Below are 56071 nucleotides of genomic sequence, written 5' to 3' on the forward strand. Positions count from 1 at the left end.
TGGTGCTGTCGCACTCGACGTTGGCGCCCAGATCCAGCACCACGGTTTTGCTGCGCTGCTGGTTCGGGATCACCGTCATCAGCGCCGGGCGCTCAATGCCCTCCAACGGCTTGACCAACAGCTTCGCCAATCCCATCAGCGCGCCGGTATTGCCGGCGCTGACGCAGCCCTGCGCGTTGCCGCTGCTGAGCTGTTCGAGCGCAATGCGCATCGACGTGCCGCGGCTGGCGCGTATCGCTTGTGAGGGTTTGGCGTCGCCGGCGATCACAGACTCGGCGGGCACGACTTGCAGACGCTCCAGAAGAACCGGATCGGCGTGGGCAAGCAAAGGGGAGATGGCGTCGGGATTACCGACCAGCAAGAGATGAAGCTGTAAATTAGAGGCCAGTGCCTGCAACGAAGCAGGCACTGTGACGCAGGGACCGAAGTCCCCGCCCATTGCATCTAACGCCAGGGTTAGACGAGTCAAGGTATCGCTACTTAGCCGATAACCTTGCGACCGCGGTAGAAACCGTCGGCAGTGATGTGGTGACGACGGTGAGTTTCACCGGATACTTTGTCTACAGACAGAGTAGTCGTGGTCAGAGCATCGTGAGAACGACGCATGCCACGCTTGGAACGGGTTGGTTTATTCTGTTGTACGGCCATGGACCTTACTCCTCAATTACTTACGCTTTAAACTGGCTAATACGGCAAACGGATTCGGTTTCTCCGCCTCGGGAGGCAGTTGGCCAAATACCATGTCCGCTTCGGACACTTCACAGTGTTCAGATTCATGTACCGGAACGACAGGCAGTGAAAGAATAATTTCGTCTTCAATCATTGCCAACAGATCGACTTCGCCAAACTCGTCAACTTCGATCGGTTCGTACGCTTCCGGTAATGCCTCAGCCTGCTCATCATTGACGACCGGGCTAAAACAATATGTTGTGTGAACCTGATGTTCGAACGGGACTCCACAGCGTTGGCACATCAACGTTACCGTGACGTCCGCATGCCCTGTTATCACCGCGAGGCGTTGATTGTCGATATTAAACGACAACGACACCTCAACATCACTATCCACACTGACCACGGAGTCGGCAACACGAGTAACCTGCTCAGGCGCATAGACACCAGCATAGTCCAGGCGTTTCTGAGCGGTACGTACCGCATCAATGGTCAAGGGTAATTTTACCTTTTGCATAGGGCGCGCATATTAACTTTGTAACGACATAGAGTCAAAGAAAAAGGCCGTAAAACGGCTCCTTTCACCAATATTCGCTTCCACAGCGGCCGACAGTTTAAAATGCCGTACCCATTTACGCTACGGTTTGCGAAAAAAATTATGCAGAGATTGCTTTTAGCCTCCACCTCCCCCTATCGAAAAATGCTGCTGGAGAAACTGCAGCTGCCGTTCGACTGCGCCGCGCCGGAGGTGGATGAAACCCCGCTGCCGGGCGAAGGCGCGGAAGCGCTGGTGCTGCGCCTGGCGGCAGCGAAGGCCCAGGCGCTGGCCCTCGCCTACCCCGAGCATCTGATCATCGGTTCCGATCAGGTCTGCGTGATCGATGGCAGCATCACCGGCAAGCCCCATACCGAGGAAAACGCCCGCGCGCAGCTGCGCCAGGCAAGCGGCCAGGCCGTGACCTTCTACACCGGCCTGGCGCTGTACAACGGCCGCAGCAAGCAGCTGCAGGCCCTGTGCGAGCCTTTCCACGTGCATTTTCGCGCGCTGAGCGAAGCGGAGATCGCCGCCTATGTGCGTCTGGAGCAACCGCTGAACTGCGCGGGCAGTTTCAAGAGCGAGGGGTTGGGGATCGCGTTGTTCGACAGGCTGGAAGGCCGGGATCCGAACGCCCTGATCGGCCTGCCGTTGATTGCGCTGTTGGAGATGTTGCGGGCTGAAGGCATCAACCCGCTGGTGTGACGCGGATTATTTGGCGGCCTGCCGGCGCAGCACTTGCAGGCAATGACGCAGTTCTTCGTCCATCGGCGCTTCGATACGCATCGTTTCGCCGGTGGCCGGATGCTCGAAGCGCAGCGCCGCAGCGTGCAGGAACAGACGCTTCAGGCCGGTACCCGCCAGTTGACGATCGAACTCGCGGTCGCCATAGCGATCGTCAAAGGCGATCGGATGCCCGGCATGCAGGGTGTGCACGCGGATCTGGTGGGTACGCCCGGTGATTGGGCTGGCCTTCACCAGGGTGGCAAATTCGTAACGCTCCTCCACCTTAAAGCGGGTTTCCGAAGGCTTGCCTTCGCTGTTGACGCGCACGATACGTTCGCCGCTTTGCAGAATGTTTTTCAGCAGCGGCGCCTGTACGACCTTGCAGTGGGACTGCCACTGGCCGCGCACCAGCGCCAGATAATCCTTCTGCATGCCCTTCAGCCGCAGTTGCTCATGCAGCGAACGCAGCGCGGAACGCTTCTTGGCAACCAACAGCACGCCGGAGGTATCGCGATCGAGCCGATGCACCAGCTCCAGGAAACGGGCCTCAGGGCGCAGCGCCCGCAGCCCTTCAATCACGCCGAAGCTCAGGCCGCTGCCGCCGTGCACCGCGGTGCCGGAAGGCTTGTTGAGGATCAGCAGGTGGTCATCTTCATACAGAATGCAGTCGGCCAGCGCCGCCACCTTATCCAGCTTCGCCGACACCGGCGCCTCTTCGCGCTCGGCCACGCGCACCGGCGGCACGCGCACCACGTCGCCGGCCGCCAATTTGTATTCGACCTTGATGCGCCCTTTATTAACCCGCACCTCGCCTTTGCGCACGATGCGATAAATCATGCTCTTCGGCACGCCTTTCAGGCGAGCGAGCAGAAAGTTGTCGATTCTCTGACCGGCTTCGTCGTCGGAAATCGTGATGAATTGTACTGCTGGATTGTTCGTTTTCATGGTGCGGGATTCTAAATAGAGCGCGTGAATAGCGCCACATCTTTTTCTGTGCTTAACTGTCTCTCTGACGGCGGGCGAAACCCCAGCGGACAATAAGGCAGCAAGCCGATTTGAACGTTTGCGATTTCTTCCGCAGTTAAGGAAAAGTCACCTTGCTATAACGGCATCAGCAGTGGAATAATGCAGTCACTTTCCGCGTTGATTCTCGTTAAACAGGGAAAACGGTGGAATTATAAAATTTGTCTGATCGCGCAAAAACGCAGCAATGGCGTAAGACGTAATGCGAAATCAAACAATTAGCGGGCTGCGGGTTGCAGCTTGGCCGGCAAATGGAATCAGATCTGTCGACGTAAATCAGAGGCTATTCCCCTAGTAAAAGTGCTGTCTTTCACAAAGAAAAGCAGGCTTACCGAGATAATGCGCCCCTATGCAGGCGACAACCGTGAGGTTGACGGCTTTGCGAGAAGACACGGGGCTTTCGGTTTAACTCCGGCCATGAGGTTATTTTGCCCGCAGCTTTGTCGATAATGTAAAAATAACGAGTAAGTTAAGATGAAAAGAATGTTGATTAACGCAACTCAGCAGGAAGAGTTGCGTGTTGCCCTCGTAGATGGACAGCGGCTGTATGATTTGGATATCGAAAGTCCGGGTCATGAGCAGAAAAAAGCGAATATTTACAAAGGCAAAATCACCCGCATTGAACCAAGTCTTGAAGCAGCGTTCGTGGACTACGGCGCAGAACGACATGGTTTCCTCCCTCTTAAAGAAATCGCCCGCGAATACTTTCCTAGCAATTACTCTTCCCATGGCCGCCCGAACATCAAAGATGTCCTGCGCGAAGGCCAGGAAGTCATCGTTCAGGTAGACAAAGAAGAACGTGGCAACAAAGGCGCCGCCTTGACCACCTTCATCAGCCTGGCGGGCAGCTATCTGGTGCTGATGCCGAACAACCCGCGCGCCGGCGGTATTTCTCGCCGCATCGAGGGTGACGATCGCACCGAGCTGAAAGAAGCGCTCTCTTCGCTGCAACTGCCGGACGGCATGGGCCTGATCGTTCGCACCGCGGGCGTAGGCAAATCCGCCGACGCGCTGCAGTGGGATCTCTCCTTCCGCCTGAAGCACTGGGAAGCGATTAAAAAAGCCGCCGAAGGCCGCCCTGCGCCGTTCCTGATCCACCAGGAAAGCAACGTTATCGTGCGCGCCTTCCGCGATTACCTGCGCCCGGACATCGGCGAAATCCTGATCGACAACCCGAAAATTCTCGATCTGGCCAAAGAGCATATCGCCGCGCTGGGCCGCCCGGATTTCAGCAGCAAAATCAAACTGTACAGCGGTGAAATTCCTCTGTTCAGCCACTATCAGATCGAATCGCAGATCGAATCCGCCTTCCAGCGCGAAGTGCGCCTGCCGTCCGGCGGCTCGATCGTCATCGACAGCACCGAAGCGCTGACCGCCATCGACATCAACTCCGCACGCGCAACCCGCGGCGGCGATATCGAAGAGACGGCGTTCAACACCAACCTGGAAGCGGCGGACGAAATCGCTCGCCAGCTGCGCCTGCGCGATCTCGGCGGCCTGATCGTCATCGACTTCATCGACATGACGCCGGTGCGCCACCAGCGCGAAGTGGAAAACCGCTTGCGCGACGCCGTGCGTCAAGACCGCGCGCGCATCCAAATCGGCCGCATCTCCCGTTTCGGCCTGCTGGAAATGTCGCGTCAGCGCCTCAGCCCGTCGCTGGGTGAATCCAGCCACCACGTGTGCCCACGCTGTAACGGCACCGGCACCATCCGCGACAACGAATCGCTGGCGCTGTCCATCCTGCGCCTGATCGAAGAAGAAGCGCTGAAGGAAAACACCAAAGAAGTTCACGCTATCGTACCGGTTCAGGTCGCTTCGTACCTGCTGAACGAAAAGCGTGAATCCGTCAGCGCGATCGAAAAACGTCAGGGTGGCGTGAAAGCCGTCATCGTGCCGAACGATGAAATGCAAACCCCGCACTACTCGGTGCTGCGCGTACGCAAGGGCGAGGAAACATCTACCCTCAGCTACCTGCTGCCGAAACTGCACGAAGAAGACATGGAGCGTCCGCTGGAAGATGCGCCGATGGAACGCAAGCGTCCGGAGCAACCGGCCCTGGCTTCCTTCTCCCTGTCCGCCGATGTGCCGCCGCCGGCTGAAGAACCCGTCGCCGTTGCCAAACCTGTCGCTGCAGCCGCCAAGGCTAAAGCCGCAGCGCCGGCCGCCGCCAAGCCGGGCTTCCTGGGCCGCCTGTTCGGTGGTTTGAAGAGCCTGTTCGCCGGTGAAGAGCAACCTGCCGTCGAAGAAGCCAAACCGGCCGAAACGCCGAAGGCGGAAGGCAACGGTGAAAACCGTCGTCAGGATCGTCGCGGTCAGCGCCGTCAAGGCACCGGCCGTAAAGAGCGCGGTGAGCGTAGCGACCGTGGCGATCGTCCGGAACGCGGCGAACGTAAAGAGCGCGGTGAAGGCCGTGACAATCGCGAACGCGACAACCGTGAACCGCGTGAGAACCGTGAAGGCCGTGAATCGCGTGAATCCCGCGATGAACAGCGCCGTAACCGCCGCAACCAGCAGCAGAACGCGCCGGTAGCGGAGGAAACTGCCTCGGAAGAAAGCGCTAAAGCGCCGCGCGAAGATCAGCAGCAGCGCCGTGAACAGCGTGCTGAACGCCAGCGTCGTCGTCAGGAAGAGAAACGCCAGGCTCAGCAGGAAGTGAAAGCGCTGGAAAGCGTTGACGCGGTCGAGAGCACCGACGAAGAGCAGGAAGAACGCCAGCAGCAGAACATGCAGCGCCGTCAGCGCCGCCCTCTGACGCAGAAAGTGCGCATCCTGTCCGCGGAAGAAGAGCTGCAGCGCGCAGCGGAAGAGCTGTTGGCGCCGAAAGCGCCGGTAGCGAAAGCCGAAGATGCGCAGCCAACCGCCGACGACAGCGTGAAGCTGCTGCCGGAAACCGTTGCCGCTCAGGCGGAAGACGATGCCCAGGGCGAAAACCGCGGCAACGGCGAAGGCATGCCGCGTCGTTCCCGTCGTTCACCGCGTCACCTGCGCGTCAGCGGCCAGCGTCGCCGTCGTTACCGCGACGAGCGTTACCCTCTGCAATCCCCAATGCCGTTGGTGGGCGCGTTCGCTTCTCCGGAAATGGCATCAGGCAAAGTCTGGGTAAGCTACCCGGTCGCTCAGGTTGAAGAAGCCGAAGTGCAAACCGAAGCCGTAGAGCAGACGCCGGTTGTCGCCGCAGCGGTTGAACAGCACAGCGTTGCCGTGGAAGAAACTCAGGCCGCGGCCAGCGTCAACGAACCGGCACCAGAAGCCGCCGTTGAAACTGCCGCCGTCACCGTAACGGAAGAAGCGGCAGTCGTAGCGCCGGTTGTTGCCACCCCGGCCGAGGAAACTCCGGCGCCGGTGGAAACCGCCCCGGCAACGGTTGCGGTTGAAGAACCGAAAGCGGAAGAGACTGCCCCTGCAGTGGAAGTTGAGCCGGTAGCTGAAACCGTTGCGGCAGAGCCAGTGGTTGAAGCTAAGCCAGCGGAAGACGAGCCTGTGGTCGAAACTGCACCGGTAGAAGCCGCACCTACGGAAGAAACGCCAGTGGTAGAAGCCGCACCTGCAGCGGCAGCCGCTCCGGTAGAAAAAGCGCCGGAACCAACGGCCGCCGAACCTGCGCCTGCGGTTGCTCAGCAGCCGGCACCGGTGAAAGCCGTGCAGGACGCGCTGTACAAACACATCGCCACTGCACCGATGACCAAAGCGCCTGCGCCGGCCTATGTGCCGGAAGAACGCAAGCACAGCGACTGGCAGCGCCCTTCCTTCAACTTTGAAGGCAAAGGTTCAGCCGGTGGTCACTCGGCAGTGAGCCAGGCCACCGCGCCGGCCACCAAGCCGCAGCCGGTTAACGAATAAGTTAATCTGCACACCTAAAAAAACCCGCCGACGGCGGGTTTTTTCTTGCCTGCAAAAAGCTCAGGCGATCTTTTTCAGTTTTTTGATGTCCAGAACATCTAACTTGCCGTCAAGTCGACTGACGAACTGCTGAAAATGCGCCGTCTCATTATGCTTATCCAGCGCTTCGCTGCTGGCCCAACGCTCAAAGAACACGAAGGTGCCCGGTTTTTCCAGATCGCGATGCAAATCATATTGCAGGTTGCCCAGCTCCTGGCGGCTCGGCTCGAGAATGTCGTGCACCGCTTCACTGACTGCGGCCTCAAATCCCGCTTTCGCTTGCAGGGTGGCGATAACGCGTACTTCCATTGTTTTCTCCCTTTCCACTTGATGAAAGTCGACGGTATTGGCGTCGGCATCGTTGAAATCATTGTCACTATGCGCCTGCTGCGCCGTTGATTTCAACTTGTCGCCAACAAACAGATGCATCTGCGGCACTTTCCGCTTATCCTTACACCCCGGCGTGAATAAACCCATTATTCGCTTTTCATTAGACGTATTTGACCGCCGGAGCCTAGCTAGATGACCGCACAACCTCAAGTTCTGAAAATCCGCCGCCCAGACGACTGGCATATCCACCTGCGTGACGATGAGATGCTGAAAACGGTGGTGCCCTATACCAGCCAGGTATTTGGCCGGGCGATCGTGATGCCGAACCTGGTTCCGCCCGTGACGACCGTGGCCGCCGCACGCGCCTACCGCGATCGGATTCTGGCGGCGGTGCCGCAGGGTCACAACTTCACTCCGCTGATGACTTGTTACCTGACCAACTCTCTGGCGGCCAGTGAACTGGTCAGCGGTTTCGAGCAAGGGGTGTTTACCGCCGCCAAGCTGTATCCGGCCAACGCCACCACCAACTCCAGCCACGGCGTCAGCGACGTGACCGGCATTTACCCGCTGTTCGAGCAAATGCAAAAAATCGGCATGCCGCTGCTGATCCACGGTGAAGTGACCGATCCTGCCGTCGATATTTTCGACCGCGAGGCGCGCTTTATCGAACAGGTGATGGAGCCTATCCGCCGTCACTTCCCGGAACTGAAAATCGTCTTCGAACACATCACCACCAAAGAAGCGGCGCAGTACGTGCAGGCAGGCAACCGTTTCCTCGGCGCCACCATCACCCCGCAGCACCTGATGTTCAACCGCAACCACATGCTGGTCGGCGGCATTCGCCCACACCTGTTCTGCCTGCCGATCCTCAAGCGCAACGTCCATCAGGAAGCGCTGCGTCAGGCGGTGGCCAGCGGCTCGGACCGTTTCTTCCTCGGCACCGACTCGGCGCCGCACCTCAAGCATCGCAAAGAGTCCAGCTGCGGCTGCGCCGGCTGCTTCAATGCGCCGAATGCGATCCCGGCTTACGCTGCCGTCTTCGAACAGCTCGGCGCGCTGGAGCACTTCGAGGCCTTCTGCTCGCTCAACGGCCCACGCTTCTATGGCCTGCCGATCAACGAATATTTCATCGAACTGCAGCGCGTGCCGACCACCCAGCCGGAAGAGATCGCCCTGGGCAATGAATCCGTGATCCCATTCCTGGCCGGCGAAACCCTGAACTGGTCGCTGAAAGGCTGATATTTTTGCTTCGCCCTCTTGCCCTCGCTTACGGTTAACTGTATAAATAAACAGTAAATCGCTTCGGGGGCAATTATGCGTGTTGAAGTCACTATAGATAAAACCCGGCCGCTGCCGTCGGGCGCCATTGAGGCGCTGACCGGCGAGCTGGGCAAACGGGTCAATCGCCAGTTTCCAGACGCCGTCGTGCACGTCCGTTATGCCGGCGCCAACGGGCTCTCCGTGCTGGGGGGCGCCAAAATCGACCGGGATCTGATTGAGGAAATCCTTCAGGAAACCTGGGAAAGCGCGGACGAATGGTTCAGCGCAGAATAACACTGCAATGCTGTTTTTGCCGGGGGTCGCTCTCCGGCTTTTTTGTTTCTGGCGCCCTGCCCATTCATCGCTTACCCTTACTCTGGAACCAAATCCGCCTCAGCGCTGTATTTAACGCAAAGGAGTAAGCATGGCCCCGGACAAGGTGAAATCCGAAGACGCAATGACGTTTGGCGAATTGCTGGCGCTGATTGCCGATCAGAAAAGACGCTTGAACGTACTGGAAGTGGCCTTCTCTTACCTGGCCTTCAGCCTGGATGACAAAGCCAACCAACGGCTGATCCACAGCCTGAGGCTGGAATCGCAAAGCCAGAATCGCGACACCGAAACGCAGAAACATTTCGCGCACTTGGCAGAAGAACTGGAAAAATGTCTGCACGGCTCCGCCCCACCCACCGGCGGCGCGGAATAACGCCACAGGCTTTACTCATCGCGCGTTCGCACCCGAATTTGTAGAATAATTGTTCAAATAAATATTTATTTTGCAATTTTAGGTGACAACCCCTCCACCGATGAAAGCGGATGCGTATACTGTAATTGCTCTCATGATGATGAGCCGCATTGATCCTCGTTAGTCACTCACGGTAGTTACTACTCAATAAGGGGTCTTTATGGACAGAAATGATGAAGTAATTCAGACGCACCCGCTTGTCGGTTGGGATATCAGTACTGTCGACGTTTACGACGCCATGATGATACGCCTTCATTACCTGTCTTCACTAGACCAAACGCCCGAAGAAGCCCAAGTAGACCGAACGCTTTGGCTGACCACAGATGTCGCCCGTCAATTAATCAATATCTTAGAGGCCGGCATCGCCAAGATTGAAGCTACGGATTACCAGGATCTTGATCGCAGAAAACATTGATTCATCGTCTCCTACCCCCTAAGGCGCCGCGACCTTTCCCGGCGCCTTTTCTTCGCCTTTCGCCGTTCAATCAGTGCATTGCGTCCGCCAACCTTTTATCATGGGGGCATAAGAAATCGCTATCAGAGAGGGTTGGCACGTGGAATATGATTTGATTGTGGTGGGCAGCGGTTCCGTCGGCGCGGCGGCAGGCTATTATGCCACGCGAGCCGGCTTGAAAGTGCTGATGATCGACAGCGCTATCCCTCCGCACCGAAACGGCAGCCATCACGGCGATACCCGCATTATCCGTCACGCTTACGGCGAAGGCGAAAAGTACGTGCCGCTGGTGCTGCGCGCACAGGCGCTGTGGAATGCGCTGATTCAACAATCCGGCGAGGAACTGTTCCAGTCGTGCGGCGTGCTCAACCTGGGGCCACAGCACTCCGAATTCATTCGCAATGCGCAGCTCAGCGCGCAAAAATTCCGCCTGAACGCGCAAACCCTCAGCGCCGAACAGATCAATCAGCGCTGGCCAGAATTCCGAGCACCGGAAGGCTATGTCGGCGTATTCGAGCCAGACGCGGGGTTCCTGCGTGCCGAGCTGGCGATAACCAGCCTGATCAAGCTGGCGAAAGAAGCCGGCTGCAGCCAGCTGTTCAACTGCCCGGTCAACGCGGTAGAACCCATCGATGGCGGCGTTGAGGTCATCACCGGCGAAGGGCGTTTCACGGCGCGAAAAGCGGTGATCGCCGCCGGCACCTGGGTCAAAGCGCTGTTGCCGCAACTGCCGATCGCGCCACTGCGCAAAGTCTTCTCCTGGCATCAGGCAGATGGCCGCTACAGCGTGAACAATCGTTTCCCGGCCTTTACCGTCGAAGCGCAAGACGGCACGCACTATTACGGTTTTCCGGCGGATAACGACGGCCTGAAAGTGGGCAAACACGACGGCGGCCAGCCGATGGATGCCCCCGAGCAGCGCAAACCCTTCGGCAGCTACGCCAGCGACGGCACGGAAGTTTTCTCCTTCCTGCGGCAATTTTTGCCGGGTGTAGGCGTATGTTTACACGGTGAAGCCTGCAGCTATGATATGAGCCCCGACGAAGACTTTATTATCGATACCCTGCCGAATTGCGATCGCCTGATGGTCATCAGCGGATTGAGCGGCCACGGCTTCAAGTTCGCCAGTGCACTGGGCGAGATCGCCGCGTTGTTCGCGCAGGACAAAGCGCCGCCGGTTGACGTCTCAAGCTTTGGTCTGAAACGATTTAGCTGACCGAAGGATTTCGCTGTCCAAGTCCCCCTCAGGCACTGGACAGCGAAATTTGGCGGTTACAATTTGTTAACCTGCTAACTCTTTTAAATACCAAGTAAAAATCCTGATAACGGAAATTTCTTATATTCAGCAGTTGAATTTCCGAATTGAACACTTGCAGTGTAAGTCCTATTTTACAGAAGATATGCTCCATCGGCTTTCAACAAGGACGTCACCATGAAACTACTTGTCGTGGACGAATGCTGCTTCACCCGGGTCGGTATAGCCAGCTACTTTGCTGATAGTGGGATCACGACGATCAAGTGCTGCCACAGCATTGAATACGCTACATCGCTGTTGGCCAGCTTTCAGCCGAGCCACATTCTGGTGAACCTCAGCAACCAATGCCGCTATAACGAAGCGGACGCGCAACTGCAGGCCTTTATGGAAGCCAGCCAGTCCGCCTTGCTATTTATCTATCTCGACACACCTTACCCTTACAGCGAAGCGCCAATGCGCATCGCCGATAACGCTTTTCTGTTCAATAAAAGCATTCTGCCGCTCACCTTACGCACGCTGCGCGAGAATCCGCTGGCGCTGGCCGATGACGGCGAAGAGCGTTCCCTGTTCAGCCCGCAGGAGCTGACGGTAATGAAGTATTGGATGGCAGAGATGCCTAACTACCGCATTGCGAAAAAACTGCAGATCAGCTCCCATACGGTCTATGTGCACAAGCGTCACATCACTGAAAAGATCAACGCGCGCAACCGGCTGGAGTTTTACTCGCTGTATAACGTGCTGCGCTATTTCTACCCGCCGAGCACGCCGGCGAATTCAACGCCGCTGGCGCTGTTGGCCGTGTAACCTCAAGCCTGCGATAACGCAGGCTTTTTTATCGTCACTTTCCCGCCCCTCACGCGCGGCGCGCTATAAATGACGCCGAGAAAAGGACTATAATCAAGGGTCCTTCTCTTCAGGCGGCTGAAATGTTAAACCGAATACTGGCGGCTATCGTCAACAATGTGCGTGAGCACCTGGTGCTGTACCTTTGTCTGTGGCTGGTGCTGCTGGTGTTGGATGTCTATTTCTTCTTCGTCATGTAATCCATGCCGCCGTTATTTCCCCGATTGAGCTTCAGCCGCTTCGGCGATCCCGCCCAGGTGCTGGAATTCCAGCAGATGAGCAGACCGCTGCTGCGCCCCGGACAGCGGTTATTGCAGATGCGCTATGCCCCGCTCAACCCTTCCGATCTGATCCCGATCCACGGCCAATACGCGCACCGCATCGCCCTTCCTCAGGTGCCGGGATATGAAGGCGTGGGCGTCGTCGTCAATCCGCAGAATGGGCATTCAACGGGCCGACGCGCGCTGGCGGTAGCGGGTAACGGCAGTTGGCAAACGTTCGTCACGCTGCCTGAAGATCGGGTGGTCTGGGTGCCGGACGACATCGACGACGCCTGCGCAGCGCAAATCTATATCAACCCGCTCACCTGCTGGGTGCTGTTGACCCAATGGCTGCCGCTCAGCGCCGGCGACGTACTGCTGCTCAACGGCGGCGGCTCCGCTGTCAGCCTGCTGCTGGCGCAGCTGACGGCGCTGCGCGGCATTCGTCTGGCGGTCGTGGTGCGCAATGCCGCTCATCGCCAGGCGTTGCTGGCCGCCGGCGCCTGGCGCGTTATCGAAGCGCCGCAGCTGGCGGAAATGACGAATTTTGGCGCCCGTGCGGCCATCGACTGCATTGGCGGAGAAGACGGATTGCAGTTGGCGCGGGCGGTTCGCACCGGCGGCGATTTTGTGGCGCTGGGCCTGCTAAGCGGCCGCCAGGTAGACTGGCGGCGCGTGGTGGACGAGTTAAAGCTGCGCGCTTCGCTGTTCCACTTGCGCAAATGGAACGCACAGGCAGCGTCGGCGCAATGGCAGACGGCGTTTTATCAGTTATTCCTGCTGCTGCGACGCGGCCAGCTGGCGCTGCGCCCACCCGCCGCGATTTATCCTTTGCGTCAGTACGCAGCGGCGCTGCATCACGCCGCCCAGCCCGGCGTGAATGGCAAAATCTTCCTCACTCCGGAGGCTGGCGCGGCGGGCGGCCGTCCCCCAGGATAACCGCCAGCCGATAGCCGCCCTCGGTAGTCTCCAGCGCGATGCGCGCCACGATCGTCAGCGGCACCGACAGCAACATGCCCACCGGGCCGAGCAGCCAGCCCCAAAAGATCAGCGACAGGAACACCACCAGCGTCGACAGCCCCAGCCCGCGCCCCATCACGCGCGGCTCGAGGATATTGCCGATCACCATGTTGACAGCGATAAAGCCGCCCGCCACCACCAGCGCATCACCCAATCCGTTGAACAACAGCGCCTGAATCAGCGGCGGAATGGCGGCCAATACCGAGCCAATGTTGGGAATGTAGTTAAGCAGAAATGCCAGCAGCCCCCAGATAAAGGCAAAACGCACGCCGACCGCCGCCAGGAAGATCCAGACGATTACCCCGGTGGCCAGGCTGATGATGGTTTTAATCACCAGATAGCGCGTCACGCCATCCAGCGCCCGCCGCATCGCGGCGAGCCCCTCGTTCGGCTTATCCAGCGCCTGCTGCAGCTTGTAAGGCAGCAACTGCACTTCGAACAGCATAAACACCACGGTCATCAGGAGCAGGAAGACGTTGGTCATCGCGCCAGACAGGTGCCCCAGCATGCGGGTGACCAGATTCATCGCCGCGCTGGGATCGACATACTGCAGCATCGCTTCGCTGGAAAGGCTGATATTGAAACGGCCGGCGTAATGCTGCAGCTCGCGCAGCTTCTCGATCATCATGCCGCGGTACTGCGGCAGCGAACGGGCGAACTCATTCAGCGAAGCCCCCAGCATGCCGATAAACAGCATCACGACCACGATCACCGCCGTCACCAGCAGCGTCACCCCGACGATACGCGGCACCCGTTTACGCTCCAGCATCGCCACCAGCGGATTCAGCACCATAGCGAGAAATACCGCCAGCAAAAACGGCACCACAATGTCGGCGGCGGCTTTCACCCCGGCCAAAATGATCACCAACATCGCCAGCAGGACGGCCAGACGCAGGCTGCTGTCGGTCACACGGGTTCGGCCCATGACGTTTCCTTGTTATTTCACTGGGTTAACCGGCGCCAGGGCGCCGGCTCTTGGCGCTAATGGTAGCAAAATCCGCCGCTGCACCGCAGGGGATTTAGCGCAACCGTTCGACAAATTTAATCTTTCCGCCCTGCCCTGCGCCGCAATAAATAGGCATAACCTTTGCCAACAAATAATCTCGCCGGGCAACTCACGAGGGGTTTACGTAAAATGACAAAAGCTGACATTAATAGATAATAGCCCCATTTTTCAATGACTAGCATGAACCTCTCGTGAGCGAAACAATATTATCTCCAACGATTTATCTGATTAACTCCGAACATCTCGAACAAATTCACTGACTAATATTTCAAAGTAGTAACATAGTTAAATTTATTATTGATTTTATGTTTCCTAAAGTTTAATTATTGCAGCCAGCCAATCGGTAATCGAAGGAAACAGGATGCTCTGGAAAAATACCGCCGATCGTTTCGGCCATGTGTCAGTGTTGATCCACTGGCTGGTGGCGCTGACGGTGTACGGCATGTTCGCACTCGGCCTATGGATGGTCACGCTGGGCTATTACGACGTCTGGTACCATCAGGCGCCGGAGATCCACAAAAGCATCGGCACGCTGCTGTTCATCGTGATGGTGATCCGCGTGGTCTGGCGCTTTGTCTCACCGCCGCCCAAACCGCTGGCCAGCTATGGCCGCCTCACTCGCGTCAGCGCCATTCTCGCGCATCTGGCGCTGTACGCCGTGTTGTTCGGCATTCTGATCAGCGGCTATCTGATCTCCACCGCAGACGGCCAACCGATCAGCGTGTTCGGCTGGTTCAACGTGCCCGCCACCGTGACCGGCATGGCGGAACAGGCCGACACCGCCGGCGCCATACACCTTTACCTGGCCTGGGCCGTGGTAGTGCTCTCGGTACTGCACGGGCTGGCCGCGCTTAAACATCACTTTATCGATCGTGATGTCACTTTGAAACGGATGCTGGGTAGCAGCGCCGATTAACCTTTGGATTTATGGAGATTGCTATGTTGAAAAAGACCGTATTGGGCCTGACCGCAGGCGCCCTGCTGCTGAGCGCCGGTTCCGCACTGGCGGCAGACTACAAGATCGATAAACAAGGCCAACACGCCTTTATCGAATTCCGCATCCAGCACCTGGGCTACAGCTGGCTGTACGGCAGCTTTAAAGACTTCGACGGCGGCTTCACCTTCGACGAGAAAGATCCGTCCAAGGACAAGGTCAACGTGACCATCAATACCGCCAGCGTCGACACCAACCACGCCGAGCGCGACAAGCACCTGCGCAGCGCCGAGTTCCTCAACGTGGAGAAGAACAAGCAAGCCAAGTTTGAATCCACCGAAGTGAAGAAAAGCGGCGACGGTTACGCGGTGGTCGGCAACCTGACGCTGAACGGCGTCACCAAACCGGTTACGCTCGATGCCAAACTGATTGGCCAGGGCAACGATCCGTGGGGCGGCTACCGCGCCGGCTTTGAAGCCAACGGCAAGATCAAGCTGAAAGATTTCGGCATCACCACCGATCTTGGCCCGGCGTCGCAAGACGTTGAGCTGATCATCTCCGTAGAAGGCGTGCGCGAGAAATAAAAAAAAAGCCCGGCTTGGCGGCCGGGCTTGTCGGTTCCTCAGGCTCAGCGGGCTGGGCCTTCTTCTTCCGGTGCCGGAATGTGCATCGTGGTCTGCAACAATCCTTTCGATTTATTGAAAATCTTGACGCCGTTTTCGCGGCCGGCACGGCGCGCGCGCTGCTCTTCGCGCGGCAGCTTCAGCTCTTCGCGGCAAATCTCGCTGCAGCATCCTTCAAACTTGGCGGCGCAGCTCGGGCACTGAATGAACAGCAGATGGCAGCCGTCGTTCTTGCAGTTGGTATGGGTGTCGCACGGTGCGCCGCACTGGTGGCAGTTGGCGATCACATCGTCGGAGATGCGCTCCCCCATACGCTCATCGAACACGAAGTTTTTGCCGATAAACTTCAGCGGCAACCCCTGTTCTTTCGCTTTGCGGGTGTACTCGATAATCCCGCCTTCCACGTGGTAGATGTTTTTAAAGCCGTTGTGCAGCATATAGGCGCTGGCTTTTTCACAGCGAATGCCGCCGGTGCAGTACATGACGATATTCTTGTCTTTGCTGTCCTGCAGCATCTCCACCGCCATCGGCAGCTGATCGCGGAAGGTATCCGACGGCACCTCGATGGCGTTTTCGAAATGGCCGACTTCGTACTCATAGTGGTTGCGCATATCGACGAATACCGTATTCGGATCGTCGATCATCTGATTGACGCGATCGGCCTGCAGATACTCACCGACGTTGCTCGGATCGAAGCTCTCGTCATCGATGCCGTCAGCCACGATGCGCTCGCGCACCTTGAGGCGCAGCACCCAGAAGGATTTGCCGTCGTCTTCCAGCGCGATATTCAGGCGGATCTGATCCAACGCCGGGTGCGAGGCGAACAGCGCGGCTTTGAACGCGTCGAAGTTATGCTGCGGCACGCTGATCTGCGCGTTGATGCCCTCTTTCGCCACGTAGATGCGGCCGAACACCTTCAGTTTTTCGAACTGAACGTACAGGCTGTCGCGAAACGCCTTGGGATCGTCGATGGAGAAGTATTTGTAAAAAGAAACTGTGGTGCGCGGCTCGGTTTCCGCCAGCATGCGCGCCTTCAGTTCCTCATTAGAAATTCGGTTATGTAACACTGGCATGGTGTACTTTCCTGTCTTTCGGGAGGTGACTGATTACCGCGCGCAGCCAGCCGGCCCGCGCGCGGCGCACATCATACCCGAAAAACCGCCGCCGCGCAGCCCTGGCGCTCGCGTGCGCATACCTGCATCGCGCACTCATCCCGGATGCCACCGTATTGACCTTCCTGATAAGGATATCGCCATGGGCTTTTGGCAGGAAATATTGTGGAAAAATTCGGCACTCGATGCATATTTAACGCCCAAAAGGGGATTTTAATGCGTTGTGTTTTCCCGGATCGTCAGAAAAATGCCACAATAGTCGCAAACAATCGGCAGAAACGAACCTAGCGACCGAGCCCACCCGGCCGTCAGACCATGCTATGACTCTGTCATTACACTTAAACAACCGTATTAAAACAGAGAACCCATGACTCAAGTTCCTACTTTCAATCGCTCCTTACTGCACCCGCGCTACTGGCTGACCTGGGTAGGCATTGGCTTGCTGTATCTGCTGGTGTTGCTGCCTTATCCCGTCATCTACTGGCTCGGCACCTCGATCGGGCGATTTTCCATGCGCTTTCTCAAGCGGCGCGTCGTTATCGCCCAACGTAACCTCGAACTCTGTTTTCCCGACATGCCGCAGGCTGAACGCGATGCGCTGGTGGTAAAGAATTTCGAATCGGTCGGCATGGGGTTGTTTGAAACCGGCATGGCGTGGTTCTGGCCGAACTGGCGCATCGAGCGCTGGTTCAAGGTCAGCGGCCTGGAGCACATTCAAAAAGCGCGCGACAACCATCAGGGCGTGTTGCTGATTGGCCTGCACTTTTTGACGCTGGAGCTGGGCGCGCGCATCTTCGGCATTCACAACCCGGGCATCGGCGTTTACCGCCCGCACGACAACAAGCTGATGGACTGGCTGCAAACCTGGGGCCGGATGCGTTCCAACAAATCGATGCTGGATCGTAAAGACGTCAAAGGCATGATCCGCGCCCTGAAACAGGGAGATATCATCTGGTATGCGCCGGATCACGACTACGGCCCGCGCAGCAGCGTTTTCGTGCCGCTGTTCGCGGTGGATAAAGCCGCCACCACCACCGGCAGCTACGTGCTGGTGCGGATGGGCAAACCGGCGATCATTCCGTTCACCCCGCGTCGCCTGCCGGACGGCAAAGGCTATGAGCTGATCATGCAGCCGGCGGTGGAAAACTTCCCGCTGGACAACGAACTCGACGCCGCCGCCTTCATGAATAAAGTGGTGGAAAAAGAGATCCTGATGGCGCCGGACCAATACATGTGGCTGCACCGCCGCTTCAAGACCCGCCCGGAAGGCGAGCCTTCGCTGTACTGATCACGCAAACCCGCCGGCGGCGGGTTTTTTATTGCGCGCCCCTTGAGAATCGCCGGCGAGGGTGGGATGGTAATGCTTTTGCCGCCACCCTTGGAGCCGCCATGTACATTGTCAGCCTGACCTACCATCGCCCGATCGCCGACGTCGACAGCCACCTTGACGGGCACATCGCCTGGCTTAAGAAATATTTTCAGGACGGCACCTTCGTCGCCTCCGGCCGCAAGAATCCCCGCACCGGCGGCGTGATCCTGGCCAAAGGCATTGAGCGTGCTCGGCTGGACGCCATCCTGGCCGAAGATCCGTTCAACGCCGTGGCCCACTACGAGGTCACCGACTTTAGCACCACCACCACCGCCGCCGGTTTCGAGGCGCTGGCCGGACTATAAAACGCTGTAAATTCCGCGCGCCAAGCGCGGAATAAGGTTTAAACGCCATTTTTAAAACTTTATTTCATTTTTTGCCCTATCTGCGTCCCCTCGTTTGCCGTCGCCGCGCCTGCGGCGCATACTTACCACGCTAACTTTCACGTTTTGCCCCATCATCTCGCCACCGGCAAAACGCGTCACCTTTCGGCAGTGGACATTTATGGCTTCGGCAGCAGAACCCGTTAACTGGAAACGCAATCTTTTCGTCGCCTGGCTGGGATGTTTTCTCACCGGCGCCGCCTTCAGCCTGGTGATGCCGTTTCTGCCGCTGTACGTAGAGACGCTGGGCGTTACCGGCCATCAGGCGCTCAACATGTGGTCCGGTCTGCTGTTCAGCATCACCTTCCTGTTTTCCGCTATCGCCGCACCGTTCTGGGGCGCCCTGGCCGATCGACGCGGCCGCAAACTGATGCTGCTGCGTTCGGCGCTCGGTATGGCGATCGTCATGGCGCTGATGGGCATGGCGCAAACGGTCTGGCAGTTTCTCGCGCTGCGTGCGGTGCTGGGGCTGCTCGGCGGGTTCATTCCCAACGCCAACGCGCTGATCGCCACCCAGGTGCCGCGCAACCGCAGCGGCTGGGCGCTCGGCACCCTGTCCACCGGCGGCGTCGGCGGTGCGCTGATCGGCCCGCTGATCGGGGGGCTGCTGGCCGATTTATACGGTCTGCGCCCGGTGTTTTATATCACTGCCGCGGTGCTGTTCGTCTGCTTCGTGCTGACGCTGCTGTATGTCAAAGAACAATTCACCCCGGTGCAAAAGCGCGACATGCTGCACGCAAAACAGGTGTTCGCTTCGCTGAAAAACCCGAAGCTGGTGCTCAGCCTGTTCGTCACCACCATGATCATCCAGATCGCCACCGGCTCGATCGCGCCGATCCTGACGCTGTATGTGCGCGATTTGGCCGGCGCCACCCACAATCTGGCGTTTATCAGCGGGCTGATCGCCTCGGTGCCCGGTGTCGCGGCATTGATGAGCGCCCCGCGGCTGGGCAAGCTGGGCGATCGCATCGGCCCGGAACGCATACTGGTGTTCATGCTGATCGTTTCGGTGCTGCTGCTGATCCCGATGGCGTTCGTGCAAACGCCGTGGCAACTCGGGGTGCTACGTTTTCTGCTGGGGGCGGCCGACGGCGCGTTGCTGCCGGCGGTACAGACGCTGTTGATTTATAACTGCACCAATCAGGTGGCCGGCCGTATTTTCAGCTATAACCAGTCGTTCCGCGACGTCGGCAACGTCAGCGGCCCGCTGCTCGGCGCCGCAGTCTCCGCCGGTTACGGTTTTCGCGCGGTCTTCGGCGTCACCGCGCTGGTGGTGCTGTTCAACGCCGGTTATTCCTGGTGGTGTCTGCGGCGGCGGCCGGGCTACATGCGGGAAGATACGCTGCAGGAAGAACAATAGCTGCATTTATCGCCAATTTCCGCCATTGGCCGGATCAACGCCGCGTTTCCCCTACTTTTAATAATGCTTCCTTCGGGCCTGCGAATTTTCGGCCCACTCGGAACATTCTTACCTCAACATCTTGTTTATCAACAATTAATTAACTTTCAGCGCATAAAACCCGCTGTCAATCATATTCCCGCCACAACCAACAGAAAAACCAGAAAAGGAGATGCTTGTCGACTTTTCGTCTAAAAAATGGGATACAGGTACTAGACAAAACCAACGACCAGTTATCAAATGGTTAAATAATATCACGCCAGATGTGAACCATCGGCCAAGTGAAAAAAGGTCAGCACGCTTTCCACGGTTTATCAGCGTTGCAGCCACGGTTTTGTCGGGTAATCCGCATTGGGCGGATCGCCTTCATTAAATACACATACAACCACAGTACGGGCTGCAGCCATGCAGCGCCTTTTTATTGGGAAATCGTTATGCAATCCTCTGTCAATAAGTCAGAAAGCCGGACCTTCTTCGGCCATCCCTATCCGCTGGGTTCTCTGTTCTTCACCGAAATGTGGGAGCGCTTCTCGTTCTACGGCATCCGTCCGCTGCTGATCCTGTTTATGGCCGCCACGGTGTACGACGGCGGCCTGGGCCTGGCGCGCGAGAACGCGTCGGCGATCGTCGGCATCTTCGCCGGCAGCATGTACCTGGCGGCGCTGCCCGGCGGCTGGCTGGCGGACAACTGGCTCGGCCAACGCAAGGCCGTCTGGTACGGTTCGATCCTGATCGCGCTCGGCCACCTGTCGATCGCGCTGTCCGCAGTGATGGGCACCAACCTGTTCTTCATCGGTCTGATGTTCATCGTGCTCGGTTCCGGCCTGTTCAAGACCTGTATCTCGGTGATGGTCGGTACGCTGTACAAGAAAGGCGATGCGCGTCGCGACGGCGGTTTCTCGCTGTTCTACATGGGCATCAACATCGGTTCGTTCATCGCCCCGCTGATCTCCGGCTGGCTGATCAAGTCACACGGCTGGCACTGGGGCTTCGGCATCGGCGGCATCGGGATGCTGGTGGCGTTGGTGATCTTCCGGGTGTTCGCCGTCCCGGCGATGAAACGCTATGACCGCGAAGTGGGCCTGGACTCCACCTGGAACAGCCCGGTCGCGAAGAAAAAAGGCGTCGGCACCTGGTTGCTGGCGTTGGCGGCCATCCTGGTGGCGGTCATCGTGCTGATCGCCCAAGGCACTATCGTCATCAATCCGGTCGAGGTGGCCAGCGTGCTGGTGTACGTGATCGCCGCGTCGGTCACGTTGTACTTCATCTATCTGTTCGCCTTTGCCGGCCTGAGCCGCAAAGAGCGCGCACGCCTGCTGGTGTGCTTCATCCTGCTGATCTCCGCCGCGTTCTTCTGGTCAGCGTTTGAACAGAAACCGACCTCGTTTAACCTGTTCGCCAACGATTACACCAATCGCATGATCGGCGACTTCGAGATCCCGGCGGTATGGTTCCAGTCGATCAACGCCCTGTTCATCATCCTGCTGGCACCGGTCTTCAGCTGGGCCTGGCCTGCGCTGGCGCGCAATAACGTGCGTCCGAGCAGCATCACCAAGTTCGTGATCGGTATCCTGTGCGCCGCCGGCGGTTTTGGCCTGATGATGCTGGCCGCGCAGAATGTGCTGAGCAATGGCGGCGCCGGCGTATCGCCGATGTGGCTGGTGGGCAGTATCCTGATGCTGACGCTGGGTGAACTGTGCCTGAGCCCGATCGGGCTGGCCACCATGACGCTGCTGGCGCCGGAGAGAATGCGCGGTCAGATGATGGGGCTGTGGTTCTGCGCCAGCGCGTTGGGCAACCTGGCAGCCGGTCTGATCGGCGGTCACGTCAAGGCCGACCAACTGGATATGCTGCCGAATCTGTTCGCCCGCTGCTCAGTCGCGTTGCTGATCTGCGCCGCCGTGCTTATCGTGCTGATCGTGCCGATTCGCCGCATGCTGGAAAATACCCAGTCCAAGAGCGCGCAAAAACCGGCGACCAACGCCTGACGGATAGCCCGTTTTATCTCGCAAACCGGCGCTCGATGCGCCGGTTTTTTTATGCTTGCCAGGCCTGATGCTGCAATACCACTCGGTAGCCATCAGGATCTTCAAAGGTTTGCCCCGCCCGATCCCAATAGGGATTATAGGCGGCGACCGATAAGAATCCCGCCGCCCGCATCCGCTCACACGCGGCCCGCCATTCGTTCTCATCCGGCAGATAAAATACCAGCAGATGATCCTGCGTCGGCGCCTGCCCGACCCGTACCCCGCGATGCTGCGTGAACTCCAGATGGTAGGCATGCTGCGGATGCCCGATCATCATGCCGTCGAACCCCTGATGATCGACAAACTCGCCCAGCTTTTCGAACCCCAGCCCGCGGCAATACAGCGTAGCAATCTCTTGCAACCGATCGGTCGGGCGCGCGATGCGCAACACCGCTTTGGCTATCGACATGTCCTCCTCCTCCTCATGATAACGTCATACAGCGCCATGCCCGCCAGCATTGCCAGCAGGAACGGCCATACCCGGCTTATCTCCGCCCCGGCCAACACCCAGGCTGGGCCGGGGCAAATACCCGCGATGCCCCAGCCGATGCCGAACAGCGCGCTGCCCGCCAGCAAACGACGATCCAGACGCCCGGCGGCCGGGATCTGCAGCGTTTCCCCCAACAGGCTACGCTCTCGTCGCCTCGCCCACAGGAAGGCCGGCGCCGCCACCGCGATCGCACCAGCCATCACCAACGCCAGCGAGGGATCCCACGCGCCGGTAACGTCGAGAAACGCCAACACTTTGGCCGGATTGGCCATGCCGGCGACGATCAGCCCCAGACCAAAAATGACGCCGCTCAGCAGCGCCAACAGCGTTTTAAGCATTCTCAACCTCCCGCCAGGTGGCGCATCAACCACACGGTCATAAAGCCCAGCAGCATAAACACCGCCGTGGCGGCCAGCGAACGCGGCGCCAACCGTGCGACGCCGCACACGCCGTGCCCGCTGGTGCAACCGCTGCCCAATCGAGTGCCCAATCCCACCAACAGCCCTGCGGCCGCCAGCCCACCGTTGCCGACCGCGATCTCACCAGGAGGCAAAGCCGCAGCGGCAGCATACAGCCAGGGAGAGAGCAGCAACCCGCCAATAAATGCGGCGCGCCAGCCCCGCTCCTGGCCAGCGGCACTCAATACACCGCCGGTAATGCCGCTGATGCCGGCGATCCGGCCGTTGAACAGCAGCAGCAGCGCCACCGCGCCGCCGATAATGGCCCCGCCCGCCAGCGCGGAATAAGGCGTGAAGTGTTGCCAGTCAATGGTCATCGCGGTTCTCCGGTTGTGGGCAATAAAGCTGATACAGGGTATGGAGCAGCGCCAGCGCTTTGGCATCGGCCACCGCATAGTAAATCTGCTTGCCGGCGCGCCGGGTGGACACCAACCCTTCCTCCCGCAGCACGCCAAGCTGCTGGGACAGCGTCGGCTGGCGGATATCCAGCGCCTGCGCCAGCTCGCTTACCGCCATCTCGCCCTGACTGAGCCGGCACAGCAGCAGCAGCCGATCTTCGTTGCCCAGGGTACGCAGCATCGTGCCGGCCTGCGTCGCCGCCTTACGCATCGCGTCAATATCCATTGCTCCCCCATCAATATATAAAATTATATAATATTATTTTATAAAGTATTCGCACACAAAGCCACAGGCTGGCGTGAAATAACGCCGCATGGCATGCTGTTTGGTCTTATCCTTTTGCCGCGCGGAGGGCGCCAGCGATGCTATTTTTTCACGACGTTCTGCCGCCCGATCAGCCTGTCCGGCCGTTAGCCAGGGATTATCATCATGGCGACAGCGAGCCGGAGCACTACCATAACTGCGCGCAGCTGATCCACAGCCTGAGCGGCGTGGTGCAGGTCACTACCCGGCTCGGCAGTTGGGTGGTGCCGCCCGGCCGCGGCGTCTGGGTACCGGCGAAAGTGGTGCACAGTCTACGCATCACCGGCCAGGTAGCGGCCAGGACGTTATTCATCGATCCGCTGGCGCGCGCCGATCTGCCGGCTCAGTGCCAGGTGGTGCAGGTGTCGCCGCTGCTGCGCGAGCTGATTATCAGCGCGATGGAGATTGCGCCCGGCTACCCCAGCGGCGGGCGCGACGAGCGCATCATGGAGTTGATTCTGGATGAATTACGGGTGCTGCCGAGCCTGCCGCTGCACCTGCCCGAACCGCGCGAGGCCTCGCTGCTCGCCCTGTGCCGCCATATTCAGGTCACGCTGGCGCAGCCCTGGACGCTGGAACAGGCGGCCGAACGCCTCAATGTCAGCGGACGCACCCTGTCGCGGCGCTTCCAGCGAGAAACCGGGCTGCGTTTTGGCGATTGGGTGCGACGCGCCCGTTTACTGGCGGCGCTGAACGCGCTGGCGATCGGACGTTCGGTGTTGGAAGTGGCGCTGGATCTCGGCTATGACAGCCCCAGCGCGTTCAGCGCCATGTTTCGCCGGGTGCTGGGGGTAGCGCCCAGCGACTATTTCAGCCGGGCCGCGCCGACGTTGACGCCAGATAGCGCCCGGCGACGTTGAACAACGCCTGCAGCGAAGCGCTGGCGGAGTCGACGTCGATGCCAACGCCGTAGCTCGCCTCGCCGTGCGGCAAAACGCAGCGAATGTAAGCCACCGCTCGGCTGTCGCTCTGATGCCCCAGCGTATGCTCGTGGTAATCTTCGATAGCCAACGGCAAACCGAAGCGTTGGCGCAGCGCATCCACCGCGCTGGAAAGCAGGCCGTTGCCGGCCCCCTGCAGCTGCAGAGGCTCCCCCTGCCAGGCGACTCGCGCGTTGAAACTGTACGCTTCCACGCCGTGACTTTCCGTTTGATAGCTCAACAGCTGCAAGCGCGGCTGCTCCACCAGCCCGTAAGTGTCGCGGAATAAGCGCCACAGCTGTGCGCCGCTCATTTCCTTCCCGCTGCCGTCGGTCGCCCGCTGGACCACCTGGCTGAAATCAATCTGCAAACCGCGCGGCAGCGCCAGCCCATGGTTCTGCTCCAACAGCCAGGCGGCGCCGCTTTTGCCGGACTGGCTGTTAACCCGGATCACTGCCTCATAGCTGCAGCCGACATCGGCGGGATCGAGCGGCAAGTAAGGCACCTGCCACCAGCCATCTTGCCGCTGCCGTTGCGCGGCGAAGCCTTTCTTGATCGCATCCTGATGCGATCCGGAGAAGGCGGTAAACACCAATTCGCCGGCATAAGGATGGCGAGGATGCACCGGCAGCTGATTGCACTGTTCCACCACCTCCACCACCTGCTTCAAGCGGCTGAAGTCCAGGCCCGGCGCCACGCCCTGGGTATAGAGATTCAACGCCAACGTGACCAGATCGACGTTGCCGGTACGCTCGCCGTTGCCGAACAGGCAGCCTTCGACCCGATCGGCGCCGGCCAGCAGCGCCAGCTCGGCGCAGGCGACGCCGGTGCCGCGATCGTTATGCGGGTGCACGCCGATCGTCACATCAGCGCGACGGCTGAAGTGGCGACAGAACCATTCGATCTGATCGGCATACACGTTGGGCGTACTCACCTCCACCGTCGCCGGCAGGTTGATGATCATCGGCCGCTGTGCCCCCGGTTGCCAAACATCCGCCACCGCTTCGCAGATCTCCAGCGCGAACGCCAATTCGGTAAAGCAGAAGGTTTCCGGCGAATATTCGAAACACCAGACGGTATCAGGCTGCGCCTCGCAATGCCGGCGAATGCGCCGCGCGCCGTTCACCGCTAGCGCCACGGTAGCCGCCTTATCCTGGCGGAACACGATGTCGCGAAACATCGGCGCCGTGGCGTTATACAGATGCACGATAGCCCGCGGCGCCCCCTGCAGCGCCTCGAAGGTGCGGTCGATCAGATCGTCGCGCGACTGCGTCAGCACCTGAATGGTGACATCGTCCGGGATCAGCCGCTCGTCGATCAGGGCGCGCACAAAGTCGAAGTCCGTTTGCGACGCCGAAGGGAAAGCCACCTCAATCTCTTTGAAACCGCACTGCAACAGCAGCTGATAGAACTCGCGCTTGCGCGCGTTATCCATAGGCTCCGCCAGCGCCTGGTTGCCGTCGCGCAGATCGCTGGAGCACCAGCGCGGCGCCTGTCGCAGGGTACGCGAAGGCCACTGGCGATCCGGTAACGTCACCGGCGGGAACGGTCGGTATTTGCTTGAAGGGTCGATTAACATGGGCTTCTCCTGATGCCTGAGTGAACGATACCGTCATTATTTCCCGCCTCCGCGCCTGCTTCTCCCGCTTTGCGGACAACCGTCGTCGCAGAGCGGACAACAAAAAAATTTGCATCCTGCGCCAGTGAGACAACAATTAGTTTTGACGTTTCCCCCACCGCGCCGGCAGCACGCCGGACGCTTTACTCTCATTGCCAACGGAGGCGAACATGAGCCTGTATGCAACCCTGGAAGAAGCCATCGAGGCCGCACGCGAAGAGTTTCTCGACACCGCCGAAGGCGGCGGCGGTGACGAACCGCCGGTGCCGCAGCAGTTCAATCTGCAAAAGTACGTGATGCAGGATGGCGACACGATGTGGCAGGCGGAGTTCTTCGAAGAAGAAGGCGAGGCGGTGGAATGCCTGACGCTGCGCAGCGGTGCGGCGGCGCAGGCGATCTTCGACGGTGACTACGACGAGGTGGAAATCACCGCCGAGTGGATAGACGAAAACACCCTGTACGAATGGGAGGAAGGCGACTTCCAGCTCGAGCCGCCGTTGGATACCGAAGAAGGCCAGGCCGCCGCCGATGAGTGGGATGAACGTTAACCCGCACGACGCTTTGAACGCCAAGGAGGCAGCATGAACATTCGCCAGGCCCGCCCCACCGACTACCCCGCCATTTTGCAGCTGCAGGCGGAAAACGTGCCGGAAGCGCTCGATGAGCGCCAAAAACGGCAGGGATTTATCGTATCGCGCATGAATGAAGCGCAGCTGACGGCGATCAACCGCGGCATCGGCATATGGGTGGCGGAACAGGAGGGCCAACTGGCGGGGTTCGTTTGCCTGATGCCCGCCGACGCGCAGCCGCGGCCGCCGGTGGTGGATGCGATGCTGGCGACGCTCGCCACGCACTCATTCGCCGGACGGCCGCTGCGTGAGCAGCGGGTATTTCTCTACGGCCCGGTCTGCCTCAGCATGGCCTGGCGCGGCAAAGGCGTATTAAAGCGCCTCTACGCCGCAGTCAAAGCGCACACCCGCCATGATTACGACGTGGGCGCACTGTTTATCGACGACGACAATCCGCATTCGTTGGCCGCTCACGTGCAAGGGCTGGGGATGACGGCGCTGGCACCTTTCCATTGCGGGCAGAAAGGCTATCAGCTGGTGGTGTTCGCCACCCGCTGAACGAAGTTACTCGTAGGGGCCATGCTGCGCATCGAACGGCAGCATAAAGGTGTCCACCACCATCGACAGCGGCACGTCTATCACCGTGACGTAGCGCCAGGGCGTATCGCGCAGATCCCACTGCACGCCGGGATAATACTGATGACCGTGCCCGGCGCCGGGCACGGTGCGGCTGATGATGCTGCCGCAGCCGGTTAGGGCCATCACGCCGGCCGTCACGCAGGCCAGGCGAAAGTAGGAAGAGAGCTTCACGACATTGACTCTGAGAAAGGGGTTGTTTCGCGAGTGAACAACGCATCGGCCGCAGTCTATCACAGTTCCCTTTTTTCACCGGCACCGGCGCGCTCAGGCAAAAGGTAAAAAAACGGGGAACGCGCCGTGCGCATTCCCCGTCTAAGCGTTGCCGCTAAGCGATTAACGCCGACCCGTTGGGTGCGCCAGCGGGTTGTGCGGCAACTGCTGGTAGTGTTCACGCCAGGCGGCGCCTTCCGGCAGCAGCCAGACGCGCTGGTGCAGACGAGCCAGCATGACCGGATCGCTCAGCAGTTCCAGACGCTTGCCCTTCACCAGCTTCTCCGGCCCCAGCTGCAGCGCTTCGTTTACCCGCTCCTCGCGATTGCGATCGAGCGTCGCGCGCAGGTGGTGACGCGCCGTCGCCAGCGCCGTCGCCAACGCGTTGAAGGACGGGTTGACCACCGCGTGCATAAAGCCGTTGGTCAACGCGCGGTTGCGGTTGAGATGCAGGTACTCTTCCGTCGCCAGCAGCTCACGCGGCGGATTGTACTCTTCCGGGATCAGGAACAGCTTGGCGCGTTTGCTTTTCATGCCCAGCGTCGCGCGGCTCGACAGCACCGACACGAACGGCGACAGGATCAGCGAGAACACGATTGGCGACAGCCACCACAGGAAACGCAGATCCAACCACGCCATGCCGCCGGCCCACACCAGGCCCAGCAACATCTGCGAGCCATGGCGGCGGAACGCTTCGCCCCACGGCGTGTCGTCGTCGTCACGCTGCGGCGAATTCCACACCACTTCCCAACCGAGGAAGGCGCTCACCACGAACACGGTATGGAACAGCATGCGCACCGGCGCCAACAGCACCGAGAACAGCATTTCCATCAGCATCGAAATGAACAAACGGAACGCGCCGCCATACTCTTTCGCCCCCTTGGCCCAGATCAGCACGATGCTGAGCAGCTTCGGCAGGAACAGCAGCACCAGCGTGGTGGAGAACAGCGCTATCGCCAGCTCGGGCCGCCACTGCGGCCAGACCGGGAACAGCTGCCGCGGCTGCAGGAAGTATTGCGGCTCCATCAGGGTATGCACCACCTGCAATGCGGTGGAGAGCGCCAGGAACATGAACCACAGCGGCGCCGACAGGTAGGACATCACGCCGGTGAGGAACACCGCGCGGTGCACCGGGTGCATGCCCTTCACCAGGAACAGGCGGAAGTTCATCAGGTTGCCGTGGCACCAGCGACGGTCGCGTTTCAGCTCATCCAGCAGGTTCGGTGGCAGCTCTTCGTAACTGCCCGGCAGATCGTAAGCGATCCACACGCCCCAGCCGGCGCGGCGCATCAGCGCCGCTTCAACGAAGTCGTGCGACAAGATAGAACCGGCGAAGGAGCCCTCGCCCGGCAGCGGCGCCAGCGCACAGTGCTCGATAAACGGCTTCACGCGGATGATGGCGTTATGGCCCCAGTAGTGCGACTCGCCCAGCTGCCAGAAATGCAGACCGGCGGTAAACAGCGGCCCGTAAACGCGGGTAGCGAACTGCTGCACGCGCGCGTACAGGGTATCCATGCCGGACGCCTTCGGCGCGGACTGGATGATGCCGGCGTTTGGGTTGGCTTCCATCAGGCGTACCAGCCCGGTGAGGCATTCGCCGCTCATCACGCTGTCAGCATCCAGGATCACCATGTAGCTGTACTCACCGCCCCAGCGACGGCAGAAGTCGTCGATGTTGCCGCTCTTGCGTTTGACGCGGCGGCGGCGGCGGCGATAGAAGATGCGGCCGTGGCCGCCGACATCGCGGCACAGCTCCATCCACGCCTTTTGCTCGGCCACGCAGATGTCCGGATCGTAGCTGTCGCTCAGCACGTAGATATCGAAGTGTTCCAGCTGACCGGTCGCGGCGACGGACTCATAGGTCGCGCGCAGGCCGGCGAACACGCGTTCGACGTCTTCGTTGCAGATCGGCATGATCAGCGCGGTGCGGTGCGCCGGGTTGATCGGCTCATCGCCCTTGATGGTGGAGGAAATGCTGTATTTGTCCTTGCCGATCAGCAGCTGCAGGAAGCCCATCAGCGCGGTCCAGAAACCGGCCGAGACCCAGCAGAACAGCACGGCGAACAGGATCAGAATGCCGGTTTGCAGCACATACGGCAGCAGCTGCAGCACCGACTGCATCAGATCCTGGTCCAGCATGGCGATAGGATCGATCAGCGCCCAGCCCTGGTAAGGCAAGATGGTTTTCATATACCAGGTGGCGATGCCGGTTTGCACCAGCATCAGCACCAGCAGCACATAGCGGCGCATGGAGCCGACGGTACGCCAGCGGTTCTCGGCCTCGGCCTCCTCTTTGGTGGCGTGCCGATTGTGCGGCGACCGCCCCAGCAGAGAATCCCAGAAGCGCGCCACCGGGTTGGTGCGCCAGGCTTCCGGGAACATGGTGGTGCGTTTGATCGGCGGCGTCGCCTTCAGAATGGCGCGCCCTTCGGCGTCGGTATCGAAGTCGTCATCGCTGACCGCATCCGGCCAGGCGCTTTCGATGCGCGGTTTGACCGAGGCCAGCGCCACGTCATCCGCCGACAGGCTATTGACGTTGGCGTCGGCGGCGCCCATCTGCCGATGGAGCGCCTCCAGAGCCTGAGCGTCATCCGCCGTTTTAGGGGTAAGCGCCTCCGACCGCTCGGCGGTCAGAGGCAGCGCCGCAAGATAATCCTGGGCGGGTTGAGTAGGCTTATTCATTGGCAGGTAGCTGATAGCTCCAGGTTTCCGACAGTGTCTTATCGCCATTGACCAGCGCCGCGCGCATTTCTACCGGCTTCTTGTCGTCTTTCACTTTCAGACGCACCGTCAGGCGCCAGCCTTTGGTCACTGGGTTATAGCGGACGTTGTTTTCTACCATTTCACCGTTGTCGCCGATGCTGATCTGAGAAGCGACCGGCGTATTGGCGTCCAGCGCTTTCAGCACCGGGCCGACGAAATCGACCAGGAAGGCGACGCTGCCGTCAGGCTCGCGGATCAGGTTGGACTGCTTCACGTCACCGGTCGAACGCATGGTCCGTGCCACATAGGCGATGTCTTGCGAATGCAGTTTGTCTTCATCGCGGGTGAAGTTCAGACGGTAGCTCAGCGTCAGCGGTTTTTTGGCTTCCGGCAAGGTATCCGGCGTCCAGAACGCGACGATGTTGTCGTTGGTTTCATCCGCCGTTGGGATCTCCACCAGCTCGACCTTGCCTTTGCCCCAGTCGCCTTTCGGTTCGATCCAGGCGCTCGGGCGCAGATCGTAACGATCGTCCAGATCTTCGTACTCTTTGAAGTTGCGACCGCGCTGCAGCAGACCGAAGCCTTTCGGATTCTCAACGGTATAGGTGCTGACGGACAGGTGTTTAGGATTGTTCAGCGGACGCCAGATCCACTCGCCGTTGCCGGCATGGATAGACAGACCGTTGGAATCGTGCAGCGCCGGGCGGTAGTTCAGCGTCGGCGACGGCTGGTTCGGGCCGAACAGGAACATGCTGGTCAGCGGCGCCAGGCCCAATTTGCCCACCTTATCGCGCAGGAACACTTTGGACTCGACGTCCACGGTGGTGTCACGGCCCGGGATCACCGTGAAACGGTAAGCGCCGGTGGCGCGCGGGGAATCCAGCAGCGCGTAGATCACCAGGTGTTTGTCGCCCTGCTTCGGACGCTCAACCCAGAATTCGCGGAAACGCGGGAACTCTTCGCCGGAAGGCAAAGCGGTATCGATAGCCAGGCCACGAGCGGAAAGCCCGTAAACCTGCCCTTTACCCACCACGCGGAAATAGCTCGCGCCCAGCAGGCTCATAATCTCATCGTTTTTGTCGGCGCTGTTGATCGGGTAGAGCACCTTGAAGCCGGCAAAGCCGAGGTTCTTCACTGATTCAGGATCGTGTTTGACCGAGCCGAAGTTGAAGTAATCCGGGCTGTACTTGATCTGTTTTACGCTGGTAGAGGTGACTTCGTTGATTTTCACCGGCGTATCGAAATACATCCCCTGATGATAAAACTCAAGCTTGAAAGGGGTTTTCAGCTTGCTCCAATAGGCTTTATCGTGATTGAACTGAATCTGCTGATAGTCTGCGAACTTCATCTCGCGGAACTGAGAAGGAAGGTTGCTCTTCGGGGCTTCGAAACCTTTCGCAGCCAGATCCTGCGCCTGCTTGGCCACATCATCAATAGAAAAGGCCCATGCCGGCGAACTGAACAGCGTGAACAATACGGTAGCACCTAACCAACGAACGCTCGCGGCGCGTGGTTGTCCGGATAATATATTAACTAGCACATCCCCCCCTATTCGTGTGCTCAAATCATTTAAATCCATATTAATGGATTACTCAGCTTTCCGACAACATGATAAATGGATGGTTCATGTTTACGGCTCATTGTTTAAGCAGCTGATGGAGCACCAGCGTAGCAAGCCGCGCAACAAGACGCTATGGAAAAATGCGAGGGGCTATAGTAGGGTTCCGGATAACAATTTAACGTTTGACGACTTATTAAGCGTGTTAATGAGCACCCGATTAAATCACCAGCGGTAATCTATGACTAAAGGCAGCAAACAGCGCGAGTTTTTCCTCGATTCGATCCGAGCCTATTTGATGCTGCTCGGCATTCCGTTTCACCTTTCCCTGATTTATTCCAGCCACGCCTGGGCGGTGAACAGCGCGTCGCCCTCCTTCTCGCTCACGGTGCTGAACGACTTCATCCACGCCTTCCGCATGCAGGTGTTCTTCGTGATTTCCGGCTACTTCTCCTACATGCTCTACGAGCGTTACGAGCGCCATCAGTGGCTGAAGGTCAGGCTGGAGCGGGTGGCGATCCCGCTGTTGAGCTCCATCCCGCTAATTACGGTGCCGCAATTTTTCATGCTGAAATATTTCACCGATAAATTAAACGGCTGGGACGAGTTTTCTCTCTATCAGAAAATAAATGTAACAGTTTGGGAATTGGTGTCTCATCTGTGGTTCTTATTGACCCTGTCATTGTTAACCTTCGCCTGCTTTTATCTGTTCCGCAAAATCAAGCGTCAAACCCGCGAGCCTATTCCAGCGTTAATAAACAGAATGCGTGGATTAGGAAACATCTCACTGTGTTTCTTTATTTATGCGGTATGCTACTCGGCCGCGCACCGTATTATTTTAATTTTCGCGCCGCAGCTATTATCCAATGGCCTGTTCAATTTCGTGGTGATGGAGACGATGTTCTACCTGCCGTTCTTCATCCTCGGCGCCTATGCGTTTAAGTATGTGTGGCTTAAAGAGATTTTCCTGCGCCGTTCGCCGCTGGCGCTGCTCGGCTCGCTGCTGCTGTTTATCGCATATATGCTGAACCAGAAACTGTTGGCGCACAGCAGCTATATGTTCGAGCTGGAAGTGGTGATCAAAACCCTAATGGGGATCCTGATGACCAATGTGGTGTTCTCTTTCGGGCATAACCTGCTGAATTATCACTCGCCGCGCATCACCTATCTGGTCAACGCCTCGCTGTTTATATATCTGGTGCACCATCCGTTGACCCTGATATATGGCGCTTTCGTGACGCCTTATATCGGAAACAACCTGTTGGGGTTCTTGCTGGGCCTGCTGTTTGTGTTCTCGCTGGCCTTCGCTTTATATGAGCTGCACAAACGCATCCCGGTGCTGCGCTTCCTGTTCTCCGGCAAGCCGCAATAAACCTGGCCCCTGTAAACCTGAATGTTTGCAGGGGTTTTCTGTCATATTACCGCCGCGCAAAAAGCCTATACTGGTCGTTTGCATGCAGAGCACACATTGTTCAGCTTGACGTCGTCCGTTAAGGCAAAGTGATACGGCGGCATAGATAACATGGCCGTTATAACTGCAATGCATAAGTAGAAATCCGGATCCCTGCCTTACGGTAGTGATTGGGCTCAACCCCCGAAGGGCTGCGCGATCGCTTGATTGATTCGATGGCGTTACCTGTCTCTCCCTTCCGTCACGACAGAGAGGATTTTGAATGACCGATAAAAATACCCAGGCTCAGGAAGCCGTAGCGGAAAACGCCACCCTGCTGAAGATCCTCAGCAGGTTGCTGTCCGCGCTGGACGCTTCGATCAGCGGTAAAGAACGCAGCGTTTTGGTCGCTGAGCTCTCCAACTTCAATCTCGACGGCATTTCCGAAGCGGAACGCAAACTGGCCACCGAGCTGATCAAACGGTCGCTGGAATCGCTCGACCATTAACCCTACCGCGCCTGCAAACCATTAAGCCTGCCTGCGCGGGCTTAATGGTTTTTCCCGCCGTGCAAACCCGGCATTGTTGCCAAAACCGAAATACAGCAGCCTGATAATGTTGGATAAAAGGCAGAACTTCACCTCTTCCCCTCACTTTCTTAGTTTAATCGCACCAAAGGGTAATAATTGATCGATTGTTTTCGCAATCAGCCTTGGCGTTTTACCCACTAAACACGTTATCATCGAAATACGCGCAGAGTCCCCTATCCCCCAGCCTCAGGAGAACGATATTTTGGATGCCAGCACCATTAACAGCTTGTTCGTCATCGGTGCCGTGCTGGTGGGGGCAAGCATTCTGCTCAGCTCATTTTCTTCCCGGCTCGGCATTCCGATCCTGGTGATCTTCCTGGCGATCGGCATGCTGGCCGGCGTTGACGGCCCCGGTGGCATCGTCTTCAGCAATTACCCGGTCGCTTATCTGGTCAGCAACCTCGCGTTGGCGGTGATCCTGCTCGACGGCGGCATGCGCACCCGGGTCAGCTCGTTCCGCGTGGCCCTGTGGCCGGCACTGTCTCTCGCCACCGTCGGCGTGGTGATCACCGCCGGGCTGACCGGCATGGCCGCCGCCTGGCTGTTCAATCTCGATCTGTTGCAGGGGTTGCTGATCGGCGCCATCATCGGTTCTACCGACGCCGCCGCGGTATTTTCGCTGCTGGGCGGCAAAGGCCTGAACGAACGCGTCAGCGCCACGCTGGAGATCGAGTCCGGCAGCAACGATCCTATGGCGGTATTTCTCACCATCACGCTGATTGCGATGATCGCCGCCGGGGAAACCGCGCTGAGCTGGACCTTCCCGCTGCATCTGATGCAGCAGTTCGGCATGGGCATCGTCTTCGGTCTCGGCGGCGGCTGGCTGCTGCTGACGCTGATTAACCATATCAAGCTGGCGGACGGCCTCTACCCGCTGCTGGCGGTGAGCGGCGGCATTCTTATTTTCGCGCTGACCACCGCGCTGGACGGCAGCGGCATTCTGGCGGTGTACCTGTGCGGCCTGCTGCTGGGCAACCGTCCAATTCGCAACCGTCACGGCATCGTGCAAACCTTCGATGGCCTGGCATGGCTCAGCCAGATCGGCATGTTCCTGGTGCTCGGCCTGCTGCTCAATCCGCATGAGCTGTTGCCGATCGCCATCCCTGCCCTACTGCTGTCGCTGTGGATGATCCTGTTCGCACGCCCGCTGTCGGTGTTTATCGGCCTGCTGCCGTTCCGCAGCTTTACCCTGCGCGAACGCGGCTTTATTTCCTGGGTTGGCCTGCGCGGCGCGGTACCGGTGATCCTGGCGGTGTTCCCGATGATGGCCGGGCTGCCCAACGCCCAGCTGTTCTTTAACGTGGCGTTCTTCGTGGTGCTGGTCTCCCTGCTGCTGCAAGGCACCACGCTGTCGTTCGCCGCCAAAAAGGCCAAGGTGATAGTGCCGCCGGCGCTGACGCCGATCTCCCGCGTTGGGCTGGACGTGCACCCGGAAAACCAGTGGGAACAGTTTGTGTATCAGCTTTCGGCGGAAAACTGGTGCGTCGGTGCCGCGCTGCGCGAGCTGAAAATGCCGCCCAATACCCGCATCGCCGCCCTGTTCCGCGGCAAAGAGCTGCTGCACCCTAGCGGCAGTACCCGGCTGCGCGAGAACGATATCCTGTGCGTTATCGGCCATGAGCACGATCTGCCGATCCTCGGCAAACTGTTTAGCCAAGCGCCGGCCGTGACGCTCGACGAACGCTTCTTCGGCGACTTTATCCTGCAATCCGACGCCCGTTTAAGCGACATCTCGCAGGTTTATGGCCTCAATCTGCAAGACGATGTCGACGAGCAACAGACGCTGGGGCAGTTCGTCATTCAGCTGATCGGCGGTGAACCGGTGATCGGCGACCAGGTGGAGTGGGACGGCCTGACCTGGACCATTGCCGAAATGGAGGGCAATCAGGTCAGCAAGATAGGCGTCAGGATCGTGACCGACTAACGCGGCCGCGTTATCAGATGAGGGAACTTCTGGCCTTAAGAACGTTCTTAATCACTATCATGATGTATGAAGTACGGCGTCGCTGAATTATATCCGTTTGATATAAAAACAATTTAACAGCGGCGCCAACGGGGATTAGGGATGTGAACGGCAAGACTCGATTTCTTTCGGTGATGATGGTCATGGCGCTGGGCGTAGCGGCGCTCGATCTCAGCATCGCCGGTTTGGTCCATAGACTTTTAATTGGATAATTTCAACGTGACGCAGCGGGAACAAGAAAAAGACATTCTGGGGAAAATACTGGTGACGGTGTCCGCGCTTTGCCTGATTCTGGTGGCGGCGTTCCTCATCTGGGGATTCATGCTGGACTGATGCCGAGGACGCTCAGAGATAAAAAAAACCGCCGCGGCGGTTTTTTTATGGGTCAGGCGATCAGATCTTGCAACCTTCGCAGTCCGCTTCGTCTTCGAGGAATTCAGGGACCTCTTTTACCTTCTGCGCCGCTTTTTCTTCGGCTTTCGCCAGTTCGGCATCGATATCAAAATCGAAAATATCATCACTCATCGCTTGGTCCTCATTCTGCTTCGCGTTCAAACGCTGAGTATAATCGACAAGCCGCCGGCCGGAAACCTTTCAGTTTGCCGCCGCCAGCTGCGATGGCTCATCCTGCGGCTTTTTTCCGTAGGCCATGTCGTACACGTCGTAGAAGTCGATTTCGCCCTTGTTGCCGATGATCACCCGCATCTTCTGTTTCAGCGCGGCGCCGATGGACGGCTCATCCAGCAGCTGCTGCACCGCATAAGGCGACAGCGCGCGGGTGAAGTACCACTCGCCGTTATAGCACACTCGCAGATCCAGCACCCCGATGTCTTCAAAGCGGTAGACCGGCCGGATCTCTATCAGCAGCATGGCGAACATGAACAGCACAAAGGCGGTGAAGCCGAGGAAGGCATACATCCCCATGTACGGCACCTGATACATCACGGCGATCACCGCGAAGTAACCGGCGAACATGGCAAGGCACAAATAGCGGTGAGTGCGGGCGAATTCGCTGTTGAAGCGCGGCTTGCCGTCGCGCCCTTCGCGCCGATTGATCTGTTCAATCTCTTTAACCAAGATGCTTTTAATCGCGTCCATCGTTACAACCTTATGCTGGAAACAGCATTGCCATCAAATCTCACCGCTAAAAGTAACACAAGTACAGTTTTGCCGGGTAGATCAGTTAACCAACTTAATGGCGGCAACTGTTATAGTTCGGCTTCAGCGCGGTTGAGCGGCTTTGCCTTGCGCAAACATGAACATGCGCTGGGCGACGTCGTCGGCCTGTTTGATTTTCTGCTTTTGCGGTTCGTTGCTGCGTTGAATGGCGCGGGCGTAGGCGATTTCATGGGCCTGATCGATCATCGCGATGATGCGATCACGTTCAGTCTTCTCCATATTGCCCAACATGGTGGTGATAATCGCCTGGTAAGCGTTGGACGCGGCGGTCAGCGCCTTCTCTCTCGCCTCGAGGGCGGCGACGCGTTGCAAGAGTTCCTGCAGTTGCTCGGAGTGGGACATATCGACCTCCTGTTGCCGGGCAGCAAGCCTGCCTGATTACAGTTTAGCAAAGGATCGAGAGAGAAAGAGGAAGGAAAGCCAGCGGTTACGGTAAAGCACACCCGAAAATCCCAACGAGGAGCCGATAGTGCAAATCAACCCGGGTGCGCTTTACGGTAAGCGCGATGAGATGAAGTGAAAGAAAGCTGGCGCGCTATGCAGGACTCGAACCCGCGTCTATCAATTTTCAAGCCAAAACAAGCCATTATAAAACCAATCACTCTGCCAACTGAGTTAATAGCGCGTTCCTTCGCTTCGGGGCGTTATTATCCATAACAACATTATGGACTCAAGCTTTTTTAGCATAATGCCCTGATTTTACGGATAAGTCTTAGGTTATCGCCAGCGTTATGGCCTTATGGCAGCTCAATAATCGGGTAATCGCCGGCGATAAGCGGCTTGCACAAAATCTTGTAGCCATCGCTGTCGAAATGGCTGGCCGCGCTCTGTAGCCGCTCCGCCTGCGCCAGATTGCCGACCGAGCCCAGATAAAACCAATTGTGGATCACATGGTACTGACGCAGCGTCTCGCCCTGCTCCTCCAGCGCCACGCGCCCGGCGAACGGCCAACAGGTGATGCGCAACTGCTCAAGCGCCGCGCTGAGCCGCAGCGCATGCTCCTGCGCCGACTCCACGCCACAGCAGGCGCCCGCGCACTTGCGCAGGCTGTAGCGGAAACAGGCTCGCCCCGCCGGCAGCTTGTCGATCCCCAGCTTGCCGTAACATAAACGATGCTCGTCGGCGATGGCGCGCAGCTTTTCCAGCGCGGCGTGGCGATTGGCAAACAGCCCGTAAAGATGGGGCGTGACGGCGAAGTCGATCTCTTTGGCGTGAGCAATCGTCACCGCATCAGCCTGCAAGCGCAGCGCGCACAGCTGTTTCGAGCGCCGCAGACGTTTGTTGAACAGCGGCTGTTGTTGTTTGATCAACTGCGCCTCCAGCAGCAATGCGCCCAACTCACCGGCGGTCTCGATAAAGCTGATGCGTCGGGTTTGGCGCAGCATTTTAGCCTCGTCCTGCGCGCGGAAGTGCGCCATCACCCGGCTGCGTATATTGACGCTTTTACCGATGTAAAGCGGCAGGCTCTCGCTTTGACCGTGAAACACATACACGCCCGGCCCTTTGGGCAACGGCGCCAGGCAGGCGCGCAGGTGCTCCGGGTATTGATAAATGTCGAGTTCTGGCTCGAGGCGGTTTGGCATCATGGCGGTGGCATTATCCTGCTGATGAATGAATACTGGTTTTTTACCCAGTATAACGCCCAACGCAGCCGGTTGCACACCCGGCGGATAATAACTCACCGTGATCTTTAACGGGAAAGCCTTTACTATCCCCTTTCCAGCGGGAAAGCGCCTCACGTTTAGCGCCAGTTCAAGCTGGCGCTGCCATGATGGCAGACTGGAACCGCCGCTTTTATCGTTATGGAAAACCTGGGTATGTCATCACTGAAACTCCCCTCCCGCCGTCTGGCGTTGATCGCCGCCATCGTTTTCATCGCCGTCGCCGTCGCGCTGGCCATCTTTTGGCAACGCCCGCCGCAGCAGGATTACGTTACCGCGCCGGCCCGCCTGGGCGATATCGAAAACGCCGTGCTGGCCACCGGGCGGCTGGATGCCATCGAACGCGTCAACGTCGGCGCCCGCGTCTCCGGCGAAGTCAAATCGCTGAAGGTCAAGCTGGGCGATCGCGTCACCAAAGGGCAACCGATCGCCGACATCGACGATCTGCAACAGCGCAACGATCTGCGCAACGCCGAAGCGGCGCTGAACGTAGTCAAAGCCAATATGTTAGCCAAACAGGCCTTGCTGAAACAGGCGGAGTCGCGTTTCAAACGCCAGCGCCGCATGCTGAACGACGAAGCCAGTTCTCGGGAAGACTTCGAGACCGCCGAAGCCTCGCTCGCCACCACTCGCGCCGATCTGCAGGCGCTCAATGCGCAGTTGGTGCAATCGCAGATCGAAGTCGAGAAGAAAAAAATCGATCTGGGCTATACCCGCGTGGTTGCGCCGATGGACGGCATTGTTATCGCCGTGGTCACGCAGCAGGGACAAACGGTCAACTCCAGCCAAAGTGCGCCGACCATCGTCAAGCTGGCGCGGCTGGATATGATGACCATTAAGGCGCAGATCTCCGAAGCCGACATCACCCGCATTTCGCCGGGACAAAAGGCTTACTTCACTATTTTCTCCGATCCGGATAAGCGCTACGACGCCACGCTGCGCACCATCGAGCTGGCACCGGAATCGGTGATGAAAGACGACTCGCTCGCCGGCACCAGCTCCGCTTCCGGCTCCGGCACCTCGAACGCCTCGGTCTATTACAACGCGCTGCTGGACGTGCCAAACCCGGAAAACCGCCTGCGCATCGCCATGACCGCGCAGGTGTCCTTGCTGCTCGGCGACGCGAAGAACACCCTGCTGGTGCCGATCCAGGCGGTGCATAAAATCGATGGCAAAGAGCAGCAGGTGCAGGTGCTGACCCAGGACCTGCGGTTGGAAACGCGCAAAGTGACCACCGGCATCACCAACAATGTCGACATTCAGATCCTCAGCGGCCTGAAAGCCGGTGAAACCGTGGTGCTGTCGCAGCCCGCCGCCAAATCGGCTGAGGATGGCATCTTCCTGTGAACGCGATCATCGAACTAAAAGGCATCAGCCGAACGTACACCAACGGCGGTCAAGCGTTAACGGTGTTGAAAGACATCGATCTGACCATCGCCGCCGGCGAGCTGGTGGCGATCATTGGCGCCTCCGGTTCCGGCAAATCGACGCTGATGAACATCATGGGCTGCCTCGACGTGCCGGATCGCGGCGATTACTACATCAGCGGCCAGAACGCCGCCCACCTGTCGCCGGACGAATTGGCCCGCCTGCGCCGCGAACATATCGGTTTTATCTTCCAGCGCTATCACCTGATGCCCGATCTCAGCGCGCTGGGCAACGTCGAAATCCCGGCCATCTACGCCAATGCCCGGCGCGATCAGCGTCGGCAGCGGGCGGCGCAATTGCTGGCGCGGTTGGGGCTTGAGGGACGCGAAGACCACAAACCCGGCCAGCTTTCCGGCGGCCAACAGCAGCGTGTCAGCATCGCCCGCTCCCTGATCAACGGCGGTGAGATCATCCTGGCGGACGAACCGACCGGCGCGCTGGACACCCAATCCGGCCAGGAAGTGCTGGCGATCCTGAGCGAACTGAATCAGCGCGGCCACACCGTGGTGATCGTCACCCACGATATGAAAGTGGCGCAACATGCGCAGCGCGTCATCGAACTGCAAGACGGCAAGATCATCGCTGACAGCGGCCGCAAGTCGGCGTCCGGCCCATCGTTGCCGCCGCCGAACCGCAGCCGGCAAAGCGGCTGGCAACGCCTGATCGACCGCACCCGCGAATCGCTGCACATGGCGCTGAAAGCGATGAACGCTCATCGTCTGCGCACCGCGCTGACCATGACCGGCATCATCTTCGGCATCGCCGCCGTGGTCACGGTAGTGGCGCTGGGCGAAGGCGCCAAACAGCGCACGCTGGAAAACCTCAAAGATCTCGGCACTAACGTGGTAAGCATCTATCCGGGCCGCGATTTCTTCGACGACGCCATCGACAGCATCCGCACTCTGGTGCCGGCCGATGCCGACGCGCTGGCGCAGCAAAGCTTCGTCGACAGCGTCAGCCCGGAAGTAGACGCTTCCGACAGCATCCGTTTTCGCAGCAAATCCGCCACCGCCTCGATCACCGGCGTCGGGCGCGACTATTTCCGCGTTAACGGCGTCGAGCTGTTACAAGGCGTGACTTTCCGCGACGATCGTAATGCGCTGCAGGAAGTGATCATCGACGACAATGCGCGCCAGGCGCTGTTCGGCGATTTCGGCGTCGAGCCGCTCGGCCAAATCGTGTTTCTCGGCTCGGTGCCGGCCCGGGTGATCGGTGTGGCGAAAAGCAATCGCAACTACGCGCCCAATCGCATCACTGTTTGGATGCCCTACAGCACGGTGATGTATCGCATGGTAGGCAAACCGACGCTCAGCGGCATCACCGTTCGGCTAAAGGACAATGTCGCCAGCGAATCGGCCGTCACCGCTATCACACAGCTGTTGACCCAACGCCATGGCGTAAAAGATTTCCGTTTGTACAACTTCGATAAAATCCGGAAGTCCATCGAACGCACGTCAATGACTTTCAGCCTGCTGATCCTGATGGTGGCGTCCATCGCGCTGGTGATCGGCAGCCTGGGCGTGATGAACATCATGCTGGTCTCGGTGACCGAACGCACCCACGAAATCGGCGTGCGCATGGCGGTCGGCGCGCGGCGCAGCGACATCATGCAACAGTTCATGATAGAGGCGGTGCTGGTCTGTCTGATCGGCGGCGCTTTGGGCATCGCGCTGTCGTTCGCCGCCGGGTCGCTGTTCACCTCGCTGGCGGGCGGCATGTTCACCGCCATCTATTCCTGGCAAGCCGCCGCCACGGCATTTTTCTGTTCAACCTTAATCGGCATGATCTTCGGTTATCTCCCCGCCCGCAAAGCGGCAAGGATGGATCCGGTCGTTTCATTGGCCAGCGAGTAACCCATGAAAATTTTATCTCCCCTGGCGTTAAGCCTCGCCGCCCTGCTCACCGCCGGCTGCGGCAATGCCCTGAAAAGCGACTACCGGGCGCCGCAGGTCAACTATCCTGCGGGGTGGCAATACGCTGCCGACAACGCCGCGCCGACGCCGTTCGACTGGCGCGATTTCCGCGATCCCGAGCTCGATCGTTGGCTGCAACAGGTGATGGCGAGCAATAACGATCTGGCCGCCGCCGCGCTGCGCGTTTACCGCGCGCGGCTCGAGGCAGAACGCGTCGGCATCAGCACCGCGCCCGGCGTCAGCGCCTCATTAGGCAGCAGCATTAATCGCCCGCTGTCCGAGTCCTCCGCGTGGAATAAAACCAGCAACGCGTCGCTCACCACCAGCTATGAGGTCGATCTGTGGGGCAAGCTGGCGCGCCAGCGCGACGCGGCCGAGTGGAGCAGCCAGGCTTCCGTGCAGGATCTGCAGGCGGCGCGCCTGAAGCTGTTGGCCGACGCCGCCACCAACTACTGGCGCATCGGTTTTCTCAATCAACAAATCAGCGTCAGCCAGGCGAGCATCGCCTATGCCAAAACGACGCTGCGGCTGGCCAACGCCCGTTATCAGGCCGGCAGCATCTCGGCGCTGGACGTAGTGAATGCGGAACAAAACTTGCTGACGCAGGAACGCAGCCTGGTGGCGTTACAACACGATCGTCAACAGGCGCTGAACGAACAGGCGGTGCTGCTGGGCGCGCCATCAGGCCAAGCCACCATCGCGCCCGCGCGCCTGCCGACGACGGCGATGCCGCAGATCAACACCGGCATTCCCGCCAGCGTCCTGAGCCGTCGCCCGGATCTCAGCGCTCAAGAGCTGCGGTTGCGCGCCGCCCTGGCCAACGTCGATGAAAAACGTCTGCAATACTATCCCGCGTTCAGCCTGACCGGTTCACTGGGCGCCAGCAGCAGCGCGCTGCTGGAATTCCTGCGCAACCCGACGGGCAGCCTCAGCGCCGGCCTGACGCTGCCGTTCCTGCAGTGGCGGCAAATGGGCGTGGAGATCAAGATCGCCCGCAACGACTATGAACAGCAAGTTCTGGCCTTCAAGCAGGCGCTGTACAAAGCGATGGGCGATGTGAACAACGCGCTGTCACTGCGCACGCAGCTGCTGGCGCAGGAGACGCAGTTGCGCGCCTCATTGGCGTTGGCGCGTAAATCGGAGCGGTTGAACGAGGTGCGTTACCGACAGGGCGCCATCACCATTACCGACTGGCTGAACGCTCAGGATCAACGCCGTCAGGCGGAACTGGCGGTGGATGAGAACCGCTTCGCGCAGTACCAGAATCTGGCGAAAATCTATCTCGAATTCGGCGGATCATCGGCGCCGTAATCTCAGCGACCTGGCCACCTGGCCAGGCGTTTTTTTAGCGGCGAACACATCAATTTTTCCTGTTTTATCTCCCGTATTCTCTATACTGGAAACACCATCAATCAGCCGAAAAATCGCCAGATCGCACAATTATCAGACCATTCTCGCACCAAATCGGTGCAAACACTTAAGTTAAACTGCTGGATTTGATCGCCGCAAGATATAACGTTAAGCTATAGATGCAAAATAATTAGTCACCTAAATGACATAACATCGGCATGAGAGACGCTATTTTGTGATCCACATCCCAACTTAAATGTGGATAATGAATCGTCTTGAACCGCGATTCGATTAGCCGATTTGATAACTCGAAAACAACAGTGAACGGAGATTACGCTTTCACGAACAACGAATAATTCATTAAGGGATGATTATATGAAGTTAAGAAAAAAACGACATAAACCGATGCACATTAACGACATCACCATCATCGATGACAGCAAACTCAAGAAGGCCATTACCGCCGCGGCCCTCGGCAACGCAATGGAGTGGTTCGACTTCGGCGTATACGGCTTTGTCGCCTATGCGCTTGGCCAGGTCTTCTTCCCCGGCGCCTCTCCCGGCGTGCAAATGATCGCCGCACTGGCGACCTTCTCCGTCCCCTTCCTGGTGCGTCCGCTCGGCGGTCTGTTCTTCGGCGCCATGGGCGACAAGTTCGGCCGTCAAAAAGTGCTCTCGGTCACCATTATCATCATGGCGGTCAGCACCTTCTGTATCGGCCTGATCCCGTCCTATGCGTCGATCGGCATCTGGGCGCCGATCTTGCTGCTGCTGGCCAAACTGGCGCAAGGCTTCTCCGTCGGCGGTGAATATTCCGGTGCGGCGATCTTCGTCGCCGAATACTCACCGGACCGCAAACGCGGCTTTATGGGCAGCTGGCTGGACTTCGGCTCCATCGCCGGCTTTGTGATGGGCGCAGGCGTAGTGGTGCTGATCTCCAGTATCGTCGGCGAAGCCAACTTCCTCGACTGGGGCTGGCGTATCCCGTTCTTCATCGCCGCGCCGCTGGGCCTGATCGGTCTCTACTTGCGCCATGCGCTGGAAGAAACCCCGGCGTTCCAGCAGCACGTGGACAAGATGGAGAAAGAGGATCGCAACGCCATCGAGAATCCGCCAAAGACCTCGTTCAAAGAGATCGCGGCCAAACACTGGAAAAGTTTGCTGGTGTGCGTCGGTATCGTGATTTCCACCAACGTGACCTATTACATGCTGCTGACTTACATGCCGAGCTACCTGTCGCATAACCTGCACTACTCGGAAGATCACGGCGTTCTGATCATCATCGCCATCATGATCGGCATGCTGTTCGTGCAGCCGGTGATCGGCCTGACCAGTGACCGCATCGGCCGTAAGCCGTTTATCATCGGCGGCAGCATCGGCCTGTTGGCGTTGGCGATCCCGTGCTTCATTCTGATCAACAGCAACGTCATCGGCCTGATTTTCGTCGGCCTGCTGGTGCTGGCGGTGCTGCTCAACTCCTTCACCGGGGTGATGGCCTCCATCCTGCCGGCGATGTTCCCGACGCACATTCGCTACAGCGCGCTGGCGATTTCGTTCAACATTTCGGTACTGATCGCCGGTGCGACGCCGACCGTTGCCGCCTGGCTGGTGGAAGCGACCGGCAACCTGTACATGCCGGCCTACTACCTGATGGTTGTTGCGGTGATCGGTCTTATCACCGGTCTGTACATGAAAGAAACCGCCAACAAGCCGCTACGCGGCGCGACGCCGGCCGCCTCTGACCGCTCCGAGGCAAAAGAGCTGCTGCAGGAAACCTACGACAACATCGAACAGAAAGTCGAGGACATCAACGCGCAGATTGCCGAACTGGAAAAGAAAAAACAGATCCTGATCGACCAGCACCCCAAACTGGACTGATTCGCTCTGACAAGCAAAAACCACCCGCCCGGGTGGTTTTTTTTGCCTGGCGTGCACAGAGTGGTAACTTGACCCGGCGGATGCCGAAGGAGAGATGAATGAATCAGTTTCAGGAGATGGCGACCTATATCGCCGTGGTCGAGGCCGCCAACATCAGCGCCGCCGCCCGCCGCTTGGGCACCACCAAGTCGGTGGTCAGCAGACGCATCCAGCAGTTGGAGACGCGCCTTGGGACTGTGCTGTTCGAACGCGGGAAAACGCTTGGGCTGACCGACGCCGGCCACCTGTTCTATCAGCGCGCCGTTCTCATATTAAGCGAAGTGAGCGATGCCGAAGAGTCGGTGCGAACACTGCACGGCCAACTGCAGGGCCCACTGCGGTTAACCGCGCCGATGGCGTTCAGCATCCGCTATCTGGCGCCGCTGTTATCCGCCTTTATGGAACAATACCCGAACCTCAATCTGGACGTGGAGTACAGCGATCGCCTGGCCAATCTGAATCAGGAAAATTTCGACGTCGCCATCCGTATCGGCGCCTTGGCGGATTCCGACCTGATCGCGCAGCGCATCTGCGCCAACCGTCACTTGATTTGCGCCAGCCCAGCCTATCTTGCGCGTCAAGGCACGCCGACGCACCCGCAACACCTGCAACAGCATCAGGGGTTGCTGTATATTCACCGCGAGCCGACCGGCATGCTGCAACTCCCCATCGAAGGCGAGATCCGATCGTTTCGTATCGGCAAACGCCTGCGCACCGATAATGCTTTTCACCTGCTGGCGGCGGCGAAAGCCGGTTTGGGCCTCGCCATCCTGCCCGCATTTATCGCCGCCGATGCGATACGCGCAGGGGAACTGCGCATTGTGCTGGCCGCCTATTCACCCGACGGCGGCGACATTTCCGCCGTCTATCGCCGTTCAAAACGCGCATCCCCCAAGATCAAGGCGCTGGTGGACTTTCTGAGTGAGCACATTGGCCCTACGCCCAGTTGGGAAACCGCGCTGTCCCCTTTCCTGACGTCAACCTGAAAGGTTCGCAGAACGCGAACAGCAGGTTCGAATTTCGCCCGCTTGTCGCTTTTATCTCCGGGTTTTAGTCTGCAGAACACACCTTCCGCCCGCTCTGGAGACTACGCCATGAAAGACCTGTCACGCCGTCAGCTGATATCCCAAACGCTGGCCGTTTCAGCCGCCGCCACGCTCAGCGCTTGCGCATCAAGTTCCGCGTCGGCGGCGCAAACACAACCGGCCCAACGCGCCAGCGAGCCATCCACCTTCGATGTGATCATCGTCGGCGGCGGTTCCGCCGGCGCGGTGATGGCGGCTCGCCTCAGCGAAAACCCAACGCGCCGGGTCCTGCTGATAGAGGCCGGGCACAGTTACGCGCCCTACGATTATCCGCGCCTCATCGCGAACAGCGACGTGCTCGGCGCCAATGGCGACCCGGAATTCGAATGGGGATACCGGACAGAACCCGGCTATGTCAGCCACGCGATCGGCGCCATCCGCGGTAAAGTCCTGGGCGGCAGTTCAGGCGTCAACGGCGCCGTGGCGATCCGCGCCCGCCCGGAAGATTTCAAACGCTGGGATCTGCCGGGATGGCGCTATCAGGATCTGCTGCCCTCCTTCAAAAAACTGGAGACTCGTCATGGCCTGCACGACCGCGCAATCCATGGCGATAGCGGTCCTTTCCCCGTCGTGCAACTCACATTGGATGACATCACGCCAATGCAACGCGCTTTCGTCGCCGCCACGCGCGCCAACGGCTATGACGCCATCGACGATTTTGACGGCCCTTCAGCGAATGGCGTCGGCCCCTACCCGATGAATATCGTCAACGGTGTGCGCGTTAACACCGGCATGGCCTATCTGGATGAGAAAACGCGCGCCAGAGACAATCTCATCCTGCGTGCCGATACGCTGGTCGACCGCGTGATATTTGACGGGCAGCGCGCGATCGGCGTTCGCCTGGCCAGTGGCGAAGAAATCCATGCCGCTGAAGTGATCCTGAGCGCCGGAACCTACGGCAGCGCCGCCGTTTTGATGCGATCCGGCATTGCGCCTGCGCAACAGTCGAAGCGTCTGGGGATCCCCGTCGTCGCCGATTTGCCCGTCGGTGAAAACCTGGTCGATCACCCCTTTTATTACAATGCCTACGCAGCCCGCCCCGACGTCATCGGCAGCCAATCGCCGGTTATCGGCGCCAAGCTGTGGACCCGCAGCAGCCGGGCGGAACCGGAGGAGCTCGATCTGCACATTACCGCGACGCATCTGTTCCCACATGACCAAAGCCCCACCGGCGTCGGTTTTGTCCTGGCGGTGGCGCTGACCCGGCCGCAATCCACCGGACGCATCTGGCTGGAAAGCCGCGATCCGATGGCAGCCCCTCACATTGACCTTAACTTCCTGGCGCAAGAGAGTGACCGTGTTCGCTTGCTGGAGGGGGTTAAACTGGCGCGAAAAATAGGGCAAACCGCTCCGCTGTCTACGCTTATCCACAGCGAGCTTGCGCCTGCCGCAGACAGCGACGAGGCCATTCTGGCCTCGATGGCGGCGACGTTGGATACCTATCATCACCCGACCTCCTCCGCGCCGATGGGGAATGCCGGCGACCCGAAGGCGGTCGTTGACCTTCAGGGCCGCGTGCACGGCGTGCACGGGCTTCGGGTTGTCGACGCCTCCATTTTCCCCGACGTGCCCTCCGTCGCCACTAATGTGACGACGATCGCCACCGCCGAGCATATCGCCCGCCACTATGCCTGACCGTTTGGCGGCAAGATAGGCTGTTGAAACCCGGCCGGTCATCCTGATGGCCGGCCTTCGCCATTCCGCAGCGGCACAATCGAAATAACGGCGGCACATTTTATCCTGCCGGGAAACGGTGTTACCCTTGTGGCACCGTCACCTCTGCAAAACATTATCATGGGCAAAATGGATCTTCCCGTCATCATCGGCATCCTGGTTATGCTAACCCTGTGGCTCGGCGCGCTCTTCAACATCGGCGATCTCAGCCTCACCATTTCGCGCCTGTTTCACTGGTTCGAAAGCCAGCGTGGATAGCCTGGGTTCGCGATAACGCAGGCGGCGAGCAAACATCGGCTATGATTGATAGACGTTACGTCATTTTCCGAGACTGTCGCTCGCGATAAAGAGGACCGCATCATGACCGACTATGTGTTCTACAATCAGATCCTGACCCGACTGGCCGCCAATCATCCCGGCACGCTGGATGAGAAAACTTACGAACTGTGGAAGCAGGACGCCACCAGCCCGCACGCCTTCGCAGATCCCTTCGCCTATCTCAAAACCAAGGGGCTGATACAGGCCTACGTGATGAGCGACATCGACGAGAACAACTATGATATCGATCCGCACCAAACGCGGATCACCGCCGCCGGTCTCGACTTCATCCGCAGCGGCGGGTTCAAATAAGACGCAAAAAACCGCCCAACGGCGGTTTTTTTACCCTAAAAAGCGTCCGGACAGTTTCAGGCGGGGAAAGGCCGATAAAAAATACGCAGCACTTCACTGTCGCCCTGGCGTAGAAAACCGCCTTCCGGCTGCCAGCGCAGATCGCGCGCCAGATTGAGATTCTCCCAGCCGACCGCGCCTCCCACGCCGATGCAAAGATTTTTATTGCCTGCGGCAAATCCCGCGCCGGTGCCGATCATGGCATGCAGCAATCGGGGCGAGGCCGCGTCGCGCATGGAGAATATCCCGATAAAACATCCCTGCGGGGCGCGCAGCATATCCGCCATGGTGCGGATCTCGGTATCGTCGGGGCTGACGAAATGTTTGTACTGCTTATCGAACACCGTCAGCCACAGCTGCTTGTATTTCGCCTTACTGAGCGCGCCGGAACGGTGGGCGCACAGCACCACCGCATCCCAACACATCTCCCCGCTGAGCGAAAGATACTCTTCCGTATTCTCCTGCGGCTTATCGGCATAATGCCGCGCAAATTCAGCGGCATTCAGATGCGGCGGCACGGCCTGTTTGGCGACGTCACTCTTGTAGCGCTTGAAATTCAACCAATGCATGGGAAGTCTCCTCTTCACCCGATAGATTAATAAATCCGCAGCCGTGAATAAGACGAGCCATCAAATCCAGCGCGTCGTCGGCAACGGCGGTGTCGTCGTCGTTCAGCCCCTGTTCCACCGCCCGCTCAATGGCACTCATCACCGACGTCGCGCTGGTTTCTTCCCCTTGCGCTACCACGTCCAATACGGCTCTGCCGATCGCCAGACAAAGCTCATGATCAAACTCAACCTCTTTATACGGCTGCATACTCACCCCGATAAATTTTTACCCAAGAATACTAGACCACAATGACGCATCGCGCCTGCAGCCGTATCGCGGCGATCGGTGCAGCCGACAGAGAAATGCATCAGGCCCCGGATGGAAGAACCGGGGCCTGATAAATGGCAGGTTATTGTGGCGGCTGTTCGGTAGAGCGAATGATAAAGCAAGTGGCGGTTGCCGAAGCCAGCAATTTTCCTTCCGCCGTTTTGAGCGTGCCTTCCGCGAAAGCGACGTTTTTCGACGCATAGACCAGACGCCCCTCGGCGATCAGATCAATCTCCTTCGGCACCGGGCGCAACATTTTCACCTGCAGATCGACGGTGCCATAACCCGTCCCTGCGCCCAGCGTACTGTGCACCGCGCAACCGGTCACCGAGTCCAAAACCGTGGCGGCGAAGCCGCCATGAACGCCGCCCAGCGGGTTAAGATGGCGTTCGTCGGCCCGCGCCACGATGCGGATATATCCCTCTTCAACCGCGGCCGGTTTCATGGGCACCGTTTCAGCGATCGAAGCCGGTGGAATTTTGCCGGCCATCGCTGCCTGTAATAACGCCAGCCCCGTCATTTTTGTCGGATCCATAACTCTCTCCTCTGGTGGTAAATCCGTCATATAGGAGAGGTCTGACCTCTTGGCTTGCTTTTTCGTGCTGATGCCGCTTTCCGCACGCTCTCTATGTTCTTTGAATGTGACCGACATCACTCTTTAAGGTCAATAACCATAATTTATTAATGCCTTTAGATTTAAAACAACTTTCTGCTGTAAACGCCGCCGGAAACTGAACGCAGTTAAGTTCAACATTATTAAGGCGTATCTATCATGGATTTCTTTCTGCAATTAGCGGTTATATTGGCATGCCTGCTGTATGGGGCGCGTAAAGGCGGCATTGCGCTGGGGTTGCTGGGCGGTATCGGTTTGATGATTCTGGTGTTCGGCTTTCACCTGCAGCCCGGCAAACCGCCGGTAGACGTGATGCTGGTGATCATCGCGGTGGTGGCGGCCTCCGCCACCCTGCAGGCCTCAGGCGGGTTGGACGTCATGCTCCAGATCGCCGAGCGGATGCTGCGGCGCAACCCGCGATATGTCTCAATCATCGCGCCGTTCGTCACCTGCATTCTCACTATTCTTTGCGGCACCGGCCATGTGGTGTACACCATCTTGCCGATCATCTATGACGTGGCGATCAAAAATAACATCCGCCCGGAACGGCCAATGGCAGCCAGCTCGATCGGCGCGCAGATGGGCATTATCGCCAGCCCAGTCTCGGTGGCAGTCGTTTCACTGGTGGCGATGCTCAGCAGCTACACCTTCAATGGCCGCCATCTGGAATTCCTCGATCTGCTGTCGATCACCATTCCTTCCACCCTGTGCGGCATTCTGGCGATCGGTATCTTCAGTTGGTTCCGCGGCAAAGACCTGGACAAAGATCCCGAGTTCCAGAAATTCATCTCGGTGCCGGAGAACCATCGCTACGTCTATGGCGACGCCGCCACCCTGCTGGACCGGGTATTGCCGCGCAGCAACTGGATCGCCATGTGGATTTTCCTCGCCACTATCGCCCTGGTGGCGGTGCTGGGGGCCTTTTCCGACCTGCGGCCCAGCTTCGGTGGCAAGCCACTTTCCATGGTCTTGGTGATCCAGATGTGCATGCTGATGGCCGGGGCGCTGATCGTCATCATTACCCGCACCAACCCGGCGTCTATCTCTAAAAACGAGGTGTTCCGTTCCGGCATGATTGCCATCGTGGCGGTGTATGGCGTCGCCTGGATGGCGGAAACCATGTTCGGCGCGCACCTGACGCAGATAGAAGCCACGCTGGGCGTGCTGGTGAAAGAGTACCCCTGGGCCTATGCGCTGATCCTGCTGCTGGTGTCGAAATTCGTCAATTCGCAGGCCGCCGCGCTGGCGGCGCTGGTGCCGGTGGCGCTGGCGATCGGCGTCAACCCGGCCTATATCGTCGCTTCGGCGCCGGCCTGCTACGGTTATTATATTTTACCGACCTACCCCAGCGATTTGGCGGCAATTCAGTTCGACCGCTCCGGCACCACCCGCATCGGCCGCTTCGTGATCAATCACAGCTTCATTCTACCGGGCCTGATCGGCGTCAGCGTCTCCTGCGTCTTCGGCTGGATCCTCGCCGCGGCGTTCGGTTTCTTATGATCTGTAGTGTGGAGCCCTGCGGGGCTCCCTGCAGGCAGGGGGGCGGCATGACAAGAAAGGAAAAAAATGCAGGCGCAATGCGAATTTCAGGCACAAAAAAACCGCCTCTCGGCGGTCTACGACATTACTACTTATTGCTTTGATTATTCGGTATTTTCGTTCCCTGGTACCCGGGGCGGGACTTGAACCCGCACAGCCATAAGCCGAGGGATTTTAAATCCCTTGTGTCTACCGATTTCACCACCCGGGCTCGGGAAAGTTGGAGGCGCGTTCCGGAGTCGAACCGGACTGGACGGATTTGCAATCCGCTACATAACCGCTTTGTTAACGCGCCTTTATTCTGTTTTGCCTTTTCAGGCCAAAGCCGGTGAATCACCCACTTCGTTTTGTTCTTCGGGATTGCGATGATAAAATCGCTTATCCTAATCATCTGATTCTTAAGTAATTTATTTCGTTACTGCCGAATCGATGGACTGCATTATGGACTAAACCCCCCACCTTGGCAACCCCCCGAAATAGCAAAAAGTTCTCTAACGCTTTCAACTGCTTATTTTGTGGGCGCACTGTTCACAATGCCAACGAAAAGGCAAGCGGAATGTTGATATTATATGCATCGGCTCAGGAATTCACGGGCAAAACGGTTCTTTTTCTCGACAGGAATAGCTCTCCCCGGCTTTTCGCTTGCTTATGGCGAAGGGCTATCGTGCAAAACCTCATCAGTCGGGGCATCACGCAATCTTCGACGCCACCATAAAAACCCGGCGAACATTCCCGGTAAAACCGCGATCGCGCCAAAAATACGCTGATCGGCATTCAGCAAACCGGGGGCAATGGCGGACACCACCGCACACAACAGCAGAAACCACCGCAATTGGCGAATGCCTGAATGGACGATACCGGCAATAGCCCCCGCCAAACATGCCGGCAAAAAACCGAGCGCATAAGAAAAAATGCCGATAAACCCCGCCATGCCCAGCAAGTCGCCGGCATCGAGAAGACTTATTCCCACCCACTCACCGCTGCCGAACGCCATCAGCAGAAACATGAGCACGCCCCCCAACGGCGGGGCGACCAGGCCGAAGAACAGCGCACATCCCGCCGCCGTTCTTATCAGATGCTTTAAAGCACCAGACTCCATACATCCTCCTATGCCCGGTTCCAAAAGGCGGACCTACCGCTTCACTTTGCCGATAACCCAGCGATTTGGCGAGGCGACAGCGCAGCCTGGCTGTGCCTGAGAGCTCGGATGGTGTCATATGCCGCGTTATTTTCTTCTTGCATGGCGAACCGCCCGACGTATCAAATTATTGTTTCACCGTTTAACGGCTGCATCCAGCAGTATGACAACGACAGGAAAGATACGTGAGGAGAGTCAATAATCGATATGGGAAGATGAAGAAAGGTTTCGCCGAATGGCGCAGAAGCAGAAAACGAAAAAGGGGCCGAAGCCCCTTTTCCTTACCAGCCGAATCACGGGGATTCAACAGGCTAATGTTTGGAGCGGGAAACGAGGCTCGAACTCGCGACCTCAACCTTGGCAAGGTTGCGCTCTACCAACTGAGCTATTCCCGCATTACCAGAACTGACTGATTTCTTTGCTATCTTTTGCAATTCATCGTTGTCGTCTGATGCGATGCATTCTACTTACCTGACGTGATGAGTCAATAAAATTGTTGGCCCATCACGATCGTTTGCCGCTTTTTGCAGCGTATCGATCACGGTTCCAGCAAATCGTTACGCGCCGCGTTCAAATATTGGAACATCGACCAGAAAGTCAGCACCGCCGCAATATACAGCAAGCCGATCGCCACATATTCCACAGAGCGATCCGGGCGCCACAGCAAGCCCACCAGCGACATCATCTGCGCCATGGTCTTCACTTTGCCGATCCAGGACACCGCCACGCTGCTGCGTTTGCCAATTTCCGCCATCCACTCGCGCAGCGACGAAATGATGATTTCGCGGGCGATCATGGTGGCCGCCGGCAGCGTGATCCACCAGCTGTGGTAGTGCTCCGCCACCAGCACCAGCGCTACCGCCACCATCACTTTGTCCGCGACCGGATCCAAAAACGCCCCGAAGCGCGTCGTTTGTTTCCAGCGGCGCGCCAGGAAACCGTCAAACCAGTCGGTGACAGCGGCAAACACAAAGATAACGGCGCAAACCATCGGAGCCCAGCTGAACGGCAGGTAAAACGCCAGCACAAAGAATGGGATCAGAACTACGCGAAACAGGGTAAGCCAAGTCGGTATATTCAATTGCATAATGCTACGGTAACTATCTGGCTAAAGTGGAAATTAAGAGTATGTTGCTACATTGCCCTCAGTGTTTCAATGCATTGTAGATCTTTTCTGCCAATGCTTGTGAAATACCCGGCACTTTTGCAATTTCCTCCACGCTGGCGTTCAACAAAGGTTGCAGTCCGCCCATATACTTCAACAGCACCTGGCGCCGTTTCGGCCCTACGCCCTCAATCAGTTCCAGTGCGCTGGTATTTCTGACTTTCGCCCTTCTCTGCCGGTGACCGGTAATCGCATGATTATGTGAATCATCGCGGATGTGTTGGATCACATGCAGCGCCGGCGAATCCGGCGGCAACGAAATCCCTTCGCCTTCCGGCACGAAGAACAACGTTTCTAACCCGGCCTTGCGATCGGCGCCTTTGGCGATGCCGATCAGCAACGGTTTATTCTTGTCCCAGGTGACGTTCAGCGAGTTGAACACGTCGATCGCCATGCCGAGCTGCCCTTTGCCGCCGTCGATGAAAATGACATCCGGGATTTTTTTCTCTTCCAGCGCTTTGCCGTAACGGCGTTTCAGCACCTGCGTCATCGCCGCGTAGTCATCGCCGGGGGTGATGCCGCTAATATTGTAGCGCCGATACTCCGAACGCACCGGGCCGTTTCCGTCGAACACCACGCACGAAGCTACGGTCTGTTCGCCCATGGTATGGCTGATATCGAAGCACTCCATACGATTGATTTCCGCCAGATTCAGCACCTTGGCCAATTCCGCCAGCCGCTGATGGATCGTCGACTGTTGCGAAAGCTTGGTGGTCAACGCCGTTGCCGCGTTGGTGCGGGCCAGCTTCAGATAACGGGCGCGGTCGCCGCGCGGCTTGCTTTGAATTTGGATCTTGCGCCCCGCCAACTCGGAGAGCGATTCTGCGAGCAGGTCCTTTTCCGGCAAGCTGAAATCCAACAGGATCTCGCCGGGCAGCGTGCGCGCCTGGCTGCCCTGCAGGTAAAACTGGCCGACGAAAGTCTGCACCACTTCGCTCATATCCGTACCGCCCGGCACCTTAGGGAAATAGCTGCGGCTGCCCAACACCTTGCCCTGACGGATGAACAGCACGTGCAGGCATGCCATACCGGCGTCGAACGCCACGCCGATGACATCCAGATCGTCACTGTCGCCCGAGACGAACTGCCGCTCGGTAACGCGGCGCACGGCCTGAATTTGATCGCGTATGCGCGCCGCCTCTTCGAAATTGAGCAGCTTGCTGGCTTCTTCCATGCGGGCAATCAGCTGGTGCAACACCTGTTGATCTTTGCCCGAAAGAAACAGCCGCACGTAGTCCACCTGTTGCCGGTACTCTTCTTCACTCACCAGGCCGGCGACGCAAGGGCCCAGGCAGCGGCCGATCTGATACTGCAGACACGGGCGCGAACGGTTGCGATACACGCTGTTTTCGCACTGGCGGATCGGGAACAGCTTCTGCAGCAGCGCCAGCGTTTCGCGCACGGCGTAAGAATTGGGAAAAGGACCGAAATATTCGCCCTTGGCGTGTTTGGCGCCGCGATGCACCGCTAAACGGGGATGAGTATCGGCGCTGAGAAAAATCAGCGGATAAGATTTATCGTCTCGCAAAAGAACATTATATCGCGGTTGGTACAATTTAATGTAGTTATGTTCCAACAACAGCGCTTCTGTTTCGGTATGGGTAACCGTTACGTCTATTTGCGCGATATTTTTAACCAGCGTTTCGGTTTTACGGCTGCTGACCTGCTGCCGAAAATAGCTGGCGAGACGTTTTTTCAGGTCTTTGGCTTTACCGACGTAGATCACCGTGCCAGTGGCGTCATACATACGATAGACGCCAGGTTGGCTGGTGACGGTACTCAGGAAAGCTTTGGCATCAAAACGGTCATTCACTGCTTAACAACGTCTCCGCATTGAACAATCCATGTCGGATGGCCAGGTGGGTCAGTTCGACGTCGCCGCTGATATTCAATTTGCTGAACATACGGTAACGGTAACTGTTCACCGTTTTCGGGCTGAGACTCAGTTGCTCCGAGATCTCATTCACTTTTTTGCCTTTGGTGATCATCAACATGATCTGCAGCTCGCGCTCAGACAGGCAGCTGAACGGCGTTTCGGCCTGCGGCTCCAGCTGGCTCAGAGCCATTTGCTGGGCGATGTCAGACGCGATGTAGCGCTGCCCCGCATGCACGGAACGCAAGGCGTTAATCACTTCCTGCGGCGCGGCGCCCTTGCTCAGGTAGCCGGCGGCACCCGCCTGCATCACCTTCGCGGGCAAGG

General features: G+C 58.5%; 58 protein-coding genes and 4 tRNA genes (2 of these 62 cut by a window edge). 32 read left to right on the forward strand and 30 right to left on the reverse strand.

Going from position 1 to position 56071, the window contains the following annotated elements; genetic code table 11:
- The 3 genes in view from plsX to yceD are tightly spaced (at most 16 nt apart) and all read right to left on the reverse strand, a layout consistent with a single transcriptional unit that may run on beyond the window.
- Window positions 1-469 carry the beginning of a phosphate acyltransferase PlsX gene (plsX, locus tag J0X03_RS14425; protein WP_071841648.1) on the reverse strand. It extends 566 nt beyond the left edge of the window, so the window shows 469 of its 1035 coding nt (coding positions 1-469); the start codon lies at window positions 467-469; its stop codon lies beyond the left edge, outside the window.
- A gap of 11 nt (window positions 470-480) precedes the next feature.
- Window positions 481-648 (reverse strand): 50S ribosomal protein L32, encoded by a 168-nt coding sequence (gene rpmF, locus J0X03_RS14430; protein ID WP_004927778.1) that lies wholly within the window; start codon window positions 646-648, stop codon window positions 481-483.
- A gap of 16 nt (window positions 649-664) precedes the next feature.
- Window positions 665-1186 (reverse strand): 23S rRNA accumulation protein YceD, encoded by a 522-nt coding sequence (yceD, locus tag J0X03_RS14435; protein ID WP_004927780.1) that lies wholly within the window; start codon window positions 1184-1186, stop codon window positions 665-667.
- 141 nt (window positions 1187-1327) lie between these two features.
- Here yceD and J0X03_RS14440 point away from each other — a divergent pair, with 141 nt between their 5' ends.
- The gene (locus J0X03_RS14440; RefSeq protein ID WP_033642681.1) at window positions 1328-1909 is read left to right on the forward strand and encodes a Maf family protein; all 582 of its coding nucleotides are present in this window, start codon (window positions 1328-1330) and stop codon (window positions 1907-1909) included.
- A gap of 6 nt (window positions 1910-1915) precedes the next feature.
- Here the strand turns inward: J0X03_RS14440 and rluC are convergent, their stop codons facing one another.
- Complete coding sequence (gene rluC, locus J0X03_RS14445; protein WP_149542831.1) at window positions 1916-2875, reverse strand: 23S rRNA pseudouridine(955/2504/2580) synthase RluC; 960 nt, start codon at window positions 2873-2875, stop codon at window positions 1916-1918.
- A 552-nt stretch (window positions 2876-3427) separates the two neighbouring features.
- Between rluC and rne the strand changes: the two genes are divergently transcribed.
- Complete coding sequence (gene rne, locus J0X03_RS14450) at window positions 3428-6796, forward strand: ribonuclease E (protein WP_206975659.1); 3369 nt, start codon at window positions 3428-3430, stop codon at window positions 6794-6796.
- Window positions 6797-6856: 60 nt separating this feature from the next.
- On the opposite strand, the gene J0X03_RS14455 is transcribed toward rne, so the two are convergent.
- Window positions 6857-7144, reverse strand: a complete 288-nt coding sequence (locus J0X03_RS14455) for a putative quinol monooxygenase (RefSeq protein ID WP_025302406.1) — start codon at window positions 7142-7144, stop codon at window positions 6857-6859.
- Window positions 7145-7357: 213 nt separating this feature from the next.
- Between J0X03_RS14455 and pyrC the strand changes: the two genes are divergently transcribed.
- The 8 genes from pyrC to J0X03_RS14495 all read left to right on the forward strand — a co-directional run bounded on the left by pyrC (window position 7358) and on the right by J0X03_RS14495 (window position 12921).
- Complete coding sequence (gene pyrC / locus J0X03_RS14460; RefSeq protein ID WP_160204172.1) at window positions 7358-8404, forward strand: dihydroorotase; 1047 nt, start codon at window positions 7358-7360, stop codon at window positions 8402-8404.
- 75 nt (window positions 8405-8479) lie between these two features.
- Complete coding sequence (gene dinI, locus J0X03_RS14465) at window positions 8480-8719, forward strand: DNA damage-inducible protein I (protein WP_033642677.1); 240 nt, start codon at window positions 8480-8482, stop codon at window positions 8717-8719.
- Between the two features lie 130 nt (window positions 8720-8849).
- A complete protein-coding gene (locus tag J0X03_RS14470; RefSeq protein ID WP_033642676.1) occupies window positions 8850-9131 on the forward strand; it encodes a hypothetical protein in 282 nt (93 codons plus the stop codon).
- 199 nt (window positions 9132-9330) lie between these two features.
- Entirely contained in the window at window positions 9331-9585 is a 255-nt protein-coding gene (gene bssS, locus J0X03_RS14475) for a biofilm formation regulator BssS (RefSeq protein WP_004927812.1), read from the forward strand.
- Window positions 9586-9724: 139 nt separating this feature from the next.
- Complete coding sequence (gene solA / locus J0X03_RS14480; protein WP_129993387.1) at window positions 9725-10840, forward strand: N-methyl-L-tryptophan oxidase; 1116 nt, start codon at window positions 9725-9727, stop codon at window positions 10838-10840.
- A 216-nt stretch (window positions 10841-11056) separates the two neighbouring features.
- On the forward strand, window positions 11057-11683 hold the full coding sequence (locus J0X03_RS14485) for a LuxR C-terminal-related transcriptional regulator (RefSeq protein ID WP_033642674.1): 627 nt from the start codon (window positions 11057-11059) through the stop codon (window positions 11681-11683).
- Window positions 11684-11805: 122 nt separating this feature from the next.
- Entirely contained in the window at window positions 11806-11922 is a 117-nt protein-coding gene (locus tag J0X03_RS14490) for a DUF2770 family protein (RefSeq protein ID WP_046686852.1), read from the forward strand.
- A gap of 3 nt (window positions 11923-11925) precedes the next feature.
- Window positions 11926-12921 carry a zinc-dependent alcohol dehydrogenase family protein gene (locus J0X03_RS14495; RefSeq protein WP_046686851.1) on the forward strand — a complete coding sequence of 332 codons (996 nt, stop codon included), beginning with the start codon at window positions 11926-11928 and terminating at the stop codon, window positions 12919-12921.
- Here J0X03_RS14495 and J0X03_RS14500 read toward each other — a convergent pair.
- Window positions 12878-13927, reverse strand: coding sequence for an AI-2E family transporter (locus J0X03_RS14500; RefSeq protein WP_046686850.1), 1050 nt, complete (start codon window positions 13925-13927; stop codon window positions 12878-12880). The two genes, J0X03_RS14495 and J0X03_RS14500, sit on opposite strands and share 44 nt — an antisense overlap.
- Before the next feature lie 442 nt (window positions 13928-14369).
- On the opposite strand from J0X03_RS14500, the gene J0X03_RS14505 reads away from it, so the two are divergent.
- Together J0X03_RS14505 and J0X03_RS14510 are read left to right on the forward strand one after the other, a co-directional pair.
- Window positions 14370-14924, forward strand: coding sequence for a cytochrome b (locus J0X03_RS14505; protein WP_033642671.1), 555 nt, complete (start codon window positions 14370-14372; stop codon window positions 14922-14924).
- A 23-nt stretch (window positions 14925-14947) separates the two neighbouring features.
- Window positions 14948-15526 carry a YceI family protein gene (locus tag J0X03_RS14510; RefSeq protein WP_016928208.1) on the forward strand — a complete coding sequence of 193 codons (579 nt, stop codon included), beginning with the start codon at window positions 14948-14950 and terminating at the stop codon, window positions 15524-15526.
- 44 nt (window positions 15527-15570) lie between these two features.
- On the opposite strand, the gene trhO is transcribed toward J0X03_RS14510, so the two are convergent.
- Window positions 15571-16638 (reverse strand): oxygen-dependent tRNA uridine(34) hydroxylase TrhO, encoded by a 1068-nt coding sequence (trhO, locus tag J0X03_RS14515; protein ID WP_160204171.1) that lies wholly within the window; start codon window positions 16636-16638, stop codon window positions 15571-15573.
- A gap of 406 nt (window positions 16639-17044) precedes the next feature.
- On the opposite strand from trhO, the gene J0X03_RS14520 reads away from it, so the two are divergent.
- The 4 genes from J0X03_RS14520 (at window position 17045) to J0X03_RS14535 (ending at window position 21816) form a co-directional block, all read left to right on the forward strand.
- Window positions 17045-17965: a Kdo(2)-lipid IV(A) acyltransferase gene (locus J0X03_RS14520; protein WP_025159951.1), complete on the forward strand. Its 921-nt coding sequence runs from the start codon at window positions 17045-17047 to the stop codon at window positions 17963-17965.
- Window positions 17966-18066: 101 nt separating this feature from the next.
- Window positions 18067-18351 (forward strand): YciI family protein, encoded by a 285-nt coding sequence (locus tag J0X03_RS14525; RefSeq protein ID WP_129993384.1) that lies wholly within the window; start codon window positions 18067-18069, stop codon window positions 18349-18351.
- Between the two features lie 199 nt (window positions 18352-18550).
- A complete protein-coding gene (gene mdtG / locus J0X03_RS14530; protein WP_046686848.1) occupies window positions 18551-19789 on the forward strand; it encodes a multidrug efflux MFS transporter MdtG in 1239 nt (412 codons plus the stop codon).
- A gap of 473 nt (window positions 19790-20262) precedes the next feature.
- Complete coding sequence (locus J0X03_RS14535; protein WP_033642667.1) at window positions 20263-21816, forward strand: peptide MFS transporter; 1554 nt, start codon at window positions 20263-20265, stop codon at window positions 21814-21816.
- A 49-nt stretch (window positions 21817-21865) separates the two neighbouring features.
- Here the strand turns inward: J0X03_RS14535 and J0X03_RS14540 are convergent, their stop codons facing one another.
- From J0X03_RS14540 to J0X03_RS14555, 4 genes are read right to left on the reverse strand one after another with little or no spacing between them, the layout of a single operon-like run.
- Window positions 21866-22264 carry a VOC family protein gene (locus J0X03_RS14540; protein ID WP_033642666.1) on the reverse strand — a complete coding sequence of 133 codons (399 nt, stop codon included), beginning with the start codon at window positions 22262-22264 and terminating at the stop codon, window positions 21866-21868.
- Window positions 22255-22683, reverse strand: coding sequence for a YeeE/YedE family protein (locus J0X03_RS14545; protein WP_033650730.1), 429 nt, complete (start codon window positions 22681-22683; stop codon window positions 22255-22257). Before J0X03_RS14545 ends, J0X03_RS14540 begins: the two co-directional genes overlap by 10 nt.
- Before the next feature lie 2 nt (window positions 22684-22685).
- Window positions 22686-23120, reverse strand: a complete 435-nt coding sequence (locus tag J0X03_RS14550) for a YeeE/YedE family protein (RefSeq protein ID WP_160204170.1) — start codon at window positions 23118-23120, stop codon at window positions 22686-22688.
- A complete protein-coding gene (locus J0X03_RS14555; RefSeq protein WP_033642663.1) occupies window positions 23110-23427 on the reverse strand; it encodes an ArsR/SmtB family transcription factor in 318 nt (105 codons plus the stop codon). Before J0X03_RS14555 ends, J0X03_RS14550 begins: the two co-directional genes overlap by 11 nt.
- Window positions 23428-23564: 137 nt before the next feature.
- Here J0X03_RS14555 and J0X03_RS14560 point away from each other — a divergent pair, with 137 nt between their 5' ends.
- Window positions 23565-24365: an AraC family transcriptional regulator gene (locus tag J0X03_RS14560; RefSeq protein ID WP_103101172.1), complete on the forward strand. Its 801-nt coding sequence runs from the start codon at window positions 23565-23567 to the stop codon at window positions 24363-24365.
- Here the strand turns inward: J0X03_RS14560 and leuA are convergent.
- Complete coding sequence (gene leuA, locus J0X03_RS14565; RefSeq protein WP_033642661.1) at window positions 24316-26004, reverse strand: 2-isopropylmalate synthase; 1689 nt, start codon at window positions 26002-26004, stop codon at window positions 24316-24318. The genes J0X03_RS14560 and leuA overlap by 50 nt on opposite strands.
- A gap of 209 nt (window positions 26005-26213) precedes the next feature.
- Between leuA and J0X03_RS14570 the strand changes: the two genes are divergently transcribed.
- On the forward strand, window positions 26214-26591 hold the full coding sequence (locus tag J0X03_RS14570; protein ID WP_015377419.1) for a MysB family protein: 378 nt from the start codon (window positions 26214-26216) through the stop codon (window positions 26589-26591).
- 33 nt (window positions 26592-26624) lie between these two features.
- Window positions 26625-27170: a GNAT family N-acetyltransferase gene (locus J0X03_RS14575; protein WP_033650724.1), complete on the forward strand. Its 546-nt coding sequence runs from the start codon at window positions 26625-26627 to the stop codon at window positions 27168-27170.
- 6 nt (window positions 27171-27176) lie between these two features.
- On the opposite strand, the gene J0X03_RS14580 is transcribed toward J0X03_RS14575, so the two are convergent.
- The 3 genes from J0X03_RS14580 to mdoG form a co-directional block, all read right to left on the reverse strand.
- Complete coding sequence (locus tag J0X03_RS14580; protein ID WP_016928222.1) at window positions 27177-27374, reverse strand: YceK/YidQ family lipoprotein; 198 nt, start codon at window positions 27372-27374, stop codon at window positions 27177-27179.
- Between the two features lie 210 nt (window positions 27375-27584).
- On the reverse strand, window positions 27585-30143 hold the full coding sequence (gene mdoH / locus J0X03_RS14585) for a glucans biosynthesis glucosyltransferase MdoH (RefSeq protein WP_160204169.1): 2559 nt from the start codon (window positions 30141-30143) through the stop codon (window positions 27585-27587).
- A complete protein-coding gene (gene mdoG, locus J0X03_RS14590) occupies window positions 30136-31704 on the reverse strand; it encodes a glucans biosynthesis protein MdoG (RefSeq protein WP_169539530.1) in 1569 nt (522 codons plus the stop codon). Before mdoG ends, mdoH begins: the two co-directional genes overlap by 8 nt.
- Before the next feature lie 259 nt (window positions 31705-31963).
- Here mdoG and mdoC point away from each other — a divergent pair, with 259 nt between their 5' ends.
- The 4 genes from mdoC (at window position 31964) to J0X03_RS24265 (ending at window position 35997) form a co-directional block, all read left to right on the forward strand.
- Window positions 31964-33094 (forward strand): glucans biosynthesis protein MdoC, encoded by a 1131-nt coding sequence (gene mdoC / locus J0X03_RS14595; protein ID WP_042784177.1) that lies wholly within the window; start codon window positions 31964-31966, stop codon window positions 33092-33094.
- A gap of 301 nt (window positions 33095-33395) precedes the next feature.
- Complete coding sequence (locus J0X03_RS14600; RefSeq protein ID WP_033642653.1) at window positions 33396-33620, forward strand: hypothetical protein; 225 nt, start codon at window positions 33396-33398, stop codon at window positions 33618-33620.
- Between the two features lie 283 nt (window positions 33621-33903).
- Window positions 33904-35625 (forward strand): potassium/proton antiporter, encoded by a 1722-nt coding sequence (locus tag J0X03_RS14605; RefSeq protein WP_004927894.1) that lies wholly within the window; start codon window positions 33904-33906, stop codon window positions 35623-35625.
- 243 nt (window positions 35626-35868) lie between these two features.
- Window positions 35869-35997 (forward strand): hypothetical protein, encoded by a 129-nt coding sequence (locus J0X03_RS24265; RefSeq protein WP_033642652.1) that lies wholly within the window; start codon window positions 35869-35871, stop codon window positions 35995-35997.
- 60 nt (window positions 35998-36057) lie between these two features.
- Here J0X03_RS24265 and J0X03_RS24270 read toward each other — a convergent pair whose 3' ends face one another.
- From J0X03_RS24270 to cho, 5 genes are all read right to left on the reverse strand, one after another.
- Entirely contained in the window at window positions 36058-36189 is a 132-nt protein-coding gene (locus J0X03_RS24270) for a hypothetical protein (RefSeq protein ID WP_015377413.1), read from the reverse strand.
- A 69-nt stretch (window positions 36190-36258) separates the two neighbouring features.
- A complete protein-coding gene (locus J0X03_RS14610) occupies window positions 36259-36762 on the reverse strand; it encodes a YlaC family protein (RefSeq protein WP_047026308.1) in 504 nt (167 codons plus the stop codon).
- A 123-nt stretch (window positions 36763-36885) separates the two neighbouring features.
- The gene (locus tag J0X03_RS14615) at window positions 36886-37185 is read right to left on the reverse strand and encodes a sigma-S stabilization anti-adapter protein IraP (RefSeq protein ID WP_033642650.1); all 300 of its coding nucleotides are present in this window, start codon (window positions 37183-37185) and stop codon (window positions 36886-36888) included.
- A gap of 186 nt (window positions 37186-37371) precedes the next feature.
- Window positions 37372-37468, reverse strand: a tRNA-OTHER gene (locus tag J0X03_RS14620).
- Window positions 37469-37580: 112 nt separating this feature from the next.
- On the reverse strand, window positions 37581-38429 hold the full coding sequence (cho, locus tag J0X03_RS14625) for an excinuclease Cho (RefSeq protein ID WP_033644249.1): 849 nt from the start codon (window positions 38427-38429) through the stop codon (window positions 37581-37583).
- Window positions 38430-38660: 231 nt separating this feature from the next.
- Here cho and etsA point away from each other — a divergent pair, with 231 nt between their 5' ends.
- From etsA to J0X03_RS14665, 8 genes are all read left to right on the forward strand, one after another.
- Window positions 38661-39851: a macrolide efflux RND transporter periplasmic adaptor subunit EtsA gene (gene etsA, locus J0X03_RS14630; RefSeq protein WP_458252030.1), complete on the forward strand. Its 1191-nt coding sequence runs from the start codon at window positions 38661-38663 to the stop codon at window positions 39849-39851.
- Window positions 39848-41785, forward strand: coding sequence for a MacB family efflux pump subunit (locus J0X03_RS14635; RefSeq protein ID WP_033642649.1), 1938 nt, complete (start codon window positions 39848-39850; stop codon window positions 41783-41785). Before etsA ends, J0X03_RS14635 begins: the two co-directional genes overlap by 4 nt.
- A 3-nt stretch (window positions 41786-41788) precedes the next feature.
- Window positions 41789-43156, forward strand: a complete 1368-nt coding sequence (gene etsC, locus J0X03_RS14640) for a macrolide efflux RND transporter outer membrane subunit EtsC (protein ID WP_160204167.1) — start codon at window positions 41789-41791, stop codon at window positions 43154-43156.
- Window positions 43157-43570: 414 nt separating this feature from the next.
- Window positions 43571-45073: a glycine betaine/L-proline transporter ProP gene (gene proP, locus J0X03_RS14645; protein WP_025302375.1), complete on the forward strand. Its 1503-nt coding sequence runs from the start codon at window positions 43571-43573 to the stop codon at window positions 45071-45073.
- 98 nt (window positions 45074-45171) lie between these two features.
- A complete protein-coding gene (locus tag J0X03_RS14650; protein WP_101453149.1) occupies window positions 45172-46098 on the forward strand; it encodes a LysR family transcriptional regulator in 927 nt (308 codons plus the stop codon).
- 108 nt (window positions 46099-46206) lie between these two features.
- Entirely contained in the window at window positions 46207-47832 is a 1626-nt protein-coding gene (locus tag J0X03_RS14655; protein WP_046686837.1) for a GMC family oxidoreductase, read from the forward strand.
- Window positions 47833-47961: 129 nt separating this feature from the next.
- The gene (locus J0X03_RS14660; protein ID WP_159085273.1) at window positions 47962-48129 is read left to right on the forward strand and encodes a hypothetical protein; all 168 of its coding nucleotides are present in this window, start codon (window positions 47962-47964) and stop codon (window positions 48127-48129) included.
- Window positions 48130-48231: 102 nt separating this feature from the next.
- Complete coding sequence (locus J0X03_RS14665) at window positions 48232-48501, forward strand: hypothetical protein (protein ID WP_033642645.1); 270 nt, start codon at window positions 48232-48234, stop codon at window positions 48499-48501.
- Window positions 48502-48557: 56 nt separating this feature from the next.
- On the opposite strand, the gene J0X03_RS14670 is transcribed toward J0X03_RS14665, so the two are convergent.
- From J0X03_RS14670 to J0X03_RS14680, 3 genes are all read right to left on the reverse strand, one after another.
- On the reverse strand, window positions 48558-49109 hold the full coding sequence (locus tag J0X03_RS14670; protein WP_033642644.1) for a hypothetical protein: 552 nt from the start codon (window positions 49107-49109) through the stop codon (window positions 48558-48560).
- On the reverse strand, window positions 49075-49356 hold the full coding sequence (locus J0X03_RS14675) for a hypothetical protein (protein WP_033642643.1): 282 nt from the start codon (window positions 49354-49356) through the stop codon (window positions 49075-49077). Before J0X03_RS14675 ends, J0X03_RS14670 begins: the two co-directional genes overlap by 35 nt.
- A gap of 142 nt (window positions 49357-49498) precedes the next feature.
- Window positions 49499-49951, reverse strand: a complete 453-nt coding sequence (locus J0X03_RS14680) for a PaaI family thioesterase (protein ID WP_033642642.1) — start codon at window positions 49949-49951, stop codon at window positions 49499-49501.
- A 237-nt stretch (window positions 49952-50188) separates the two neighbouring features.
- Here J0X03_RS14680 and J0X03_RS14685 point away from each other — a divergent pair, with 237 nt between their 5' ends.
- Entirely contained in the window at window positions 50189-51529 is a 1341-nt protein-coding gene (locus tag J0X03_RS14685) for an anaerobic C4-dicarboxylate transporter (RefSeq protein ID WP_033642641.1), read from the forward strand.
- 164 nt (window positions 51530-51693) lie between these two features.
- On the opposite strand, the gene J0X03_RS14690 is transcribed toward J0X03_RS14685, so the two are convergent.
- The 7 genes from J0X03_RS14690 to uvrY form a co-directional block, all read right to left on the reverse strand.
- Window positions 51694-51779: transfer RNA gene (locus tag J0X03_RS14690), tRNA-Leu, on the reverse strand.
- A 10-nt stretch (window positions 51780-51789) separates the two neighbouring features.
- Window positions 51790-51863: transfer RNA gene (locus tag J0X03_RS14695), tRNA-Cys, on the reverse strand.
- 351 nt (window positions 51864-52214) lie between these two features.
- Entirely contained in the window at window positions 52215-52667 is a 453-nt protein-coding gene (locus J0X03_RS14700; RefSeq protein WP_046686810.1) for a hypothetical protein, read from the reverse strand.
- Between the two features lie 358 nt (window positions 52668-53025).
- Window positions 53026-53101: transfer RNA gene (locus J0X03_RS14705), tRNA-Gly, on the reverse strand.
- A gap of 143 nt (window positions 53102-53244) precedes the next feature.
- Window positions 53245-53793: a CDP-diacylglycerol--glycerol-3-phosphate 3-phosphatidyltransferase gene (pgsA, locus tag J0X03_RS14710; protein WP_033642639.1), complete on the reverse strand. Its 549-nt coding sequence runs from the start codon at window positions 53791-53793 to the stop codon at window positions 53245-53247.
- 58 nt (window positions 53794-53851) lie between these two features.
- Window positions 53852-55684 carry an excinuclease ABC subunit UvrC gene (gene uvrC / locus J0X03_RS14715; RefSeq protein ID WP_071845073.1) on the reverse strand — a complete coding sequence of 611 codons (1833 nt, stop codon included), beginning with the start codon at window positions 55682-55684 and terminating at the stop codon, window positions 53852-53854.
- Window positions 55677-56071, reverse strand: partial view of a UvrY/SirA/GacA family response regulator transcription factor gene (gene uvrY, locus J0X03_RS14720; RefSeq protein ID WP_004927947.1) — the 3' portion only. Its footprint extends 262 nt past the window's final position; 395 of the gene's 657 nt are visible here — the last part of the coding sequence; the start codon falls outside the window, past its right edge; it ends in the stop codon at window positions 55677-55679. The genes uvrC and uvrY overlap by 8 nt, the downstream gene beginning before the upstream one ends.

The sequence above is a fragment of the Serratia ureilytica genome, from assembly GCF_017309605.1.
Classification (GTDB): Bacteria; Pseudomonadota; Gammaproteobacteria; order Enterobacterales; family Enterobacteriaceae; genus Serratia; species Serratia ureilytica.

What these genes read in the sequence shown, in the direction of transcription:
- J0X03_RS14655 (WP_046686837.1), top strand. Translation starts at nt 46,207, where the DNA reads ATGAAAGACCTGTCACGCCGTCAGCTGATATCCCAAACGCTGGCCGTT.
- J0X03_RS14520 (WP_025159951.1), top strand. Translation starts at nt 17,045, where the DNA reads ATGACTCAAGTTCCTACTTTCAATCGCTCCTTACTGCACCCGCGCTAC.
- J0X03_RS14455 (WP_025302406.1), bottom strand. Translation starts at nt 7,144, where the DNA reads ATGGAAGTACGCGTTATCGCCACCCTGCAAGCGAAAGCGGGATTTGAG.
- J0X03_RS14510 (WP_016928208.1), top strand. Translation starts at nt 14,948, where the DNA reads ATGTTGAAAAAGACCGTATTGGGCCTGACCGCAGGCGCCCTGCTGCTG.
- J0X03_RS14615 (WP_033642650.1), bottom strand. Translation starts at nt 37,185, where the DNA reads ATGTCCCACTCCGAGCAACTGCAGGAACTCTTGCAACGCGTCGCCGCC.
- J0X03_RS14685 (WP_033642641.1), top strand. Translation starts at nt 50,189, where the DNA reads ATGGATTTCTTTCTGCAATTAGCGGTTATATTGGCATGCCTGCTGTAT.
- bssS (WP_004927812.1), top strand. Translation starts at nt 9,331, where the DNA reads ATGGACAGAAATGATGAAGTAATTCAGACGCACCCGCTTGTCGGTTGG.
- J0X03_RS14570 (WP_015377419.1), top strand. Translation starts at nt 26,214, where the DNA reads ATGAGCCTGTATGCAACCCTGGAAGAAGCCATCGAGGCCGCACGCGAA.
- etsC (WP_160204167.1), top strand. Translation starts at nt 41,789, where the DNA reads ATGAAAATTTTATCTCCCCTGGCGTTAAGCCTCGCCGCCCTGCTCACC.
- J0X03_RS14485 (WP_033642674.1), top strand. Translation starts at nt 11,057, where the DNA reads ATGAAACTACTTGTCGTGGACGAATGCTGCTTCACCCGGGTCGGTATA.
- pgsA (WP_033642639.1), bottom strand. Translation starts at nt 53,793, where the DNA reads ATGCAATTGAATATACCGACTTGGCTTACCCTGTTTCGCGTAGTTCTG.
- rluC (WP_149542831.1), bottom strand. Translation starts at nt 2,875, where the DNA reads ATGAAAACGAACAATCCAGCAGTACAATTCATCACGATTTCCGACGAC.
- J0X03_RS14470 (WP_033642676.1), top strand. Translation starts at nt 8,850, where the DNA reads ATGGCCCCGGACAAGGTGAAATCCGAAGACGCAATGACGTTTGGCGAA.
- mdoH (WP_160204169.1), bottom strand. Translation starts at nt 30,143, where the DNA reads ATGAATAAGCCTACTCAACCCGCCCAGGATTATCTTGCGGCGCTGCCT.
- rne (WP_206975659.1), top strand. Translation starts at nt 3,428, where the DNA reads ATGAAAAGAATGTTGATTAACGCAACTCAGCAGGAAGAGTTGCGTGTT.
- etsA (WP_458252030.1), top strand. Translation starts at nt 38,661, where the DNA reads ATGTCATCACTGAAACTCCCCTCCCGCCGTCTGGCGTTGATCGCCGCC.
- J0X03_RS14550 (WP_160204170.1), bottom strand. Translation starts at nt 23,120, where the DNA reads ATGACCATTGACTGGCAACACTTCACGCCTTATTCCGCGCTGGCGGGC.
- leuA (WP_033642661.1), bottom strand. Translation starts at nt 26,004, where the DNA reads ATGTTAATCGACCCTTCAAGCAAATACCGACCGTTCCCGCCGGTGACG.
- J0X03_RS14650 (WP_101453149.1), top strand. Translation starts at nt 45,172, where the DNA reads ATGAATCAGTTTCAGGAGATGGCGACCTATATCGCCGTGGTCGAGGCC.
- J0X03_RS14700 (WP_046686810.1), bottom strand. Translation starts at nt 52,667, where the DNA reads ATGGAGTCTGGTGCTTTAAAGCATCTGATAAGAACGGCGGCGGGATGT.
- J0X03_RS14580 (WP_016928222.1), bottom strand. Translation starts at nt 27,374, where the DNA reads ATGGCCCTAACCGGCTGCGGCAGCATCATCAGCCGCACCGTGCCCGGC.
- J0X03_RS14665 (WP_033642645.1), top strand. Translation starts at nt 48,232, where the DNA reads ATGACCGACTATGTGTTCTACAATCAGATCCTGACCCGACTGGCCGCC.
- J0X03_RS14610 (WP_047026308.1), bottom strand. Translation starts at nt 36,762, where the DNA reads ATGGACGCGATTAAAAGCATCTTGGTTAAAGAGATTGAACAGATCAAT.
- J0X03_RS14490 (WP_046686852.1), top strand. Translation starts at nt 11,806, where the DNA reads ATGTTAAACCGAATACTGGCGGCTATCGTCAACAATGTGCGTGAGCAC.
- J0X03_RS14680 (WP_033642642.1), bottom strand. Translation starts at nt 49,951, where the DNA reads ATGGATCCGACAAAAATGACGGGGCTGGCGTTATTACAGGCAGCGATG.
- J0X03_RS24270 (WP_015377413.1), bottom strand. Translation starts at nt 36,189, where the DNA reads ATGAGTGATGATATTTTCGATTTTGATATCGATGCCGAACTGGCGAAA.
- J0X03_RS14500 (WP_046686850.1), bottom strand. Translation starts at nt 13,927, where the DNA reads ATGGGCCGAACCCGTGTGACCGACAGCAGCCTGCGTCTGGCCGTCCTG.
- J0X03_RS14560 (WP_103101172.1), top strand. Translation starts at nt 23,565, where the DNA reads ATGCTATTTTTTCACGACGTTCTGCCGCCCGATCAGCCTGTCCGGCCG.
- J0X03_RS14525 (WP_129993384.1), top strand. Translation starts at nt 18,067, where the DNA reads ATGTACATTGTCAGCCTGACCTACCATCGCCCGATCGCCGACGTCGAC.
- J0X03_RS14575 (WP_033650724.1), top strand. Translation starts at nt 26,625, where the DNA reads ATGAACATTCGCCAGGCCCGCCCCACCGACTACCCCGCCATTTTGCAG.
- trhO (WP_160204171.1), bottom strand. Translation starts at nt 16,638, where the DNA reads ATGCCAGTGTTACATAACCGAATTTCTAATGAGGAACTGAAGGCGCGC.
- rpmF (WP_004927778.1), bottom strand. Translation starts at nt 648, where the DNA reads ATGGCCGTACAACAGAATAAACCAACCCGTTCCAAGCGTGGCATGCGT.
- J0X03_RS14540 (WP_033642666.1), bottom strand. Translation starts at nt 22,264, where the DNA reads ATGTCGATAGCCAAAGCGGTGTTGCGCATCGCGCGCCCGACCGATCGG.
- J0X03_RS14555 (WP_033642663.1), bottom strand. Translation starts at nt 23,427, where the DNA reads ATGGATATTGACGCGATGCGTAAGGCGGCGACGCAGGCCGGCACGATG.
- dinI (WP_033642677.1), top strand. Translation starts at nt 8,480, where the DNA reads ATGCGTGTTGAAGTCACTATAGATAAAACCCGGCCGCTGCCGTCGGGC.
- J0X03_RS14535 (WP_033642667.1), top strand. Translation starts at nt 20,263, where the DNA reads ATGCAATCCTCTGTCAATAAGTCAGAAAGCCGGACCTTCTTCGGCCAT.
- yceD (WP_004927780.1), bottom strand. Translation starts at nt 1,186, where the DNA reads ATGCAAAAGGTAAAATTACCCTTGACCATTGATGCGGTACGTACCGCT.
- J0X03_RS14495 (WP_046686851.1), top strand. Translation starts at nt 11,926, where the DNA reads ATGCCGCCGTTATTTCCCCGATTGAGCTTCAGCCGCTTCGGCGATCCC.
- J0X03_RS14545 (WP_033650730.1), bottom strand. Translation starts at nt 22,683, where the DNA reads ATGCTTAAAACGCTGTTGGCGCTGCTGAGCGGCGTCATTTTTGGTCTG.
- mdtG (WP_046686848.1), top strand. Translation starts at nt 18,551, where the DNA reads ATGGCTTCGGCAGCAGAACCCGTTAACTGGAAACGCAATCTTTTCGTC.
- pyrC (WP_160204172.1), top strand. Translation starts at nt 7,358, where the DNA reads ATGACCGCACAACCTCAAGTTCTGAAAATCCGCCGCCCAGACGACTGG.
- J0X03_RS14600 (WP_033642653.1), top strand. Translation starts at nt 33,396, where the DNA reads ATGACCGATAAAAATACCCAGGCTCAGGAAGCCGTAGCGGAAAACGCC.
- J0X03_RS14440 (WP_033642681.1), top strand. Translation starts at nt 1,328, where the DNA reads ATGCAGAGATTGCTTTTAGCCTCCACCTCCCCCTATCGAAAAATGCTG.
- J0X03_RS14675 (WP_033642643.1), bottom strand. Translation starts at nt 49,356, where the DNA reads ATGCAGCCGTATAAAGAGGTTGAGTTTGATCATGAGCTTTGTCTGGCG.
- mdoC (WP_042784177.1), top strand. Translation starts at nt 31,964, where the DNA reads ATGACTAAAGGCAGCAAACAGCGCGAGTTTTTCCTCGATTCGATCCGA.
- proP (WP_025302375.1), top strand. Translation starts at nt 43,571, where the DNA reads ATGAAGTTAAGAAAAAAACGACATAAACCGATGCACATTAACGACATC.
- cho (WP_033644249.1), bottom strand. Translation starts at nt 38,429, where the DNA reads ATGATGCCAAACCGCCTCGAGCCAGAACTCGACATTTATCAATACCCG.
- J0X03_RS14505 (WP_033642671.1), top strand. Translation starts at nt 14,370, where the DNA reads ATGCTCTGGAAAAATACCGCCGATCGTTTCGGCCATGTGTCAGTGTTG.
- J0X03_RS14670 (WP_033642644.1), bottom strand. Translation starts at nt 49,109, where the DNA reads ATGCATTGGTTGAATTTCAAGCGCTACAAGAGTGACGTCGCCAAACAG.